The following is a 57,513-nucleotide window of genomic DNA, read 5'->3' as shown; positions in this document are numbered from 1 at the left end:
AGCTTTCCGAGATCAGCCTTGAAGCACTACCGCGCTTTTCCACCGGCTTTAAAGAATTTGACCGCGTGCTGGGCGGCGGCGTGGTGCCGGGCAGCGCAATACTTATCGGCGGTAACCCTGGCGCGGGCAAGTCCACGCTGCTGCTGCAAACCCTGTGCAAGCTGTCGGAGCATATGAAAACCCTCTACGTCACCGGGGAAGAGTCGCTGCAACAGGTGGCGATGCGCGCGCACCGTCTGGGGCTGCCGACGGCGAATCTGAATATGCTGTCTGAAACCAGCATTGAAGACATCTGCACTATTGCCGATGAAGAGCAGCCAAAGCTGATGGTCATCGACTCCATCCAGGTGATGCACATGGCGGATATTCAGTCCTCGCCAGGCAGCGTGGCGCAGGTGCGCGAAGGGGCGGCCTATCTGACGCGCTACGCCAAAACGCGCGGCGTGGCGATTGTCATGGTCGGCCACGTCACCAAAGACGGCTCGCTCGCCGGGCCGAAAGTGCTGGAGCACTGTATCGACTGTTCGGTGCTGCTGGACGGCGATGCCGACTCCCGTTTCCGCACGTTGCGCAGCCATAAAAACCGTTTCGGCGCGGTCAACGAACTGGGCGTTTTTGCCATGACCGAGCAGGGCCTGCGTGAAGTCAACAATCCGTCCGCCATCTTCTTAAGCCGGGGCGATGAAGTCACCTCTGGCAGCTCGGTGATGGTGGTATGGGAAGGTACGCGCCCGTTGCTGGTAGAAATTCAGGCGCTGGTGGATCACTCGATGATGGCTAACCCGCGCCGCGTGGCGGTCGGGCTTGAGCAAAACCGACTGGCGATTTTGCTGGCGGTGCTGCACCGTCATGGCGGTCTGCAAATGTCGGATCAGGACGTGTTCGTTAACGTGGTCGGTGGCGTAAAAGTCACCGAAACCAGTGCAGACCTGGCGCTGCTGCTGGCGATGGTTTCCAGCCTGCGCGACCGCCCGCTACCCGCCGATTTAGTGGTCTTTGGCGAAGTGGGGCTGGCGGGTGAAATTCGCCCGGTGCCCAGCGGTCAGGAGCGTATTTCGGAAGCCGCCAAACACGGCTTCAAACGCGCCATCGTGCCTGCGGCAAACGTGCCGAAAAAGCCGCCGGAGGGGATGCAAGTCTTTGGTGTCAAGAAGCTTTCTGATGCGCTATCTGTTTTTGACGACTTATAATGAACTATTAAGCGGAAATACACCGCACTGATGCAGGAGGCACCTATGTCGTCATTTGATTATCTGAAGACCGCGATCCGCCAGAAAGGCTGCACCTTGCAGCAGGTAGCCGATGCCAGCGGCATGACCAAGGGCTACCTCAGCCAGTTGCTCAATGCCAAAATCAAAAGCCCCAGCGCGCAAAAACTTGAAGCGCTGCACCGCTTTTTAGGGCTGGAATTTCCGCGCCGCCGTAAAACCGTCGGCGTGGTGTTCGGCAAGTTTTACCCGTTGCATACCGGGCATATCTATCTGATCCAGCGCGCCTGTAGCCAGGTGGACGAGCTGCACATCATCATGGGCTATGACGACACCCGTGACCGCGCCCTGTTTGAAGACAGCGCGATGTCACAGCAGCCGACCGTGCCGGATCGCCTGCGCTGGCTGTTGCAGACCTTCAAATACCAGAAAAATATTCATATTCATGCCTTCAACGAAGAGGGCATGGAGCCGTATCCGCACGGCTGGGACGTGTGGAGCCGGGGCATGAAAGCCTTTATGGAAGAGAAGGGCATCGAACCGAACCGCATTTACACCTCGGAAGCGCTGGATGCGCCGCAGTATCTGGAGCATCTGGGAACGGAGACGGTGCTGATCGATCCTGAACGTACTTTTATGAACATCAGTGGCGCGCAGATCCGCGAAAACCCGTTCCGCTACTGGGATTACATCCCGACCGAAGTGAAACCCTTCTTTGTGCGTACCGTCGCCATTCTTGGCGGCGAGTCGAGCGGCAAATCGACGCTTATCAACAAGCTCGCCAACATCTTTAACACCACCAGCGCCTGGGAATATGGCCGCGATTATGTTTTCTCGCATCTGGGTGGCGACGAGATGGCGTTGCAGTATTCGGACTATGACAAGATCGCGCTGGGCCATGCGCAGTACATTGATTTTGCGGTGAAATACGCAAATAAAGTCGCCTTTGTGGATACGGATTTTGTCAGCACCCAGGCGTTCTGTAAAAAGTACGAAGGGCGCGAGCATCCGTTTGTGCAGGCGTTGATCGACGAGTACCGTTTTGACCTGGTGATCCTGCTGGAAAACAATACGCCGTGGGTGTCCGATGGCCTGCGCAGCCTCGGCAGCTCGGTGGACAGAAAAGAGTTTCAGGCGTTGCTGGTGTCACTGCTGAAGCAAAACAATATCGACTTTGTACATGTGGAAGAGGCGGACTACGACGCGCGTTTCCTGCGCTGTGTGGATCTGGTGAAGAAGCTGATGGGCGAGCAGGGCTAAAAATATGCCCCTTTCCCGACGGGAGAGGGGCACCGGCATTACTTCGAAATACGTTTGTACTTGATACGCTTCGGCTCCAGCGCATCCGCGCCGAGCGTGCGTTTCTTGTACTCTTCGTATTCGGTAAAGTTACCTTCGAAGAATTCCACTTTGCCTTCATCCTGGTAATCCAGAATGTGGGTGGCGATGCGGTCAAGGAACCAGCGGTCGTGCGAGATCACCATCGCGCAGCCCGGGAACTCCAGCAGGGCGTTTTCCAGTGCGCGCAGGGTTTCGATGTCCAGGTCGTTGGTCGGTTCATCGAGCAGCAACATGTTGCCGCCAACCTGCAACAACTTCGCCAGGTGCAGACGACCACGCTCACCGCCGGACAGTTCGCCCACGCGTTTACCCTGATCAACCCCTTTAAAGTTAAAGCGGCCAACGTAGGCGCGGCTTGGCATCTCGGTGTTGCCGATACGCATAATATCCAGCCCGCCGGACACTTCTTCCCACACGGTTTTGCTGTTATCCATCGCGTCACGGAACTGGTCAACGGACGCCAGTTTCACGGTTTCACCCAACTCGATGGTGCCGCTGTCTGGCTGTTCTTCACCGGACAACATGCGGAACAGCGTGGATTTACCCGCGCCGTTCGGGCCAATGATGCCGACAATCGCGCCTTTCGGCACGGAGAAGGTCAGGCCGTCGATCAGCTGGCGATCGCCGTAGGATTTGCAGAGGTTAGTGACTTCAACGACTTTATCGCCCAGACGCGGTCCAGGTGGAATAAAGAGTTCGTTGGTTTCGTTACGTTTCTGGTATTCGGTGCTGTTCAGCTCTTCAAAGCGAGCCAGACGCGCCTTGCCTTTCGACTGACGGCCTTTCGCACCCTGACGCACCCACTCCAGCTCTTTCTCAATGGATTTACGGCGGGCCGCTTCCTGAGAGGCTTCCTGCGCCAGACGCTGATCTTTCTGCTCAAGCCAGGAGGAGTAGTTACCTTCCCACGGAATACCTTCACCGCGGTCAAGCTCGAGGATCCAGCCGGCGACGTTATCGAGGAAGTAACGGTCGTGGGTGATCGCCACGACGGTGCCTTCGAAGTCGTGCAGGAAGCGTTCCAGCCAGGCGACAGATTCCGCATCCAGGTGGTTCGTCGGTTCGTCGAGCAGCAGCATGTCCGGCTTTTCCAGCAGCAGACGGCACAGCGCGACGCGGCGGCGTTCACCACCGGACAGTTTTTCGATTTTGGCATCCCAGTCCGGCAGACGCAGCGCATCGGCGGCGCGTTCCAGCTGCACGTTCAGGTTATGACCGTCGTGCGCCTGAATGATCTCTTCAAACTTGCCTTGCTGAGCGGCGAGCTTGTCGAAGTCGGCGTCCGGCTCAGCGTACTTCGCGTACACCTCGTCCAGGCCTTTCAGGGCATTAACCACGTCGGCAACCGCTTCTTCAACGGACTCACGCACGGTATGTTCAGGATTGAGTTTCGGCTCCTGCGGCAGATAACCAATTTTCAGGCCAGGCTGCGGACGGGCTTCACCTTCGATGTCTGTATCGATGCCGGCCATGATGCGCAGCAGGGTGGACTTACCGGCACCGTTGAGACCCAGCACGCCAATTTTTGCGCCGGGGAAGAAACTCAGCGAGATATTTTTCAGGATATGACGTTTCGGCGGAACCACTTTGCCGACACGATGCATGGTATAAACGAATTGAGCCACGTTGGACTTCGCCTCTTTTATCGGGATGTGAATGGTCTTTAACTGCGCAGTGTAGCCGTTTTCACTGCGCAATCCCAGCAGGCCCGGGCGAGAGTGTTAAATCGCCCCGAAATGGTAAAAAAGTGTTCAGGGCGTGGCGCGATAAGGCATGCCTGGTTAGCATAAAGTATTCGAGCGCATGATGCGGCGAAGCGTTTTATTGATATGAGGAAAAAAGCCTGTGCAGAAAGCTAAACACGTCGCCTGGCAGATGCTGGTGGTAGGCAGTTATTTATTGACCATCAGTCATTCGGCACGCGCCGATTCGCTGGACGAACAACGTAACCGTTATGCGCAAGTGAAGCAGGCGTGGGATAACAAACAAATGGACGTGGTGGCACAGCTGATGCCAACCCTCACCGATTATCCCCTTTATCCTTATCTGGAATACCGCCAGATCACCGACGATCTGATGAACCAGCCAGCGATCAAGGTGAGCAATTTTATTCAGGCGAATCCGACGCTGCCCCCCGCCCGCAGCCTGCAAAACCGCTTTGTGAACGAGCTGGCGCGGCGTGAAGACTGGCGCGGCCTGCTGGCGTTCAGCCCGCAAAAACCGGGCACCACCGAAGCGCAATGTAACTACTACTTCGCCAAATGGAATACCGGCCAGGCCATCGACGCCTGGCAGGGTGCAAAAGATCTGTGGCTGAGCGGGAAAAGCCAGCCGAACGCCTGTGACAAACTGTTCGGCGCCTGGCGCGCCTCAGGTACCCAGGATCCGCTCGCGTATCTGGAACGTATTCGCCTGGCGATGAAAGCCGGGAATACCCAACTGGTGACGGTGCTGGCGAATCAAATGCCCGCGGAATACCAGACCATTTCGACGGCGATTGTGACGCTGGCCAACGATCCCAACAGCGTACTGACCTTCGCCCGCACCACCGGGGCCACCGATTTTACCCGCCAGATGGCGGAAGAAGCCTTCGCCAGCGTGGCGCGTCAGGATGTGGAAAATGCGCGTCTGATGCTGCCGTCGCTGGTGCAGGCCCAGCAGCTTAATGAAGATCAAACTCAGGCGCTGCGCGATATTATCGCCTGGCGTCTGATGGGCAACGACGTCACCGAAGAACAGGCACGCTGGCGCGACGACGCCATTATGCGCACCCAGTCCATTTCGCTGCTGGAGCGCCGCGTACGCATCGCCTTAGGGCAGGGGGATCGCCGCGGGCTGAACACCTGGCTGGCGCGTCTGCCGATGGAGGCGAAAGAGAAAGACGAGTGGCGCTACTGGCAGGCGGATCTGCTGCTGGAGCGGGGCCGCGAGGACGAAGCGAATACTATTCTGCGATCCCTGATGCAGCAGCGCGGGTTCTATCCGATGGTGGCGGCGCAGCGTCTGGGGGAAGACTATCCGCTGAAAGTGGATAAAGCCCCGGGCAACGTCGATCCAGCGCTGGTACAAGGCCCGGAAATGGCGCGTGTGCGTGAGCTGATGTACTGGGGGCTGGATAACACCGCCCGCAGCGAGTGGGCGAACCTGGTCACCAGCCGCACCACGCAACAGCAGGCGCAGCTGGCGCGCTATGCATTTGACCGTCAGTGGTGGGATCTGAGCGTGCAGGCGACCATCGCCGGTAAGCTGTGGGATCAGCTGGAGGAGCGTTTCCCGCTGGCCTACAACGATCTCTTTGAACGTTACACCAGCGACAAGGATATTCCCCAGAGCTACGCCATGGCGATCTCGCGTCAGGAGAGCGCCTGGAACCCGAAAGTGCGCTCGCCGGTCGGTGCCAGCGGTCTGATGCAGATCATGCCGGGTACCGCGACGCATATGGTGAAGATGTTTAATATTCCGGGCTACAGCTCGCCGGGCCAGCTGCTGGATCCGGAAACCAATATCAACATCGGTACCCGCTATTTGCAGTACGTCTATGAGCAGTTTGGCAATAACCGTATCTTCGCATCGGCGGCCTACAATGCCGGCCCTGGCCGCGTGCGTACCTGGCTTGGCAACAGCGGTGGACGCATTGATGCCATTGCTTTTGTGGAGAGTATTCCGTTCTCGGAAACGCGCGGTTATGTGAAAAACGTGCTGGCCTATGATGCCTATTATCAGTACTTCATGGGCGGCAAACCGACGTTGCTTACCGCCACCGAATGGGGGCGTCGTTACTGATCTGCCGGGAGTGTGTTATGCTGCTGTACTCGTTGATGAGTATGGCGGTATGACATGACGCAACAATCTCCTTATTCAGCAGCCGTCGCGGAACAGCGTCACCAGGAATGGTTGCGCTTCGTCGAGCTGCTTACACAGTCCTGTGAACAGGATTTACATCTTCCATTGCTCAATTTGATGCTGACGCCGGACGAGCGCGAAGCCTTAGGGACGCGGGTACGGATCATTGAAGAATTGCTGCGCGGCGAGATGAGCCAGCGCGAACTGAAAAATGAGCTGGGGACAGGCATTGCGACCATTACCCGCGGCTCGAACAGCCTGAAGGCAGCGCCCGCCGAGCTGCGGTTGTGGCTCGAACAGGCGCTGCTGAAAAATCAGCGATAAACGGCGTTGTGAAACGGGCTTAACGCCAGGATCACCGCCTGATGGTAGACGCTGCTGCGCGTTAGCTTTCCGGCGGTGAACACGCCAATCGCGCCGTCTTTACGCCCAATCTCATCAATACCGGTATAGTTCGACATCACCGGGCCAAGCGCTTCACCGGCGCGCACCCGCTCCAGAATCACCGCCGGCAGCGGCAGGGTAGCGGAACGCGCTTCGCCACGCTGATCGCGGCTGTCAATTACCACCCAACTGAACGTGCTGTCATCATCAATGCCTGCTTCTATCGCCACCCAAAAATCCGCCTGCGGCCTTTCCCGGCGAGCATTTTCGACACGATTGCGTGCGCCAGCGCGCGTTTCTGCGCTGCCAAACGGCTGTTCCGGTACGCCGCTCTCGACGGCGATGGCGTCTATATGGCAGGATCCTTCGCCGAAAATCTGGTGAAATGCGTGCAGAATAGCCTTAATTTTCGCTGGATTGCTGGTAGCACAGACAACATGGTGCATAATCAATACCACTCGGATGATAAAATTTTCATCGCAGTATAATGGATAAAACGCATGTTACAGGTATACCTTGTTCGCCACGGTGAAACGCAGTGGAACGCCGAGCGTCGTATTCAAGGGCAGTCAGACAGTCCGTTGACGGCAAAAGGTGAGCATCAGGCCTGGCAGGTGGGAGAACGGGCGAAAACGCTCGGCATCACCCATATTATCGCCAGCGATTTAGGGCGCACGCGCCGCACGGCGGAAATCATCGCCGAAGCCTGCGGCTGTGAGATCACCTTTGATGCACGTCTGCGTGAACTGGATATGGGCGTGCTGGAAAGCCGCCATATTGATGGCCTGACGGACGAAGAAGAGGGCTGGCGTCGTCAGATGGTAAACGGCAACGAGGCGGGCCGTATTCCCGATGGCGAATCGATGCAGGAACTCAGCGAGCGGATGCATGCGGCGCTGGCGGCCTGTCTGGATCTGCCAAAAGGCAGCCATCCACTGCTGGTCAGTCACGGCATGGCGCTGGGCTGTCTGGTCAGCACCATTCTGGGATTGCCCGCCTGGGCGGAACGCCGTCTGCGCCTGCGCAACTGTTCAATTTCGCGTATCGACTACCAGCAAAGTGCGTGGCTGGCATCAGGCTGGGTGGTGGAAACCGCCGGAGACGTCTCGCATCTGGATGCTCCGGCGCTGGACGAACTGCAGCGTTAACGACGCACCGGGATCAGGTATTCACAGCGTAACTGAATGGGACGTTCCTGATTCCGGGCTTCATCCTGCGGGAAGAAACGCTCAATATCGCGTCCCTTACGGCGCTTGAGATCCAGCATCGGCATACAGGTGCCGTACACTGTCAGGATAAACTCCTGTAATTCATTCCCCGGCCCTTCGTAAGTGAACATCACATATTCACCGCCTTCAAGCGTGACCGGATGGGCATTTTGCAGGTGCCCGTTCGCCATTTCGGGCGTGACGGCAGTGGTGTAAAACACCTCTTGCTCATCATCTTTTTCGCTGCCTGGTCGCGTCTCATGCAGGCCGTACAACTCGGCAGGCAACTGCGGCGAATTACCTAAAAACTCGCTCCAGAACTGCACGCGCATCTGATGTCGGAAGCTGGAAATCTCTTCCAGCGAGCAGGTATAGCTTTGTGTGGTGCCCACCAGATCCAGGGACGGCAGCGTCACAAATTGATGCGCGGGTAAATGGAACTCGCCCAGGCGCAACGGTGGACGAATGCCAGAGGCGTTCCAGTCCGGGGAGCGGCGGTACAGCGCGGGAGTCAGGTTGAACTGTTTTTTGAATGCGCGGGTAAAGGTTTGCTGCGAATCGAAACGGTATTGCAGAGCAATATCGAGGATCGGACGTGCTGTTAAACGCAGCGCAACCGCCGCTTTTGATAAACGACGTGCGCGGATGTAAGCACCTATCGCATGGCCCGTCACATCCTTGAACATCCTTTGCAGATGCCACTTGGAATAGCCTGCTTTCGCCGCCACATTATCCAGGGAGAGGGACTGATCGAGATGCCCCTCAAGCCAGACAAGCAGTTCGCGAATAATCCCAGCCTGGTCCATATTGTGTCCTCATCCTTAATTAGCGGGTGCCTGATACTAAGGTAGCGGATAATAGCATTTTTCGTTGTTTTAGCATTCAGTGTTTTTTTTGCGCATAAATGCTTTTCATGGTTGAATTTATTATTATTTTTCGTAATCCAGTGATTTATAGCTCTTTTCTGCGCGCCTGCTCAATAATCACTCAACGTAATTTTTATCAATGGTAACAATATGAAATACAAGCGTTTACTGCTGTGCCTTTTCCTGTGTGCCGCCGGGCAGTCGGTTCAAGCTGAACAAATCGGTTCTGTGGATACCGTATTTAAAATGTTTGGCCCGGATCACAAGATTGTCGTGGAAGCCTTTGACGATCCCGATGTGAAAAATGTGACCTGCTATCTGAGCCGTGCCAAAACCGGCGGTATTAAGGGCGGGTTAGGGCTGGCGGAAGATACCTCCGACGCAGCGATTTCCTGCCAGCAGGTCGGGCCGATTGAACTGAGCGAAAAAGTGAAAACCGGTAAGGCGCAGGGCGATGTGGTGTTCCAGAAACGCACGTCGCTGGTGTTCAAGAAGTTACAGGTCGTGCGTTTCTATGACGCGAAGCGCAACACGCTCGCCTATCTGACCTACTCGGATAAAGTCGTTGAAGGCTCCCCGAAAAACGCCATTAGCGCCGTACCCATTATGCCGTGGAATAAATAACAAGGAACCGGTATGCAACAACCGCTGATCTGGCTGGTGGAAGATGAGATAAGCATCGCGGAAACGCTAATCTACATGCTTACGCAGGAGGGGTTTACGGTTAAGGCGTTTGAGCGCGGGCTGCCTGCGCTTGAGGAAGCCCGTCACCAGTTGCCCGATCTGGCGATCCTGGATGTCGGCTTGCCGGACATCAGCGGTTTTGAGCTATGCCGGAAACTGCTGGCGCGGCACAGCGCGTTACCGGTGCTGTTTTTAACGGCCCGCAGTGATGAAGTCGACAAACTGCTGGGGCTGGAGATCGGCGCGGATGACTATGTCGCTAAACCCTTCTCACCGCGGGAAGTATGCGCCCGCGTGCGCACGATCCTGCGGCGTCTGCAAAAATTCTCTGCCCCTTCGCCACGGGTGAGCGTCGGGGAGTTTGAACTCAACGAACCCGCCGCGCAGGTGCACTGGTGCGGTCAGCCGCTGGCGCTCACGCGCTATGAATACCTGCTGCTGAAAACGCTGCTGCTTGCCCCTGGCCGGGTCTTTTCCCGGCAGCAGCTCATGGACAGCGTGTGGGGTGACTCGGTGGAAAGCTACGATCGCACCGTGGACACGCACATCAAAACCCTGCGCGCCAAGCTGCGGGCCATCGATCCCGCACGTTCACCGATCAATACTCATCGCGGCCTCGGCTACAGTCTGGTGACCGGCTGATGCGTATCGGCATGCGCCTGCTGCTGGGCTACTTTTTGATCGTCGCGGTAGCGGCGTGGTTTGTGCTGTCGATTTTCGTACAGGAGATCAAGCCCGGCGTGCGCCGCGCTACCGAAGGCACGCTGATCGACACCGCCACGCTGCTGGCGGCGCTGGCGCGTGACGATCTGCTCTCCGGCGATCCCGCACATGGCCGACTGGCACAGGCGTTCAGCCAACTGCAAAACCAGCCGTTTCGCGCCAATATCGGCGGCATCCATAAAGTGCGCAATGAATATCACGTCTACATGACGGATGCGCAGGGCAAAGTGGTGTTTGATTCAGCCGGACGGGCGCTGGGGGAGGATTACTCGCGCTGGAACGACGTCTGGCGCACCTTACGCGGGCAGTACGGCGCGCGCAGTACGCAGCAGGATCCCCAGGATCCGCAAAGCACGGTAATGTACGTGGCCGCGCCGGTCAGGGATCAGGGGCGGATCATTGGCGTGCTGAGCGTCGGTAAACCTAATGCGGCCATGGCACCGGTGATCCAGCGTAGCGAGCGGCGAATGCTCTGGGCGGCGGGGGCGTTGCTGGGGATCGCGCTGCTGATTGGCGGCGGTATGATTGGCTGGATCAATCGCTCTATTGGCAAACTGGTGCGCTATGCCGATTCGGTCACCGATGAGCAACCGGTGCCGTTGCCCGCCTTAGGCAGCAGCGAATTACGCAAGCTGGCGCAGGCGCTGGAGAGTATGCGGCTAAAACTCGAAGGCAAAAACGCCATCGAACAATATGTCTATGCCCTGACCCATGAACTGAAAAGCCCGCTGGCGGCGATCCGCGGCGCAGCGGAAATTCTGCGTGAAGGGCCGCCGCCTGACGTGGTCAGCCGCTTTACGGACACGATCCTGACGCAGAATGCGCGCATGCAGGCGCTGGTGGAAACTCTGTTACGTCAGGCGCGGCTGGAAAACCGCCAGGCTATCCGGTTGACGCCTGTCGCGGTTGATGAACTCTTCGCCCGGCTGCAGGAGTCGCGTAGCGTGCAGCTGACCGCCAGAAACATCACCCTGCACATCACCGATTCCGCGCTGCACGTAGCGGCGGATGCGGAACTGCTGGAGCAGGCGCTTGGTAATCTGCTGGATAACGCCATGGATTTCACGCCGCCGGGCGGCGCTGTTACCCTTGCGGCAACGCAGCAGGATGACCGCATCATTTTGCAGGTGACCGATACTGGCAGCGGTATTCCCGATTACGCGCTGCCGCGTATTTTTGAGCGATTCTATTCCCTTCCCCGGGATAACGGCCATAAGAGCAGCGGCCTTGGGCTGGCCTTTGTCAGTGAAGTCGCGCGCCTGCATCAGGGCAGCGTCGCGCTAAACAACCGCCCACAGGGCGGCGTTGAGGCCACGCTGACACTTCACCGTCCCTTCACATAACTTCAAATTCTCCCCATATAGCCTTGTTACTTTGCTGGCATTGCAAAGGAGAAGGCTATGATGAAATCCCCCCTGTTCTGGAAAATGTTTACCCTGGTCGGCGCAGTATTGCTGCTGATGGTGCCGTTAATGATGGTCAGGCAACTGATCGAGGAGCGATCGGATTATCGCGGCCAGGTTGAGGACGCGATCCGCCAGAGCACCAGCGGGCCGCAGAAGCTGGTCGGGCCGTTGATCGCCATTCCGGTATCAGAGCTGTATACGGTAGTGGAAGATAAAAAAGAGGTGCAGCGGACCCGTGAATTTATTCATTTCTGGTTGCCGGAGTCGCTGGTGGTCGACGGAACGCAGAATGTGGAATCACGCAAAATCGGCATTTACGAAGGGCAGGTGTGGCAGGGCGATCTGGGCATTAAAGCGCATTTTGACGCCTCGCGGCTGGCATCACTCAGAAAAGATACCATCACGCTCGGCAAACCCTTTATGGTGCTGGGCGTCGGGGATGCGCGGGGGATCGGCGTGGTGAAAGCGCCGCAGATCAACGGCGTGGCGCTGAACGTCGAGCCGGGCAGCGGTCTTTCCGACAGCGGCGATGGCCTGCATATTCCGCTGCCGGCGATCCGCTGGCCGCAGGGCAATCTGGATCTGACGATGGGTCTGAACCTCAGCGGTACCGGTAATTTTTCCGTCGTGCCCCTCGGTCGAAACAGCCAGATGAGCTTAAGAAGCAATTGGCCGCATCCGGGCTTCCTCGGCGATTTTCTGCCGGTCAAACGCGAGATTTCCGCCTCCGGCTTTCAGGCGCAATGGCAGAGCAGCTGGTTCGCCAACAATCTCGGGGAGCGATTTATGCGCGCTGGCAGCGCAGGATGGCAAGCATTGTCGTCCTTCAGCGTCGCGGTCGCCACTCCAGCCGATCAATATCAGCTTACCGACCGGGCGACCAAGTATGCCATTTTGCTGATCAGCCTGACGTTCATGGCGTTCTTTGTGCTGGAGAGTATCACCGCGCTACGGCTGCACCCGATGCAGTATCTGCTGGTCGGGCTGTCGCTGGTGATGTTTTATCTGCTGCTGCTGGCGCTCTCAGAACATATCGGCTTTACGGCTGCGTGGATCGCCGCCAGTCTGGTCGGCGCGATGATGAATGGCGTTTACCTGCAGGCGGTGCTGAAAGGCTGGCGCAGCAGTCTGCTGTTTACCCTGGCGTTACTGTTGCTGGATGGCGTGATGTGGATGCTGCTGCGCTCGGAGGACAGTTCGTTGTTGCTGGGATCGGGCGTACTGTTGCTGGCGCTGGGCGGCGTGATGTTCCTGACTCGTCATCTGGACTGGTATTCGTTATCACAACCTAAAGGCGAGGCGCGTAGAACTGCAACGGGATCGGATGAGGCGCTGCGTATCTGGAAGTAAATCGGGACGCAATAAGCAAAGAAAAACGGCGCATTATGCGCCGTTTTTGTTCTTATTCCGCTAAATCGCCGCAGAACCGGTAACCTTCACCGTGGATGGTGGCGATAATTTCCGGCGTGTCCGGCGTCGACTCGAAGTGCTTACGAATGCGACGAATGGTCACGTCAACGGTACGGTCATGCGGTTTCAGTTCGCGACCGGTCATTTTCTTCAGCAGATCGGCGCGGGACTGGATCTTGCCCGGATTTTCGCAGAAGTGCAGCATGGCGCGGAATTCGCTACGCGGCAGTTTGTACTGCTCACCGTTAGGGCTGATCAGGGAGCGACTATTAATATCCAGCTCCCAGCCGTTGAACTTGTAGCTGTCAACGGTACGACGTTCTTCGCTGATCGCGCTCAGATTCATCGTACGGGACAACAGGTTACGTGCACGGATCGTCAGTTCACGCGGGTTGAACGGTTTGGTGATGTAATCGTCAGCGCCGATTTCGAGGCCGAGGATTTTATCCACTTCGTTATCACGACCGGTCAGGAACATCAGGGCAACGTTCGCCTGCTCGCGCAGTTCACGTGCCAGCAACAGCCCATTTTTACCAGGCAGGTTGATGTCCATGATCACCAGATTAATGTCATTTTCCGAGAGGATCTGATGCATCTCAGCGCCATCAGTCGCTTCAAAGACATCGTAGCCTTCTGCTTCGAAAATGCTCTTCAACGTGTTGCGTGTTACCAACTCGTCTTCAACAATAAGAATTTGCGGGGTCTGCATGTTTGCTACCTAAATTGCCAACTAAATCGAAACAGGAAGTACAAAAGTCCCTGACCTGCCTGATACATGTCGCAAATTAACATGCACGGCGTAACATGACTAAAGTACGTAATTGCGTTCTTGATGCACTTACCATCAACGTCAACAACATCATTAGCTTGGTCGTGGTTACTTTCCCTTTGGACCCGACAGTGTCAAAAACGGCTGTCATCCTAACCATTTTAACAGCAACATAACAGGCTAAGACGTGCCAGACACCCAATAAAACTACGCTTCGTTGACATATATCAAGTTCAATTGTAGCACGTTAACACTTTGATGAAATATTCGTAGCTTTATATGAGTGCCTTTCACAATTTATCAATAAACCAATCAGTTGCAACTGTTAATTAATAAGCAATGTGAATCCAAAATTGCAGAAGCATTCATGGCATAATTAGCCAGCATAAACAGGAGCCTGGACCGCTTCTGTTAACATAAAATCAGGTAGTCAAGCTCTGCAACAGTGTAGTTCTTTTTAAGCTTGCACGACGACGATTTCAGTGATTTCTGTTGCAAAAATGTAAATTTGCTTTGCGTAATATCTTGACGAAAGTGGTCTGGCTTTAAGCCAGGCGCAATAAATGAGAGTCCCAGATGCAGGTATCTATCGTATTAGTTTCACCCGCCCGCGCAGAAAATGTCGGCGCAGCGGCACGCGCCATGAAAACCATGGGCTTCACCGATTTGCGTATTGTGGACAGCCACGCACATCTGGAAGAAGGGGCGCGCAGAGTGGCGCACGGCTCCGGTGAGGTGCTTGATAACGCAACGGTTTATCCGACGCTGGCCACCGCCCTGCATGATGTGCAGTTTACCGTGGCGACCACCGCCCGCAGCCGATCAAAATTCCATTATTACGCGACGCCCGCCGAGCTGGTGCCGCTGATGCAGGAAAAAAGCCAGTGGCTGGATCACGCCGCGCTGGTGTTTGGCCGTGAAGATTCCGGCTTAACCAACGATGAACTGGCGCTGGCGGATGTATTAACCGGTGCGCCCATGGTGGCCGATTACCCGTCGCTCAACCTCGGCCAGGCCGTGATGGTCTATTGCTATCAGTTAACGACGTTAATGCAGAACGCCGCCGCGCCCGCCGTTATCAGTGACGAGAACCAGTTACGCGCGCTGCGTATCCGCGCGCGGGCATTACTGGAAAAACTGGGCGTTGATGACGACACAAAAATGGTGGACTGGCTGGAACAGCGCATTGGTCTTTTTGAGCAGCGTGACACGGCAATGTTGCACCGTTTGCTGCATGACATCGAAAAAAAGCTCGCCGGGTAATCATCTAAGATACGTCTTAATCCCAGTCAGATCGACTGCATTGTGGCCGCTGTGTGGCGGATATTCAGTAAAGTCTGCGCCTTGGCAGCGTGAGCGGTCCGTCATGCAAAACGGGGCAAAAGCAAAAATAAATTGACTTGGCAGGGCAGATACTTTAACCAATATAGGCATACAACACAGACAGATAATAATTACAGAGCACACAACATCCATGAAACGCATCAGCACCGTCACCATTATTACGACAACCACCATTACCACAGGTAACGGGGCGGGCTGACGCGCACAGGAAACACAGGAAAAAGCCCGCACCTCGACAGTGCGGGCTTTTTTTTCGGCTAAAGATCAAGGGGTAATTCCATGCGAGTCTTGAAGTTCGGCGGTACATCAGTGGCAAATGCAGAACGTTTTCTGCGTGTTGCCGACATCCTGGAAAGCAATGCCAGGCAGGGGCAGGTTGCCACCGTGCTGTCTGCCCCGGCTAAAATCACTAACCATCTGGTGGCGATGATTGAGAAAACCATCAGCGGTCAGGATGCAGTACCTAATATCAGCGACGCCGAGCGCATTTTTGCCGAACTTTTACAGGGTCTGGCAGACCTTCAACCCGGTTTCCCACTCGCTCGTCTGAAAGGGCAGGTGGATCAGGAATTCGCCCAGATCAAACATGTTTTGCACGGCATCAGCCTGCTTGGTCAGTGCCCGGACAGCATCAATGCCTCGATCATCTGCCGGGGTGAAAAGCTCTCTATCGCCATTATGGCCGGGCTGCTGGAAGCGCGCGGTCATAACGTGACGGTCATCGATCCGGTGGAAAAACTGCTCGCGGTCGGCCATTACCTCGAATCCACTGTCGACATCAACGAATCCACACGCCGCATCGCCGCCAGCCGCATTCCCGCGGATCATATGGTGCTGATGGCGGGCTTTACCGCCGGTAATGATAAAGGCGAACTGGTGGTGCTGGGGCGCAATGGCTCTGACTATTCCGCGGCGGTGCTGGCCGCCTGTTTACGAGCTGATTGCTGTGAGATCTGGACCGATGTTGACGGGGTGTATACCTGCGATCCGCGCCAGGTGCCGGATGCCCGCCTGCTGAAATCCATGTCCTACCAGGAAGCGATGGAATTGTCGTACTTCGGCGCGAAAGTCTTACACCCGCGCACCATTACCCCCATCGCTCAGTTCCAGATCCCCTGTCTTATCAAAAATACCGGTAATCCGCAGGCACCCGGCACGCTGATCGGGGCTAGTTCGAATGAAGACGGTCTGCCGGTTAAAGGCATCTCCAATCTTAATAATATGGCGATGTTCAGCGTCTCCGGCCCTGGGATGAAAGGCATGGTCGGCATGGCGGCCCGCGTGTTTGCCACCATGTCCCGCGCCGGTATTTCGGTGGTGTTGATCACCCAGTCTTCCTCGGAATACAGCATCAGTTTCTGCGTACCGCAGGCGGATTGCGCCCGCGCTCAGCGCGCGATGGGCGAAGAGTTCTATCTGGAGCTGAAAGAGGGCCTGCTTGAACCGCTGGCGGTCATGGAGCGGCTGGCGATCATCTCCGTGGTCGGTGACGGTATGCGCACGCTGCGCGGCATTTCCGCGAAATTCTTCGCCGCGCTGGCCCGGGCGAATATCAACATTGTGGCGATTGCCCAGGGCTCGTCGGAGCGTTCAATCTCCGTCGTGGTCAGCAATGACGATGCCACCACCGGTGTGCGCGTCACGCACCAGATGCTGTTTAACACCGATCAGGTGATCGAAGTGTTTGTGGTGGGCGTCGGCGGCGTCGGCGGGGCGCTGCTGGAACAGCTGAAGCGTCAGCAGAGCTGGCTGAAGAGCAAGCATATCGATCTGCGCGTCTGCGGTGTGGCGAATTCAAAAGCGCTGCTCACCAACGTTCACGGCCTGGATCTGGAAAACTGGCAGTCAGCCCTTGCAGAAGCGAAAGAGCCATTTAACCTTGGCCGTCTGATCCGCCTGGTGAAAGAGTACCACCTGCTGAACCCGGTGATCGTCGACTGTACCTCTAACCAGGCGGTGGCGGATCAGTATGCCGATTTCCTGCGTGAAGGTTTCCACGTGGTCACACCGAACAAAAAAGCCAACACCTCGTCAATGGCCTACTACCACGAGCTGCGTAACGCCGCCAGCAAATCGCGTCGCAAATTCCTCTACGACACCAACGTTGGCGCGGGGCTGCCGGTGATTGAGAACCTGCAAAACCTGCTCAATGCCGGTGATGAATTGCAGCGTTTCTCCGGCATTCTTTCCGGATCATTATCCTTTATCTTCGGTAAGCTTGATGAAGGCGTGTCACTGTCGGAAGCCACTCGCGTGGCCCGCGAAATGGGCTATACCGAGCCGGATCCGCGTGACGATCTGTCGGGCATGGACGTGGCGCGTAAGCTGCTCATCCTGGCGCGCGAAACCGGACGCGAGCTGGAGCTGTCTGACATCGTTATCGAACCGGTATTGCCGGAAAGCTTTGATGACAGCGGCGACGTGGAGAGCTTTATGGCTCGTCTGCCAACCCTCGACGATGCCTTTGCCGCTCGCGTCGCGAAAGCGCGGGATGCTGGGAACGTTTTGCGCTACGTCGGCAACATTGAAGAAGACGGCGTATGTCGGGTGAAAATCGCTGAAGTGGACGGTAACGATCCGCTCTATAAAGTAAAAAACGGCGAAAACGCGCTGGCGTTCTACAGCCACTATTATCAACCGCTGCCGCTGGTGCTGCGCGGTTACGGTGCGGGTAACGATGTGACGGCGGCGGGCGTGTTCGCCGATCTGCTGCGCACCCTGTCATGGAAGTTAGGAGTTTAACATGGTGAAAGTTTATGCCCCGGCCTCCATCGGCAACGTGAGCGTGGGGTTTGATGTTCTGGGGGCGGCGGTATCGCCGGTCAACGGTGAGCTGCTGGGCGATTGCGTCAGCGTCGAGGCGGCGAGTGAATTCTCGCTGACCAACAAAGGGCGCTTCGTCAGCAAGCTTCCTGCCGAACCCCGGGAAAACATCGTTTATCAGTGCTGGGAACGTTTTTGCCAGGAGATCGGCAAAACCATCCCGGTGGCGATGACGCTGGAGAAAAATATGCCGATTGGCTCCGGCCTCGGCTCCAGCGCCTGCTCAGTGGTGGCGGGCCTGATGGCGATGAATGAATTCTGCGGTAAGCCACTCAATGACACACGCCTGCTGGCGCTGATGGGTGAGCTGGAAGGGCGTATTTCCGGCAGCATTCATTACGACAACGTCGCGCCCTGTTTTCTCGGCGGCTTGCAGCTGATGCTGGAAGAAAACGGCATTATCAGTCAGGAAGTGCCAGGCTTTGAAGAGTGGCGGTGGGTGATGGCCTATCCGGGCATTAAAGTCTCTACCGCTGAAGCGCGCGCCATCCTGCCCGCACAGTATCGCCGTCAGGATTGCATCGCGCATGGTCGCTATCTGGCGGGATTCATTCACGCCTGCCATACGCAGCAGCCTGCGCTGGCGGCGAAACTCATGAAAGATGTCATCGCTGAACCTTATCGCACCAAACTGTTGCCTGGCTTTAACGATGCCCGTCAGGCGGCGGCAGACATGGGCGCGCTGGCCTGCGGGATCTCCGGATCCGGGCCAACAATGTTCGCGGTGTGTGATAACGCCGACACCGCGCAGCGCGTGGCAGACTGGCTCGGCCAGCACTATCTGCAAAACAACGAAGGTTTTGTCCATATTTGTCGGCTGGATACGGCTGGCGCACGAGTACTGGGATAACGAATGAAACTCTACAATCTTAAAGATCACAACGAGCAGGTTAGTTTTGCCCAGGCAATCACGCAGGGGTTAGGTAAACACCAGGGGCTGTTCTTCCCGCACGATCTGCCGGAATTCAGCCTGACCGACATTGACGCCATGCTGGAGATGGATTTCGTCACCCGCAGCAGCAAAATCCTCGCCGCCTTTATTGGCGATGAGATCCCGGAAGACATCCTCGAAGCCCGCGTGCGCGCCGCCTTTGCCTTCCCGGCACCGGTGAGCCAGGTGGAAGAGGACATTGGCTGTCTGGAGCTGTTCCACGGCCCGACGCTGGCCTTTAAAGATTTCGGCGGGCGCTTTATGGCGCAGATGCTGACGCACATCAGCGGCGACAAACCGGTGACCATCCTGACCGCAACCTCCGGCGACACCGGCGCGGCAGTGGCGCATGCGTTCTACGGTCTGGAAAACGTGCGTGTGGTGATCCTCTACCCGCAGGGCAAAATCAGCCCGTTACAGGAAAAACTGTTCTGCACGCTGGGCGGCAACATCGAAACCGTCGCCATTGACGGGGATTTCGATGCCTGTCAGGCGCTGGTGAAACAGGCCTTTGACGATGAAGAACTGAAAGTGGCGCTGGGGCTTAACTCCGCCAACTCCATCAACATCAGCCGCCTGCTGGCACAGATTTGCTATTACTTCGAAGCCGTCGCGCAGCTGCCGCAGGAGGCCCGTAACCAGCTGGTGATCTCGGTGCCAAGCGGTAACTTTGGCGATCTGACGGCCGGGCTGCTGGCGAAATCTCTCGGCCTGCCGGTGAAGCGTTTTATCGCCGCCACCAATGCCAACGACACCGTACCGCGCTTTTTACAGGGCGGTGAATGGTCACCGAAAGCGACGCAGGCCACGCTGTCAAACGCCATGGACGTGAGCCAGCCGAACAACTGGCCGCGCGTTGAAGAGCTGTTCCGTCGCAAAATCTGGCGTCTTAATGAGCTGGGCTATGCGGCGGTGGACGACGACACCACGAAGTCCACCATGCGCGAGCTAAAAGAGAAGGGCTATCTTTCTGAGCCGCATGCGGCGATAGCCTACCGTGCGCTGCGCGATCAGCTGCATCCGGGGGAGTACGGTCTGTTCCTCGGCACCGCGCACCCGGCGAAATTCAAAGAGAGCGTGGAAGCGATCCTCGGCGAACCGCTGGAATTGCCGCAGGAGCTGGCGGCACGCGCCGATTTACCGCTGCTGTCCCATTCCCTGCCAGCGGATTTCGCAGCGCTGCGCAAGCTGATGATGGCACGAGCGTAATGTGATAATGATGCCCGGTGGCGCTGCCGCTTACCGGGCCTGGGTATGGATGGGTTGGTCATGCCCGGTGGCGCTGCCGCTTACCGGGCCTACGTGTGGCAGGGCTGGTCATGCCCGGTGGCGCTGCCGCTTGCCGGGCCTACGGAAGGAACGATGTTTTTTGTAGGCCCGGCAAGCTTGCGCCGCCGGGCAACAAGGGCATTAACGAAGGGCGATTACTGCTCCCGGCGTTTAAACACTAACTCACCTTTCCCTGACGCTTCCTCGTCAAACGCATAACCGTCCACCGCAAAATCCTTCAGCTGCGCCGGCGTTTTCAGGCGATTTTCAATAATGTAACGGCTCATCAGCCCACGCGCTTTTTTGGCGTAGAAGCTGATGACCTTGAACTTGCCGTTCTTCTCATCGAGAAAGATCGGCTTGATGATTTCACCTGCCAGCAGCTTTGGTTTTACGGCGCGGAAATATTCATCTGAAGCGAGATTCACAATCACCTGATCGCCCTGGGCGGCCAGCGCCTCGTTCAGTTTGTGAGTGATGGTTTCGCCCCAGAACTGATACAGATCGCTGCCCTGCGGGTTATCAAGGCGGATGCCCATTTCCAGGCGATAAGGCTGCATCAGATCCAGCGGACGCAGCACGCCGTATAGACCGGAGAGCATGCGCAGATGCTGCTGGGCGAAATCGAAATCTTCTTCGCTGAAGGTTTCCGCCTGTAAGCCGGTATAAACGTCGCCCTTAAAGGCGAGAATGGCCTGGCGGGCGTTGTCGGGTGTGAAATCCGGCTGCCAGTCATGAAAGCGGGTGGCGTTAAGATCGGCGAGCTTATCGCTGATGCCCATCAGCGCTTTAATTTGCGGCGCGGAAAGCTTACGCGCAACGTCAATCAGACGCTGAGAGTGATCCAGTAACTCCGGCTGTGTATAACGGGTTGTCGCCAGCGGGCTTTGGTAATCCAGCGTTTTTGCCGGTGAAATCAGAATCAGCATATCCAGTCCTTGCGGGAAATTTTGGGTGACTGTAGCAAAAAAATCACCGTGGTTGATCGATTGTTGCGATTGCCGCGCTTACTCGCGCGGCACGTCGTCCCAGGCACCGGGTGCCAGCTGGCGTTCGATGTCGGGGTAGCGTTTAGGATCGAACACCGGCCTGATGCCCAGTTTGCGCTGGCGCAGATAATCGCTGGCGATAATCGTGACCACCGGCGAGAGCAGCAGCAATGCCGTCAGGTTGATCAGCGCCATTAACGCCATCACCACATCGGCGATTTGCCAGACCACCGGCAGACTCACCAGCGAACCGGCCATCACCATTGTCAGGGTCGCGACGCGCAGCAGCCAGACGTTCCTCTTGTTGTGCAGACGCAGGAAGACGAGGTTGTTTTCGGCGTAGAGGTAGTTCACCACAATCGAGGTGAAGGCAAAAAGCAGAATGATAATGGCGACAAAACCCGCCCCCCAGTTGCCGGTCAGGGCAATCATGGCATGCTGCATCAAATGGATCCCGTCGCTGGCAGGGCGCATGGCGAAATCCCCCGCCAGCAGGATTATCACGGCGCTGGCCGTACTGACCACAAGAGTGTCGATCACCACGCCGATCATCTGCACGATGCCCTGCGCGGCCGGGTGCGGCGGCCAGGAAACGGCTGCCGCAGCCACGTTAGGCGTTGAGCCGAGTCCGGCCTCGTTGGAGAGCATCCCGCGCTGTAAACCGCTGGTGATCGCCTGACTTAAGGTATAGCCCAGCGTACCGGCGGCGGCTTCCTGCCAGCCAAAGGCGCTTTTCACAATCAGCATGATGATGTGCGGCAGCTGGTCTGCGTGCCAGAGGGTGATAAGCAGGCTGGCGCCTACCCATAGCACGGCCATGATCGGCACCACCCATTGCATCAGGCGGGCCACGCCGTGTATGCCGCGCACGATAAACAGCAAACTGATCAGCGCCAGCACTACGCCCGCCACACCGCCTGGCATTGCAAAAGCAAACTGAACGGCACCGGCAACGGCATTCGCCTGCATGGTGTTGAAGATCAGCCCATAGGCAATCATCAGGAAGACTGAAAACAGTACGCCCATCCAGCGCATGCCTAATCCGCGGGCGATATACCAGGCCGGGCCGCCGCGAAACTGCTGGTTCTGGTCCCGCTCTTTGTACAACTGGGAGAGGGCGCATTCGGCAAAGGCGGTCGCCATGCCAATCAACGCGGAAACCCACATCCAGAATACCGCGCCCGGCCCACCCGCAGTGATCGCCAGCGCTACGCCAGCAAGGTTGCCGTTACCAAAACGGGCGGCAAGGCTGACGCATAACGCCTGAACGGAGGTGAGTCCGCCGGGTTGTGGCGTAACGCTGGTGATCAGGCTGCGCGCAAAAAGACGGATGTAGCGAAACTGGATGAAACCACTGCGGAAGGTGAACCAGATCCCTGCCCCCAACAGCAGGTAGATCATCACCGAGCCCCACAGTATTTCATTGATGAATAGAAAGAAATCAGGCATTCACATTCCTCTTGTTCATGCCGTTGCGCCGTGCCCGCTCGCTGCGCGCGCTGCCATCGAACCGCGAGTTTATCATACTCTGCGCTTGCCAATTGACTGCGGTTGCGCTGACAGAGTGGCGTGATATTATCTGGGAAGACCGGTTACATCCCCCTAACAAGCTGTTTAAAGAGAAACACTATTATGACGGATAAATTGACCTCCCTTCGTCAGTTCACCACCGTGGTGGCCGACACTGGAGACATCGCGGCAATGAAGCTGTATCAGCCGCAGGATGCCACAACCAACCCTTCTCTGATCCTTAACGCAGCCCAGATCCCTGAATACCGCAAACTGATTGACGACGCTGTCACTTGGGCAAAAAGCCAGAGCAGCGATCGCGCGCAGCAGATCGTCGATGCGTCGGACAAACTGGCCGTGAATATCGGTCTGGAAATCCTGAAACTGATCCCAGGCCGTATTTCCACTGAAGTGGATGCACGTCTGTCTTACGACACCGACGCGTCTATCACCAAAGCGAAACGCCTGATCAAACTGTATAACGATGCGGGTATCAGCAACGACCGTATCCTGATCAAACTGGCTTCCACCTGGCAGGGTATTCGCGCCGCTGAGCAGCTGGAAAAAGAAGGCATCAACTGTAACCTGACGCTGCTGTTCTCCTTCGCGCAGGCGCGTGCCTGTGCGGAAGCGGGCGTATTCCTGATTTCCCCGTTCGTTGGTCGTATCCTCGACTGGTACAAAGCCAATACCGATAAGAAAGAGTATGCACCGGCGGAAGATCCGGGCGTGGTTTCCGTAACGGAAATCTACGAGTACTACAAACAGCACGGCTATGAAACTGTGGTCATGGGCGCAAGCTTCCGTAACCTCGGCGAAATCGTTGAGCTGGCGGGTTGCGATCGTCTGACCATCGCTCCGGCCCTGCTGAAAGAGCTGGCGGAAAGCGAAGGCACCATTGAGCGTAAACTCTCCTTTAGCGGTGAAGTTAAAGCGCGTCCGGCCCGTATCACCGAATCTGAATTCCTGTGGCAGCACAACCAGGATCCGATGGCGGTAGACAAACTGGCGGATGGTATCCGTAAGTTTGCGGTCGACCAGGAAAAACTGGAAAAAATGATCGGCGATCTGCTGTAATCCCCGAAGCGTGGCCGCCGCTGCGGTCACGCTTATCTGCTTCCCCTCTGTCTGTCCTTTCCCCTGACGTGTATTATTCCGCGATAGTGAATGACTAAAAACGGAATGACGATGGATACTTTACGCATTGGCTTAGTGTCAATTTCAGACCGCGCATCGAGCGGTGTATACGAAGACAAAGGGTTACCCGCGCTGGAAAGCTGGCTGACTCGCGCCCTCAAAACTCCCTTTACCCTGGAAACCCGACTGATCCCCGACGAACAGGCCATCATCGAGCAGACGCTGTGCGAGCTGGTGGATGAGATGAGCTGTCACCTGGTGCTGACCACCGGCGGCACCGGCCCGGCGCGCCGAGATGTCACGCCAGATGCCACGCTGGCGGTAGCGGATCGCGAAATGCCTGGCTTTGGCGAGCAGATGCGGCAGATCAGCCTGCACTATGTGCCGACGGCGATCCTCTCGCGTCAGGTGGGCGTGATCCGCAAGCAGGCACTGATCATTAATCTTCCCGGCCAGCCGAAATCCATTCAGGAAACGCTGGAAGGGGTCAAAGCGGCCGACGGCAGCCCGCGGGTGCACGGTATTTTCGCCAGTGTACCGTATTGTGTACAGCTGCTGGATGGCCCCTATGTGGAGACGCACCCGGAAGTGGTAGCAGCATTTCGTCCTAAAAGCGCAATGCGCGAGATAAACAGCTAAAAATAAGGCTTTTGTGACATAACCTGAGCTGCCTGTGGCGTGCTGATTTATTTACGATATAGTAATTTTAAGTTTACATGCTGTATCGAAAATAACATCAATTCACCTCTGCACAATGGTCGGTTATGTCACATTACACACGCCCTCTGAATCGCCAGGATGTTAAAACGCTCTCCCTCGCCGCCCTCGGCGGTGCGCTGGAGTTTTATGACTTCATCATCTTCGTTTTCTTTGCCGCCGTCGTCGGCGAGCGCTTCTTCCCCGCGGATATTCCGGAATGGCTCCGCCAGGTGCAGACCTTTGGCATTTTCGCCGCCGGTTATCTGGCACGTCCGTTGGGCGGCATTATCATGGCGCACTTTGGCGATCTGGTCGGCCGCAAAAAGATGTTTACCCTGAGCATCCTGCTGATGGCGATCCCGACGCTGGCGATGGGTCTGCTGCCGACTTACGACGCCATTGGGATTGCGGCCCCGCTGTTACTGCTGCTGATGCGGTTATTGCAGGGGGCGGCGATTGGCGGTGAAGTGCCGGGTGCCTGGGTCTTCGTTGCCGAGCATGTGCCGGGCAACCGCATTGGTATCGCCTGCGGCACGCTGACTGCCGGGCTGACCGTCGGGATCCTGCTGGGCTCGGTGGTGGCGACGCTGGTCAATACCAGCCTGACGCAACAGGCGGTGCTTGATTATGGCTGGCGTATTCCGTTCCTGTTAGGCGGCGCGTTTGGTCTGGTGGCTATGTACCTGCGCCGCTGGTTACAGGAGACGCCGATTTTCCTCGAAATGCAGCAGCGTAAAGCGCTGGCGCAAGAATTGCCGGTAAAAGCCGTGGTGGTTCGCCACCGGAAAGCGGTGGTGGTGTCAATGCTGCTGACCTGGCTACTGTCGGCGGGCATCGTCGTGGTGATCCTGATGTCTCCCGTCTGGCTGCAAAAGCAATATGGCCTTGCACCTGCGCTGACCTTACAGGCCAATAGTATCGCCACTATTATGCTGTGTATTGGTTGCCTGCTGGCGGGCCTGTCGGCGGATCGTTTTGGGGCGAGCAAGACTTTTATCATCGGCAGCATTTTGCTGGCCTGTTCAAGCTGGCTGTTTTATCACCAGGCGGGGGCGCATCCGGAGTATCTCTTCGCGCTTTACGGGTTGGTGGGGCTGTGCGTCGGCGTTGTGGGGGCGGTGCCTTACGTGATGGTACGGGCGTTTCCGGCGGAAGTGCGTTTTACCGGCATCTCCTTCTCCTACAATGTCTCTTACGCCATTTTTGGTGGTCTGACGCCGATTGCCGTCACGATGCTGATGGGCGTTTCGCCGATGGCACCGGCGTGGTACGTGCTGGCGCTGTCGCTGATCGGGCTGGCGCTGGGGATCTGGTTACGTCAGGAACGCTGGCACGACGACAGGGTAGCGGAGCGGCCGCTCCAGCAGATGTAAAAAAAATGCAGAGCCTGGCTCTGCATTTTTGTTTTTACGCTCAGCGCAGGATGGAGACGTCTGAGAAGGTGAAGCGTTTTTTCTGACCGTCTTCCTGATAGCCAATGCGGATAAATACCCGCAAATCTTCTATCCACGCATAATCGCTGCTCATGGCTTTGCCGTCGCCGCGATCGTCAGTACAGCTCAGTTCCAGATAACGTCCGCTGAAGCGTGGACTGAGCGCGGAGGCTGACTGCCAGCGATCCTGCGCCTGACAAACCTGGCTTTTCGTCTTCTCTTTCCCGGCGCTTTTGCCATCGGCGAGCTGCGTCTGCCAGCGGTATTCACCTCCCGGTTGCGGCGGCAGGCTGAAGCTGCTTTCCAGCGTCTGTCCCACCAGCGGCGCGGCATTCATTGAATCCCATTCCCGGATATTGACGATATTAAACAGCCGCTGATACTGCGCATAAAAAGTGATGTTGCCCAGCGTCAGCGTATCGAGCGTAAGGGTGGAACCATCCGGCAGCACATCAATGCGGGTGACGGACGTTTCACTGGCATCATCGGCCCAGTGCTGGGTGTAGGTCAGACGGGTGAACGCGGGATGTTGATCGGGGCGGGTCATTGCCTGGCTTGCGCGTGCGGCAGCCGCTTTGCCCAGCGGATAGCGCTGGATCGGCCCCGGTTCATTCTGCGGGAAATCCGGCGGCGTAAGCTGGTTTTCAGCAGGTGTTTTCTCCCGCGCTACCAGTGGGCCCGTGCCGGTAAATTCATGCAGATCTTTTACGCTGCACAGGGTTTTTGCGACTTTTGCCAGCGGTGGCGCGAGCGGGGTGAATTTCGCGGCGATGGGGGTTTCGCTGTCGGTCACAAACTGCTTATCCAGCGCGAAATGGTTGAGCGCCATGCCTTCGCCGGTTTCACAGTTGAACATCATGTCATCGATTTTCATCGACCAGGGCGCGGCGTACTTTTCATCGCGATAAACGCGCGCGTAATCCGTGGCGAGCCGCACTTTCAGCATCCGCTCTTCGCGCAGGCTATTGTTCACATCCACATACAGGCGGTCAGCCTGCTCGTCGGCGGAAGAAAGCCCGACCCAGCGCGGTTCCGGGATGTTTTTCTGACAAATATCCAGTTCTGGTTTCGTGGCAAACAGACTGTCGGCATCGGGTTCAAAGGGAACGCCCGGCGTATAGCGGGAAATGGAACTCATGCCGTAGACGCGCATGGGCGGGCGAGATTTTGCCTGCACATCCATAAACAGCAGCGTCTTTTGCTGCGTCTTGCAGTCGATATTCATCCACATTTCGTTCGCATCACCGCTTGCCAGCGAGACGCGAAAAATCGCGTTAAGGGAATCGCCCACACGGACGGTACTGCCGGGAAGCCATTCAACGTTGGTGACGGCGGGGGCGGGCGGCATGGGGATCGCCCCCGCCGGTGCTGTCGCTATCAGCCCCAGAATAAGGAACCCAGGCGAAAGGGGAGATAACCGCATCATCGGCAGTCCTTGTTAAATAAAAGAAACAGCTGATGAAAATACCGCATTTTTGCGCAGCAGGACAATTTCGCGCGGCGAGGGGCAAAAAAAATGCAGAGCCAGGCTCTGCATTTAAACAGGAAAGGGAGATTAGTGCTTTTCACCAATTGGCAGCACGGTGCGGCCAAATTGTTCGTTAAGGACTTCACCCATTGCCAGATAAATAGCGCTTGCGCCACACACCAGACCAATCCAGCCAGCGATGTGCACGATGCTTTCGTTGTCCGCCAGGTGACCGGCGCACAGCAGGGCAAACAGCACGGTCAGGCTCAGGAACACGAACTGCAACATACGCGGGCCTTTCAGCGTACCGAAGAACATAAACAGTGTGAATACGCCCCAGATACCAAGATATACGCCCAAGAAATGACCGTCAGCCGCAGCTGCCAGACCCATTTTCGGCAGCAGCAGAATGGCGACTAGCGTCAGCCAGAAAGAGCCGTAAGAGGTAAAGGCGGTTAAACCAAAGGTGTTGCCTTTTTTAAACTCCAGCAGACCTGCAAAAATCTGCGCGATACCGCCGTAGAAAATACCCATCGCCAGGATCACGCCATCCAGCGGGAACATACCAATATTGTGTAGGTTAAGCAGAATAGTGGTCATGCCGAAGCCCATTAAGCCCAGCGGTGCCGGATTAGCCAACTTAGTGTCGCCCATAAGTCCTCAAAGAAAAAAATCATCATTAAAATGGTGAAAGTAAAAGCCCACGCCAGGGATAGAGGAGGCGGGGCGCGGCATCATAATGAGCGGCAGTCACGGTGTCTATGATCTGAACAGGGTGAAATTAAAAAATTTTTTAGCCGCCCCCCTTGATGCCTCCCGTTACGACCCCATCTTGTAGTCAACCGAAGTGAGTGGATCTGAAAAAAACACTCAGGGGGCAGTTGAAAGCCATTCATTTGCCCTTATTACAGATCCACAACCACATGATGACGATTTTTTAGTGGAGACGTTTAGATGGGTAAAATTATTGGTATCGACCTGGGTACAACCAACTCTTGTGTAGCGATTATGGATGGCACGACTGCACGTGTGCTGGAGAACGCCGAGGGCGATCGCACCACGCCTTCTATCATTGCTTATACGCAGGACGGTGAAACTCTCGTTGGTCAGCCGGCTAAACGTCAGGCCGTGACAAACCCGCAAAATACCCTTTTTGCGATTAAGCGCCTGATCGGTCGCCGCTTCCAGGACGAAGAAGTTCAGCGTGACGTGTCAATCATGCCGTACAAAATCATTGCTGCTGATAACGGCGATGCATGGCTTGATGTGAAAGGCACCAAAACGGCACCGCCGCAGATCTCTGCTGAAGTGCTGAAAAAAATGAAGAAAACGGCGGAAGATTATCTGGGCGAACCAGTAACTGAAGCGGTTATCACCGTTCCGGCTTACTTTAACGATGCGCAGCGTCAGGCGACCAAAGACGCCGGCCGCATCGCGGGCCTGGAAGTCAAACGTATCATCAACGAACCGACCGCTGCGGCGCTGGCTTACGGCCTCGACAAAGAAGTGGGCAACCGTACTATCGCGGTTTATGACCTGGGCGGCGGTACTTTCGATATTTCTATTATCGAAATCGACGAAGTTGACGGCGAAAAAACCTTCGAAGTTCTGGCAACCAACGGTGATACCCACCTCGGTGGTGAAGACTTCGACAGCCGTATGATCAACTACCTCGTTGAAGAATTTAAGAAAGACCAGGGCATCGACCTGCGTAACGACCCGCTGGCAATGCAGCGTCTGAAAGAAGCGGCAGAAAAAGCGAAAATTGAGCTGTCTTCCGCACAGCAGACCGACGTGAACCTGCCGTACATCACCGCAGACGCGACCGGTCCGAAACACATGAACATCAAAGTGACTCGCGCGAAACTGGAAAGCCTGGTCGAAGACCTGGTGAACCGTTCCATCGAGCCGCTGAAAGTGGCACTGCAGGACGCTGGCCTGTCTGTTTCTGACGTTCAGGACGTGATCCTGGTCGGCGGTCAGACCCGTATGCCAATGGTTCAGAAGAAAGTGGCTGAGTTCTTCGGCAAAGAGCCGCGTAAAGACGTTAACCCGGACGAAGCTGTGGCCATCGGTGCTGCGGTTCAGGGCGGCGTGCTGACCGGTGAAGTGAAAGACGTTCTGCTGCTGGACGTTACTCCGCTGTCGCTGGGTATCGAAACCATGGGCGGCGTGATGACTCCGCTGATCAACAAGAACACCACTATCCCGACCAAGCACAGCCAGGTGTTCTCAACGGCGGAAGATAACCAGTCTGCGGTAACTATCCACGTGATTCAGGGTGAGCGTAAACGCGCCGCTGATAACAAATCACTGGGTCAGTTCAACCTCGATGGTATCAACCCGGCTCCGCGCGGTATGCCGCAGATCGAAGTCACCTTCGACATCGATGCCGACGGTATCCTGCACGTGTCCGCGAAAGACAAAAACAGCGGCAAAGAGCAGAAAATCACCATCAAGGCGTCTTCTGGTCTGAACGAAGAAGAAATCCAGAAAATGGTACGCGATGCTGAAGCGAACGCTGAATCTGACCGTAAGTTTGAAGAGCTGGTACAGACCCGCAACCAGGGTGACCATCTGCTGCACAGCACCCGTAAGCAGGTTGAAGAAGCAGGCGATCAGCTGCCGGCCGACGACAAAACCGCTATCGAGTCTGCCCTGAGCGCGCTGGAAACCTCTCTGCGCGGCGAAGATAAAGCCGACATCGAAGCGAAAATGCAGGCGCTGGCCCAGGCTTCTCAGAAGCTGATGGAAATCGCTCAGCAGCAGCACGCACAGCAGCAGGCTGGCGGTACTGATGCTTCTGCGAACCAGTCTAAAGATGACGACGTTGTCGACGCTGAGTTCGAAGAAGTTAAAGACAAAAAATAATCGCCCTTTGAACGGGTAAATACTGGCACGGGCGAAGAGGTTTCCTCTCCGCCCGTGCACGCATGTGAGGGGCAGAAAAAAAAGATGGCAAAGCAAGATTATTACGAGATTTTAGGCGTTTCCAAATCAGCGGAAGAGCGTGAAATCAAGAAGGCGTACAAACGCCTGGCCATGAAATTTCACCCGGACCGTAACCAGGGCGATAAAGAGGCCGAAGCCAAATTCAAAGAGATCAAAGAAGCCTACGAAGTCCTCACTGATGCCCAGAAACGTGCCGCTTACGACCAGTACGGCCATGCCGCGTTTGAACAAGGTGGCATGGGTGGCGGTGGCGGTTTTGGCGGCGGCGGAGCCGACTTCAGCGACATTTTTGGCGATGTGTTTGGCGATATTTTCGGCGGTGGCCGCGGGCGTCAACGTGCGTCGCGGGGTGCTGATTTACGTTACAACATGGAGCTGACGCTCGAAGAAGCGGTTCGTGGCGTGACCAAAGAGATCCGCATTCCGACGCTGGAAGAGTGTGATGTCTGCCACGGCAGCGGCGCGAAAGCAGGTACGCAACCGCAGACCTGTCCAACCTGTCACGGTGCTGGTCAGGTACAGATGCGCCAGGGCTTCTTTGCCGTACAGCAGGCGTGTCCGCACTGTCAGGGTCGCGGCTCGATCATTAAAGATCCGTGCAACAAATGTCACGGTCATGGTCGCGTCGAGAAGAGCAAAACCCTGTCGGTTAAAATCCCGGCGGGCGTCGATACCGGCGATCGTATTCGTCTGTCCGGCGAAGGTGAAGCCGGTGAGCACGGCGCACCGGCAGGCGATCTGTACGTTCAGGTGCAGGTGAAACAGCACCCGATCTTCGAACGTGAAGGCAATAACCTGTACTGCGAAGTGCCGATCAACTTTGCGATGGCAGCCCTCGGCGGCGAAATCGAAGTGCCGACGCTGGATGGCCGCGTGAAGTTGAAAGTGCCGCATGAAACGCAGACCGGCAAACTGTTCCGTATGCGTGGTAAAGGTGTGAAATCCGTCCGTGGCGGCGCGCAGGGTGACCTGTTATGCCGCGTAGTGGTGGAAACTCCGGTTGGCCTGAACGAGAAGCAGAAACAGCTGCTGAAAGATCTGCAGGACAGCTTCGGCGGGCCGACGGGCGAACATAACAGCCCGCGCTCAAAAAGCTTTTTCGACGGTGTGAAAAAGTTCTTTGACGATCTGACGCGCTAAGCGAAGCGATAACACATCAAAATCAGATCATGATTTAATTGTAAAAGCCGATACGCAAAACGTATCGGCTTTTTTATATCTAATAAAATCATATCAATAGCAATAGTTAAAAGCTTTAATTATCAATACTTTAATAATTTAATTAATCACTTTTTATATGCAAAATATGGAATGAGATAATTCTTAATTAATATTGCGCAAATAAAAAAATGATATTTATAGGTATTTGAGAGAAATCAATTGCTTTTTATTTTAACTTTCTTTATGAAATATCATTTCAGGTTGTAATGTGTCCCGAACAAAATGGTGAGAATCATGAAGAGAGGAACTTTTGAAAAATGCCGACTAAATGCGCGATTAACCAGTTCGATTATAATTTGATCAAAGTTTTCGACGCAACAATATCAACGGGTAACGCTACCCGTGCATCTCATCAATTATCAGTCACTCCGGCCGCGGTGAGTCTGGCATTACAACGTTTACAGGCTATCTATAAGGAAGAATTATTTACGTGATCGCGTAATGGACTGGTGCCAACGGCTAAGGCCAAGGAATTACATCGCTCTTTTGCTCAAGTGATTGAAATTATTCACTGTACGCTGGAACAGCAAACCAGTGGACATTCGCGTGAGATAAAAATATCCGGCAATGAAATGACAGAGGAGTTTTACGTTTCGCTGTTATATGAACTGCACCTCTTTGATGACCATGTGTTGAGCCATCATCAACGTAAAGCTTTGCTACCTGCTGAAAGCAAAAAATTGCTGACTGAGGGCAATACCGATCTCATTTTGGGTAATCAATTATTAAATGATGGCGATACAGAATCGGTGGTCATCGATCGTTTTAACCATTATGTGGTCGTTTGCAACAAAGAAAATCCACTGGCGTCACTAAAAAAACTGTCGCTCTATAATTTCTATTCTGCTGCCCATGCTTCATGTCAATCAGTGATGCCTGGTGGTCTATTAATTGAGGATAATGAGATATTCCCTTTTAGCTCCCCGCGCTGCGGTAATCGTAACATTGCTTATCGCTCCGATTCTTTAAACGGTATTGTCAACGTGGTAGAAAAAAGTGCGATGATTGCCATTATTCCTGAAAAGTTGGCACGCTTTTATATCGTGCATAAGAAACATAACCTTGCGATGCTCGCTTTGCCGGATGAGCTAACGTTAAAACCGCAATGTACCTATGCTTCCTGGCTACGAAAAAGTAAAAAGTATGACAGCCTAAAAGAATTGACAGGAATGTTACAGACCATATCAAGCTTCCGTAAATAATTAGCCAATTATTATTTTATTAAATAAAAATTGATATTTTTTATAAAAGCATCACTAAAAAAGAGGATGGTATTTTTATAGAGCCAATGATTAGCGTGCGTATCATTTTTTGGTTACTTTGTGTTCGTCGCACTCGGTGCTTGTTTTGAATACAGAGGTTTATATTATGAATGCAATCGCCCATATGGAATCGTCGAAGGTGATCTTACTGGAGCTGGAAGTTTTGGTGATGGTACTGGTCATTGGCGGGTGGGGTGGGTTCGTCAGCTATCTTATGAAGCGTAAGAATAATGACGTCCACCGCAATATCATGGAGTGTCTTACGCAAATCGTCATTTCGTGTTTTACCGGATTCATACTCAGCGCCATTGCCATTGATCGGCAAATGACGCTGAATATGACCATTATGGTGGCCGGTCTGGGAGGCGTTTTCGCCACGCCCATTCTGCGGATCCTCGGTGTGAAGGTGAAGAACTTCTTGTCGACTAACGCGAAACTGCCCTAACCAAAAGCCGGGATGTCCCGGCTTTGCTCATTTAATGATCACCCGCTCGCGCAGCCAGCCATAAACGAACGTTTCATTGAGTTTGCGGCCTTCAGTAATCTCAAGATAATACTGCCCCTGGCTGCAATTTAGCGCCGTTACTAAGATCCGTTCCCCCTCTTTACCACGCAGATCAAAGAAGCGTTGTAATGCCTGAAGCGTGTTATTGCCGATGACCCCATCAACATTCAGATCGGGATAGATTTTCTCGTTCTGATTAAACGCATTGAGCCAGCGCTGTAACCAGCGGGAAGGGTGGGCCGGACCGGTATTCACCCCGGCATCGCACAACTCAAAAGCCAGCGATAAAGACAGATGGGCGATCCTGTCATACCCCGGTTTTTTCCAGTAGTTCGTTTCGAGAATTTCATACGCCTCTGCGCGGGTCAAATCACGCATATCGCCTGTGTAGCCCCAGGCGCGGGCGGTTGCTTCGGTGATCCCCCAGTTCGTTGCGCCACCACGGTCAGCTGGATTATTTACATAACCGCCTTCAAGAGAAAGGATGCCGTCAATAACAGGATTGTTACCCATAGTCATGTACCTGAGTGTTAGTTAAAGAAATGTGCTATATCAAGCACGCTCACTACAGCGGAAATACAGATCAGCGCAACGGTAAAAGAGAGCCTTTTCCAGAACGGGCGACGAGTGACGGGTATATTCTCCTCAACGATAACGACCACCGGAATAGAATCATTCACTTTTATCCCCAGGCGTGGAATGGTAATAAAAAAATCATTAACGCCCATTGTTTTCAGATCGCGGCGAATCAGATACAAAATCTGCGTTAAATTAGCATCACTGACGTACTGCCCGCGTGAACCCCATAACGCGGAGGTGAGTTGTTGTTTTTCAATTACGCCACAGTGAGCGTTTTCGATAATGTAAGACAGGCAGCGAGCGCGCATAGAAGTCATTTTGATGGTAAAAGCATTTTGCGTGTTCTTTAATTCACTTTTTGCTTCGTTATATAAACAATTATTGTTGATGAGGTAATTTTTCATAAGATACCTATTTGTATATTATGGCTGGAAAATCTTGTTTGCTGTCCAGAATCTTATTGTTGTGAGTGCAGCAACTCCAGCTAATTAAGCCAGTGAAATAAAATGTATACACATAAAAGATATGTAGCTCACAAAAAGACAGGCTAATCAATTTTCAATTAATAGTGAGTTAAATAGCGCTTGAAATGGGTAGGGTGACAATAGCGATCATTAATTTATGATTGTCGATATTAAAATATCTTTTGCCAGAAATGATAAATGAAGATGTGTTGTTATTTGAAGGGGAGGGAGATTCTGAACATTCTTGTAGCACAGCAAATCGCTGTATTAACCAGTCAATGTAAGGATTATCTCTATGACAACCAGTAAATTAATCAAGGGCGACGAACTCACCGAAATCAGTAATGCCGCCGATGGTTTTAGCCCTGCTACAGAGGTAGAGAAGTACAGCTACACTTCTTCGCGGGTAACAAAGCCTGTTTACAATAAATATAAAGGCACCGATAAGCCTAAAGTATTCGGTTATTACACCGACTGGTCACAATATGATGGTCGCCTGTCAGGTCAAAATGAACCGGCTAATCGTGGCCGTGGTTACGATCTGGCAAATGTTTCGCCGACCGCGTATGACAAAATCATTCTCGGTTTTATCGGCATTGTGGGTGATAAAGGCGAAAAGCAGTACACCATTGAACAGGCTGCGTCGAACCTCAATAAATCAACCAACGAACCCACCTTCCTCGATCCATGGGGCGATTTCCAGTCTTCCACCAACTGTAATGTAGAAAGTGCCTGGGCTGAAATGGACTGGGCGACCGTGACGCAGCAAGAAGCGAAAGGCGTTGTCGGCGGTTTGCGCAACCTGCAAAAAGCAGCGAAAGCACAGGGACACAATCTGGTGCTGGCGATGAGTATCGGCGGCTGGACGATGAGTAACGGCTTCCATGAAATGGCGAAAAGCGAATCCTCGCGTAAAACCTTTGCCGCAGGCGTGGTGAAGCTGTTCAAACAGTTCCCGATGTTCAGCGAAGTGGATATTGACTGGGAATACCCGAACAATATTGGTAACAACAACCCGCATGGCCCGGAAGATGGCGCGAACTATGCGTTGTTGATCGCTGAACTGAAGAAGCAGCTCAATGCGGCAGGCCGCAGCGATGTGAAAATCTCTATCGCCAGCTCCGCTGTGGTCACGACCCTGGGTTATTCCAACGTGAAAGCGCTGCTGGATGCCGGTCTGTACGCGATCAACGTCATGACTTATGACTTCTTCGGTACACCATGGGCAGAAACCCTGACGCACCATACCAACCTCAGCCCGCTGACCGCGGGTGGCTGGAGTACGGAAGCGGTAGTGGATTATTTAATCGCAGAAGGCTTCCCGTCTGACCGCATCAACATTGGCTATGCCGCGTACACCCGTAACGCACGCAACGCCGAGATCGAAAGCTTCTCGCCGCTGAAAGGGACTTACAACGCAGGCACTGGCACTACCACCGGTACCTTTGAATCCGGTAGCACCGAATGGTATGACACCATTTATAACTACCTGGATCTGGAAAACCAGAAAGGGCGTAACGGCTTTAACGTCTATACCGATAAAGTGGCGAACGCGGATTACCTCTACAACCCGCAGAGCAAACTGTTCCTCTCCCTTGATACGCCACGCTCGGTAAAAGCCAAAGGCGAATACGCCGCGAAGCATAAACTGGGCGGCCTGTTTACCTGGACTATCGATCAGGACAACGGTGTGCTGGTGAATGCCGCGCGCGAAGGTCTGGGCTATACCCTCGAAACCAAAACGGTCGACATGAAGCCGTTCTATTTTGAAGGCATCAACATTACGGGCGGGGAAGAGAGCGAAGGCGAACAAGAGCAACCGTCTGTTAACCACGCACCGGAAGCCTTGATCACGCTTAACGTCGTCGGCGGTTCTGTGCTGCAACTTTCTGCGGAAGGTTCAAGCGATGAAGACAACGATAAGCTGAGCTACAGCTGGGGTATCCCGACGGGCATCACCGTGGCGGATAAAACCACCGCTGTGATCGAGTTTACCGTCCCGACCGTGAGCGCGAAAAAAGAGTTTGCTTTCACCCTCTTTGTTCGCGACAGCAAAAATGAACCCTCTTCGCAGCAACGCTTTGTGTTGTCGGTCGTGCCGGGTATCAGCGAGCAGGCACCGGTAGAGGAAGAAGAGGAAGAAGATAACACGCCAGCTCCGGTCACGCCGGAAGAGCCAGCGGCCGGTGGAACCCCGTATCCGCAGTGGAGCGCGACGGCTATCTACGGCGCGAACTGGGGCACCTTCGAAACCGTAAGCTGGAAAGGCCACAACTACCGTGTGAACTGGTACTCCACCGGTCAGGCACCGGATAAAAACAGTGGACCTTACGCCGTCTGGACCGATCTGGGCGCGTATTGATCTGATTTGAACCAGTTGCCCCGGGCTGAACCCGGGGCTTTTTTATCCTTTCTTCAGGCGCAGGAATTCCACTATGTCTGCTCAACTGACCATTAAAACCAACAAACTTGATAACCGCAGCTGGTATCAAAAAGTTATCGTGACCATCAGCAACAGCGGGCCGCAGCCGATCGATATTAATCATGCGACGCTGAGTTTTTCTGCCAGCGGCCATCCCGATCCGTGGGGCGTATTTGACGGTACGCTCACCGGCGATCTGCCGCTGACGCTCAATAACACCCCGCAGGGCGTCAATGAATATAATGAACTGGTGATCAACAACACCACGCCGCTGCTACTGCAACCCAATGCGTCCGGCACGCTAAGTTTCAGCCTTGCCGCCAGCAGTGTTCCGCTGCTGTTTGATCGTCCGTTATTAAGCCTGGCCGCGGGATCCACTGTCGAGCCGCAACAGCCACCGGCAGAAGAACCGCCGCCGTTTATCCCGGACGACAGTGAAGAGAAAGAAGAGCAAGAAGAGGAAGAAGAGGAAGAAGAGGGCGCTGAAGAAGAAAAAGAAGACGAAACCGTTCAGCCCCCACCCTCGCCAGCGGAGCCTGAAGCACCCGTCACCGGCAGCGGCATGACCATCAGTCATAGCGCGGTCAACAGCAATAGCTGGTACCAGCGTCTGACGTTCACCCTGACTAACGGCTATTCGCAGCCGGTGGACATTAACAAACTGACGATTAGCTTTACCGCCTCTGCGCACCCGGATAGCTATTCGCCCTTTTCCGGCAGCCTCGCCGGTAATCGTCCTCCAGCCATCACCAGTGACGGCGCCTGGCCGGTTGAGAAAAACAGTATCGTTATTAATCACAATAAAGAATTATGGCTGGCGGCGGGCGCGTCCGGCACGCTGGAATGCGCCTTAAGCGCCACGCAGACGCCGGTGCAGTTAAGCGATTTACACGCCACACTCGCCAACGATCCCGGCAGTCAGGGCAGGCTTGAGGTGATCTTCCCGCCGCTTACCGCCACCGCAGGGCTGGCCCCACGCTTTACGCTGACCCGTCCTGATGGCAGCCAGAAAAGTTATACCGGCGAATGGGGGGAAACGCTGATCCTGACGGGCCTTTCGCGCGGGGACTATCTGCTGGATGTCGATACCCTGGAAAATGCCACGCTCAATCTCACGCCGAAGTGGGAAAAAACGATCATCACGCTGCACACCAGCAACGCAAAACAGACCTGTGAAATCGACTATTTAGCGGCGATCTATTATGCCGATGTGGATCTGCAACTTGCTCCGTCTCCGGCGCTGGAAGGCGGCAGCATTGAGGTGGAATTATGGCTGCAGGGCACGTTTGTACGCCGCATCGCCTTAACGTTTGGCGCGACGGTCAACGTCAGCAAACTGGTGGCAGGGGAGCAATACGACCTCAACCTGATCCCCACCACCATTAATAATGTGCAGCTCGGATCGCCGGCTTTCGGCGACAGTTTTATTGTCGGGCAGCACCCGCGTGCGGTGCAGACCGTGCAGTATCAGGCGCAGGCCGTTAACACGACGAATTTCGTGACGGTACAGGCCACCGTGCTTGGTTTGCCTGCCGGGACGCCGGGTCAGCGCTACCAGTTCACCACGCTGAACGGCACGACGCAGTACACCGTGATGCTTGCCAGCGACGCGGGGCGACAGCCGCTGCCGATGAAGTTTGCCAGCGGTCAGTACCGCGTACAGGCGATCAAAGTAAGCCGTGACGGCGCGGTTTATCACAGCGTTTTTCCGGGCACGCTCACCCTCACGCAGACCAATAACATCATTACGTTACCCTTCGAGAAAGGCGTGAATTTACAGGTGCGCGGCTGGCCGGGCTATCTGGCGCACGGTGGCGTTACCGTGAATGCGCCATCAAGCGTGAGCAATTACGCCAGCGTTCCGGTTGATGCCCTGTTCAAATACGATGGTTTTGACGGCGGCGGTGATGCGATCCCGGCGGCGGAAGTGGATCAAAACGGCGACGGCTTTCTCGATCTCAAAGGGCTGCCGATCCACAAAACCGTGGACGTGGCGCGCAAAATTGAAAAAGAGTCCGGGCGGCCCGTCATGCCCGTCATGGTGGTGTATACCGCCAACGCCAGCGGCGGCAGTGCGCTGCCGGATTTGCAGGAGCCACAAAAGCTGCGCAACCATTTCGGCAACTTTATTACCCAGTGTGTTGCCGCGCAGTCTTATAAAGACGCGGATCACCCGGTGCCGGCCACCTTTGTGATGAACCCGGATTTCCTGGGCGCCATGCAACAGGAGCCTTACGGTTACACCGCCGTACGCGCCAAAAACAGTATGCAGGTGAACCAGCAACTGGCGGCGGCAGTGCATGCGCTGGCGGGGGCACTGCATTACAGCGTACCGGCGTTACCGCTGTTCAGCGACGATCTGTATGGCTATTTGCAGGCGGTAAACTTTGTGAAGCACCACTTTGCGCCGGACGTCCCGTTTGGCTGGCAAACCAACGTCTGGGCGACCGGCACCGCAGACTGGCTGCTACGCGATAACGCCGACCCTTCGGCTCAGGCGCAGCAGATCGTGGCGTTTATAGATGAACTTGGCGTTTATCACGGCGAGTACGCGCCGGACTTTATCGTCTTTGATAAGTTCGAGCGCGACTGTTTCAGCCCGGATGCGCTGGCGCACTATGGCTGGAACGCTACCTGCTGGTTTAACTACCTCAACATGGTGAAGGGCACGGCTTCCGGTCTGAATAAACCGGCGATGATCTGGCAAATTCCTGGCGGTCATATGCCTGTGCGCGACGAGGGCACCACGCTTATCGGCGCTGACCATTTTGCGTCTGGCGGGACGTTCCTGATGGGCGATGCGCGGATCGGCACGAATATCAGCACCATCACGCCGCAGCTGACCACGCTGGCGCTCAATCGCACGGTCTATGGTGCCGCGACGGTAGGGGAATTCCTGTTAAAAGATAATGGCTATGACTGGGGGCAGAGGCAGGCGAAAAACCTGCCGGACTACAATGTCTTTGCCGTACTGTGGGGCGGCGGCTCCACGGTCAGCATCACCACCATTTACTCTAACGGCGATGATGGCGGCTGGCTGGCGGATAAGATCCGCGACTATGCCGCTGCACCACGCTATTTTGCCTGAGGTGAAGATCGCCAACGCGCCTGCGGGCGCGTTTTATTTACCCTAATGCGGCCCGCGATGGCCATAATCTGCTTTTATCACGCTTTCATACTCTTTAAGATGGCTGAGGTACATTTTCTGCCTTCTGAGAGAGTAAAAATGACGTATTTACACCGGTTTATTAACAGCGACGCTTCCGGGGGCGTGACATTAATCATCGCTGCCGCTCTGGCTATGCTGCTGGCGAACCTGGGTGCGACCCAGGACATTTACCACAATTTCCTTAATACCCCGGTCGAACTGACTATCGGATCGCTGGAGATCCATAAAGATGTGTTGCTGTGGATCAACGACGCACTGATGGCGATCTTTTTCCTGGCAATTGGTATTGAGGTGAAAAGTGAACTGGTGCAAGGCTCGCTGGCGACACGTCAGCAGGCGGTATTCCCGGTGATTGCCGCGCTGGGCGGTATGGTTTTCCCGGCGCTGGTCTATTTACTGTTTAACTTTCACGATCCCATTGCCCGCCACGGCTGGGCCATTCCCACCGCCACGGACATTGCCTTTGCATTAGGCGTGCTGGCGCTGCTGGGAAGCCGTATTCCCGTTACGTTGAAGATATTTTTAATGGCGCTGGCGATCATTGATGACCTTGGGGCCATCGTGATCATTGCGCTGTTTTATACCAACGAACTTTCTATGCTCTCGCTGGGCGTTGCCGCAGCGGCTATCGCGGTGCTGGCGGTGATGAACGCGCTGAACGTGCGGCGTACCGGACTGTATATTCTTGTCGGGCTGGTGCTGTGGGCGGCGGTGCTGAAATCGGGCGTTCATGCCACCATTGCCGGGGTGGTGATCGGCTTCTTTATCCCTCTAAAAGAAAAAGACGGCGTTTCCCCGGCGAAAGATCTGGAGCATGTGCTGCGCCCGTGGGTGGGCTGGTTGATCCTGCCGCTGTTTGCCTTTGCCAATGCAGGCGTATCTTTACAGGGTGTCACCCTGTCCGGGTTAACCTCCACGCTGCCGCTGGGGATTATAGCGGGTTTGCTGATTGGTAAGCCGCTGGGCATCAGCGTGTTTACCTGGCTGGCGCTGCGCCTGAAAATGGCCAGGCTGCCCCAGGGCACCAGCTTTACGCACATTATGGCGGTTGGGGTGCTGTGCGGGATCGGTTTCACCATGTCGATCTTTATCACCACGCTGGCCTTTGCCGATCTGGAGCCAGAGCTGGTGGACTGGGCGAAACTGGGTATTTTAATTGGCTCGGTGCTGTCTGCTGTGGTCGGTTATCTGCTGCTGCGCCTGCGCTTCAAAGCCAGCTAACGCGTTTCCTGCGATAAAAAGTGCGCCCTGTTTACAGGGCGCACGTGCATCACCCGCGTAATAACGCGCTGTATTTACCCCCCTCGCGTATAAACACCGGCAGGCTGTCGAGCGGTGTGGCGCACCGCAAGGTCTGGCCGCCGGCATGACGTTCACCGGTGAACAGGTTTCTCCAGTTTTCGCCTTGCGGAAGCCAGACGTCGCGCTTGCGCATACCGTCATGCATCACCGGGGCGACGATCACATCCGGGCCGAAGCAATACTGATCGCTCACCTCCCAGCTTTGCGGCTGATCCGGGAAATCAAAAAACAGCGGTCGCATCACCGGTGTATTGCATTCATGCGCTTCCTGCATCAACGCTTTAATGTACGGCCTGAGCTGTTCACGCAGGGTTAAACATGAGGTCAGCACCTCGCACACTTCCTCGCCAAAACTCCAGACTTCATTGGCCGCCCCCGTGGGACACTGGGCAATACCGTCCCGGTAAGGCTGGTCGGGCAGGATCTGCGGATCGCGATTGCCATGCAGACGCATCACCGGGCTAAACACGCTCCACTGGAACCAGCGGATCAGCAGTTCATGAAAGCGTGGATCGTGAATATTGCCGCCGTGAAAACCACCGATGTCTGTCGTCCACCACGGGATGCCCGCCAGACCCATATTTAACCCGGCGGCGAACTGATTGCGCATGGAGCGGAACGAAGAATGAATATCCCCGGACCACACCAGCGCGCCATAGCGCTGACTCCCGGCCCAGGCACAGCGCAGCAGGTTGATCACCTGATCCTCGCCCGCCGCTTTCATGCCGTCGAAAAAAGTTTGCGCGTACAGGCGCGGATAAATATTGCCTACTTCCAGCACCGGTCCGGCGTGATAGCGGTAATTATCGTAGTCGTAAACGCTGTATTCCGGCTCGGCCTCATCCAGCCAGAACAGCTTCACGCCCTTGTCGTAGTAATTTTTCTTCGCTTTGCCCCACACGTACTGGCGCGCATCCGGATGGGTGGCGTCGAAATAGGTGGTATTGCCTAGGAAATCCATGTTGATGGGCAGCCCGCGCTCGGTCTGCACCAGCCAGCCGTTCTCCCGCATCTCCCGGTAGCTGTCGGTGCGGCACTCGACGGTAGGCCAGAACGATACCATCAGTTCGATGCCCAGTGATTTTAGTTCGGCGATCATGGCGTCCGGATCGGGCCAGTCGCGGCTGTCGAAGCACCAGTCACCCTGATTCGGCCAGTGGAAAAAATCGATGACAATCACGGAAATTGGCAGCGCGCGGCGTTTGTATTCGCGGGCGACCTCCAGCAACTCCTGCTGCGTGCGATAGCGCAACTTGCACTGCCAGAAGCCCATTGCGTAATCGGGCATCATTGGCGGTGTGCCAGTGACGCTGCCATAGGCACGGCTGATCTCTGCGGGGGTGTCGCCGGCGGTGATCCAGTAATCAATCTGCTCACTGACGGCGGCTTCCCACTCCGTCATATTTTGCGCGAAGGTCACGCGGCCCACGGCGGGATTGTTCCACAGAAAACCGTATCCGCGGCTGGAGAGCATAAAGGGAACCGACGCCTGGGAATTACGCTGCGCCAGCTCCAGCATACAGCCCTTCAGATCCAGATTAGGCTGCTGATACTGGCCCATGCCGTAGATTTTCTCATCGTCATTAGCCTCAAAGCGCACTTTCAGGCTGTATTTGCCGCCGGGGATCGGGCGGATTTCCCGGCCCTCCAGGTTAAGCGCGCTGACATACTGCCCGTGGGCGGATTCATCGTCGCCAATCTCGCCGCGCTGCCGCCAGAGCTCCTGAAGCAGGCATTTTTCATCGTCGCGCCAGAAGGCAATCTGCCCCTGTTTATTGACGACGGCGGTAATTTTCCCGTTGCGCAGCCGGGCCTGGGAGTCGTCTTCACGCCAGACCAGTTCAACCGCGTCGTTGGCCGGGCGAGCGACCAGCGCCCAGTCTTCATTGCGCATCACTGGCAGATGGCGTCCACTTCTGACGCGCAGGCTGTTCGCCCCCCAGGGCTCGATCCACAAATAGCGATCATTGTGCTGCCACACCAGGCGGTGGGCGTCTTGTTTCACAAACGGCATGATGTTCTCTCCATGATTTCATTAACGATGCGATGTTTGCAGGCTCTTCTGTATCTGAACTTCCATGGCTTCATATTTACGGAAAAACAGCAGCGGCAGGGCGGCCAGGGCGAACAGCAGAGCCGGAAGCCAGATAAATGCCCAGGCGATGCCATTGAGGCTTTCGGCGCTCTGTGTCTGATTGGGAAGATAGCCGAAGCTGTTCATCACCCATGCCGCAAAGGCCGTACCGATGCCGCTGCCCATCTTGATGCAGAAGGTACTGCCGAAGGCGATCAGGATCCCGGTGGCTTTGATGCCGGTTTTCCAGGCACCGTAATCCACGGCAAATCCCAGCATGGCGAAGGGCATCGAGCAGGCAATGCCGCTGCCGATGTTGCCGATCACCCAGGCGGCGATTAACAACGGAATGTTGTCCCCCGCCAGCCATAACAAGACGCCGCCAAGACTTGCGACGACCAGGCCGCCGATCCAGATGCCGGTTTTGCTCAGATAGCGGCTGAAAAAGGGGATAGCGATGATGAAAAAGATCTGGATGGTGGCGAGGCTGTTGATCAGCGGGACCAGATCTTTGCGGTCAAGGTTGTAGGTCAGATAGTAAACGATGGTCGTTGCCCGCTGCTGGAGAGCAATCCAGAAGATCAGATTGGCCATCACCATTAGCAGCCAGGGCCAGTTGCCTTTCATGGCGCTAAAGCTTTTCCTGACTGGTAACTTTTCTTCCTGCGAAATAGCATGACTTTGCCGCTCGCGAATATTTTTAAAAGCAAAAAGCGTCAGCCCACAGGAAATAATGGCGAAGACTGTCGCCGTTAATATAAAACCCCGTTTATCATCGCCCTGACCTAAAAAAGCGACTAATGGTAATGCGGTGGCATTCATTAGTAGTACGCCTATTTGCCCGCCGGTCATGCGATAAGAATTTAAAACCAGACGCTCTTTTGGCGATAATGTCATTAACGGTAAAATAGCGCTGAGTGGTGTATTGAGTCCGGTAAAAAGAATGCTGGCCAGCATGTACGATAGTGCTGCATATATGGCTTTTCCTGTCATGCTAATATCGGGCGACCAGAATGACAGCGCACCAAATATCGCAAACGGAAGCGGCAACCATAAAAACCATGGCCGACATTTGCCATAGCGGGAATGGGTTTTATCAATGATGATACCCCACACTGGCGCATCGATGCCGTCTACGATGCGCGCCAGCAGCAGGATGGTACCGGCAATCGCCAGACTGATACCCGCCACATCGGTGTAAAAATAAAGGATATAGGTTGAACCAAAACAATAAAGAAGATTACCTGCAACATCGAGCGAGCCATAACTTATTCGCTGGATCATGGGTAAGGTATCGGTATCATCGTGTCCGTGATTTTCAGTAGCAGAACGCATAATAACTCCTGTCATTAAACATTTTACCCAGAAATACCGCTTATATTTTCTAAGTTATAGAGAGGGGAATGTGTATCGCGACGTTAAGCTACGGCCAGGATGTGCGATGGACAATTATTATTTTTTGTTTTGCTTTTACGGGAATTTGTTTTTGGCGTTTTTTAATGGTTATGTGTTAACTGATTCACAGTTTACGGCAAGATGAAATATATTAATTTTCAGTGTGGAAGGTGCCGGCTTTTATATATTTAATTAACTTATGAGACAATAAAAAGAGGTAAATAACAGACGTAAAAAAACCCGCCTGAGCGGGTTTCTTCAACAAAGTACAACAAGCAGGCGATTAAGCCAGTTTGTTGATCTGCGCGGTCAGGTTAGCCTTATGACGCGCTGCTTTGTTTTTGTGGATCAGACCTTTAGCGGCCTGACGATCCACGATCGGTTGCATTTCGTTAAATGCTTTCTGCGCAGCTGCTTTGTCGCCAGCTTCAATCGCTGCGTATACTTTCTTAATGAAAGTACGCATCATAGAGCGACGGCTTGCGTTGTGCTTGCGTGCCTTTTCAGACTGAACGGCGCGCTTCTTAGCTGATTTGATATTAGCCAAGGTCCAACTCCCAAATATGATCTATGTGGACAATTCAAAGGCCGAGGAATATGCCCTCTTAGCCTTCTTTTGTCAATGGATTTGTGCAAATAAGCGCCGCCGCATAGCGACACTCGTTACGTGTGATGGCGCAGGATTCTACCAGCATGCCGTTCGCGAATACAGCTTTTCTGCCATAAAAATCACAGACACCCGCCAGTTTTTTCACAGGCCTTACATAAGCACAATGAAATCAACACAGCTTTCTGTTTACGAAGGCCAATCGCCGGTTAACGTTGAACGCTGTACAAGGTATACTCTGCCGATTTCCCCGTTTTTGAGCCAGACATGAAGCTGATACGCGGCATACATAATCTCAGCCAGGCCCCACACGGGTGTGTGCTGACTATTGGTAATTTCGACGGCGTGCATCGTGGTCATCAGGCCCTGATCGAGGGGCTGCGTGAAGAAGGCCGCGCACGTGGTTTACCGGTTGTGGTGATGATTTTTGAGCCGCAGCCGCTGGAGCTGTTCGCGGGCGATAAAGCGCCCGCCCGCCTGACACGCCTGCGTGACAAGCTGCGTTATCTGGCCGAATGCGGCGTGGATTACGTGCTGTGCGTGCGCTTCGACAGGCGCTTTGCTGCGCTGACGGCGCAAAACTTCGTCAGCGATTTGCTGGTCGATCGTCTCGGCGTGCAGTTCCTCGCTGTAGGGGATGATTTCCGCTATGGCGCTGGTCGTCAGGGCGATTTCTTGTTATTACAGAAGGCCGGGCTGGAGTATGGTTTTGACGTCACCAGCACGCAGACCTTCTGTCAGGGCGGCGTCCGCGTCAGCAGCACGGCGGTGCGCCAGGCGCTCGGCTGTGACGACCTCGCGCTGGCTGAAAGCCTGTTAGGGCATCCTTTTACGATCTCCGGCCGCGTGGTGCACGGCGATGCGCTGGGCCGCACCATTGGCTTCCCGACGGCGAATATCCCGCTGCGTCGCCAGGTTTCGCCGGTAAAGGGAGTCTATGCTGTTGAAGTGACAGGGCTGGGCGATAAACCCCTGCCGGGCGTGGCCAATATCGGTACACGTCCCACGGTGGCGGGTGTACGCCAGCAGCTGGAAGTCCACCTGTTAGACGTTGTAATGGACCTCTACGGACGCCATATAGATGTCATACTGCGGAAAAAAATTCGCAGTGAGCAGCGATTTGCCTCGCTGGATGAGCTCAAAGCGCAAATTGCGAAAGATGAATTAGCAGCCCGCGAATTTTTAGGGCTACAAAACCCGGCGTAACGCCAACATACGTTTTAAATACGGAACCGAGAATCTGATGAGTGACTATAAATCTACCCTGAATTTGCCGGAAACAGGGTTCCCGATGCGTGGCGATCTCGCCAAACGCGAGCCGGGAATGCTGGCGCGCTGGACCGATGATGATCTGTACGGCATCATCCGTGCGGCGAAAAAAGGCAAAAAAACCTTCATTCTGCATGATGGCCCTCCCTATGCGAATGGCAGCATTCATATTGGTCACTCGGTTAATAAGATTCTGAAAGACATTATCGTGAAGTCCAAAGGACTCACGGGCTTTGACTCGCCGTACGTGCCGGGCTGGGACTGCCACGGTCTGCCGATCGAGCTAAAAGTCGAGCAGGAATTCGGTAAGCCGGGCGAGAAGTTCACCGCCGCAGAATTCCGCGCCAAATGCCGCGAGTACGCTGCAAGTCAAGTGAATGGTCAGCGCGAAGACTTTATCCGTCTGGGCGTGCTGGGCGACTGGTCGCATCCGTACCTGACCATGGACTTCAAAACCGAAGCCAACATCATCCGTGCGCTGGGTAAAATCATCGGCAACGGTCACCTGCTGAAAGGCGCGAAGCCGGTACACTGGTGCGTTGACTGCCGCTCTGCGCTGGCTGAAGCGGAAGTGGAGTATTACGACAAAACCTCTCCGTCTATTGACGTAGCCTTCCAGGCTGTCGATCAGGACGTGGTAAAGGCTAAATTTGGCCTGCCGGGCGTCACTGGCCCGATCTCGCTGGTCATCTGGACCACCACGCCGTGGACGCTGCCTGCTAACCGTGCCATCTCCCTGTCGCCGGAATTCGATTATGCGCTGGTGCAGATTGACGGCCAGGCGCTGATCCTCGCCAAAGATCTGGTCGACAGCGTAATGAAACGCATCGGCGTCACCGACTACAGCGTACTGGGCACCGTTAACGGTGCAGAGCTGGAACTGATGCGTTTTGCGCATCCGTTTATGGGCTTTGACGTGCCGGCCATTCTTGGCGATCACGTTACCCTCGACGCGGGTACCGGTGCAGTACATACCGCCGGTGGTCACGGTCCTGACGACTACACCATCAGCCAGAAATACGGTCTGGAAATCGCTAACCCGGTTGGCCCGGACGGCACCTATCTGGCGGGCACCTTCCCGACGCTGGACGGCCTGAACGTTTTCAAAGCCAACGACACCATCGTTGAGCTGCTGCGTGAAAAAGGCGCGCTGCTGCACGTCGAAAAAATGCAGCACAGCTATCCGTGCTGCTGGCGTCACAAAACGCCGATCATCTTCCGTGCCACCCCGCAGTGGTTCATCAGCATGGATCAAAAAGGTCTGCGCACGCAGTCGCTGTCTGAGATCAAAGGCGTGCAGTGGATCCCGGACTGGGGCCAGGCGCGTATCGAATCCATGGTCGCAAACCGTCCTGACTGGTGTATCTCCCGCCAGCGTACCTGGGGCGTGCCGATGTCGCTGTTCGTGCATAAAGACACCGAAGAGTTGCACCCGCGCACCCTCGAACTGATGGAAGAAGTAGCGAAACGCGTGGAAGTTGACGGTATTCAGGCCTGGTGGGATCTCGATGCGAAAGAGATCATGGGCGATGACGCTGACAATTACGTAAAAGTGCCGGATACGCTGGACGTGTGGTTCGATTCCGGCTCCACCCATTCCTCCGTGGTGGATGTGCGTCCGGAGTTCGCCGGTCATGCGGCGGATATGTATCTGGAAGGTTCTGACCAGCATCGCGGCTGGTTCATGTCCTCCCTGATGATCTCCACCGCCATGAAAGGCAAAGCGCCGTATCGCCAGGTGCTGACCCACGGTTTCACCGTCGATGGTCAGGGCCGTAAGATGTCGAAATCTATCGGCAACACGGTTAGCCCGCAGGATGTGATGAACAAACTCGGCGCGGATATTCTGCGTCTGTGGGTGGCATCTACTGACTACACCGGCGAAATGGCGGTGTCTGATGAGATCCTCAAACGTGCTGCCGACAGCTATCGTCGTATTCGTAACACCGCGCGTTTCTTGCTGGCGAACCTGAACGGGTTTAATCCGGCAACCGACATGGTGAAACCGGAAGAGATGGTAGTGCTGGATCGCTGGGCGGTAGGTTGCGCTCAGGCGGCACAGGACGACATCCTGAAGGCCTATGAGTCATACGACTTCCACGAAGTGGTACAGCGCCTGATGCGCTTCTGCTCCGTCGAAATGGGCTCGTTCTACCTCGACATCATCAAAGATCGCCAGTACACCGCGAAAGCCGACAGCGTGGCCCGTCGCAGCTGCCAGACCGCGCTGTATCATATTGCCGAAGCGCTGGTGCGCTGGATGGCACCGATCATGTCCTTCACCGCCGATGAAATCTGGGGTTATCTGCCAGGCGATCGCGAGAAATACGTCTTTACCGGCGAATGGTATCAGGGCCTGTTTGGTCTGACAGAAACCGACGCCATGAACGACGCTTTCTGGAGCGATCTGCTGAAAGTGCGCGGCGAAGTGAACAAAGTGATCGAGCAGGCGCGTGCTGATAAGAAAGTGGGCGGTTCACTGGAAGCGGCAGTCACGCTGTACGCAGAACCTGAACTGGCGGCTAAACTGACGGCGCTGGGTGATGAATTGCGATTTGTCCTGTTGACCTCCGGGGCCGCGGTTGCCGATTATGCTACCGCGTCCGACGACGCCCAACAGAGCGAACTGCTCAAGGGACTGAAAGTGTCGCTCAGCAAAGCCGAAGGCGAAAAATGCCCGCGCTGCTGGCATTACACGACCGACGTCGGCAAGGTGGCGGAACACGCAGATATCTGCGGACGCTGTGTCAGCAACATCGCCGGTGACGGCGAAAAACGTAAGTTCGCCTGATGAGTAAACCGATCTTTTCAACAGGGCTGCGCTGGTTGTGGCTGGTAGTGGTCGTGCTGATTATCGATCTGGGCAGTAAATTCCTGATCCTCCAGAACTTTGCTCTGGGGGATACGGTATCGCTGTTCCCGTCGCTTAATCTGCATTATGCGCGTAACTATGGCGCGGCGTTCAGTTTCCTCGCCGACAGCGGCGGCTGGCAGCGTTGGTTCTTTGCCGGTATCGCCCTTGGCATTTGCGTGATCCTCATGGTCATGATGTATCGCGCAAAGGCGTCACAGAAGCTGAACAACATCGCCTATGCGCTGATCATTGGCGGCGCGCTGGGTAATCTGTTCGACCGTTTGTGGCACGGTTTTGTGGTCGACATGATCGATTTCTACGTCGGCAACTGGCATTTCGCGACCTTTAATCTGGCCGATACGGCCATTTGTATCGGCGCGGCCTTGATCGTGCTGGAAGGGTTTTTGCCTTCCCGCGAGAAAAAGCCTGCGTAACACATCGCCGGGTGGCGCTACACTTACCCGGCCTACGGTTTTGATTGTCTTTTGTAAGCCCGGTAAGCGAAGCGCCACCGGGCAACACAATAAAATAGAGCAACCCGCATGTCTGAATCGATACAGAGCAACAGCGCAGTACTGGTGCACTTCACCTTAAAGCTTGAAGATGGCTCCACTGCGGAATCCACCCGTAATAACGGCAAACCCGCGCTGTTTCGTCTGGGCGACGGGTCGCTCTCCGAAGGGCTGGAACAGCATCTGCTGGGGCTGAAAGCGGGCGATAAAAAAGCCTTCTCGCTGGAGCCGGATGCGGCTTTCGGCGTCGTCAGCCCGGATCTGATCCAGTATTTCTCCCGCCGTGAGTTTATGGACGCGGGCGAGCCGGAAATCGGCGCAATCATGTTATTTACCGCAATGGATGGCAGCGAAATGCCAGGCGTGATCCGTGAAATTAACGGCGATTCGATTACCGTGGATTTCAATCACCCGCTGGCGAACCAGACCGTCCATTTTGATATTGAAGTGCTGGAAGTCGATCCGGTACTGGAGGCATAACATGCAGATCCTGTTGGCTAACCCGCGCGGCTTCTGCGCTGGCGTAGACCGCGCTATCAGCATTGTTGAAAACGCGCTGGCGATTTACGGCGCGCCGATTTATGTGCGTCATGAAGTGGTGCACAACCGTTACGTGGTAGACAGCCTGCGTGAGCGCGGGGCGATTTTTATCGAGCAGATCAGCGAAGTGCCGGACGGCGCGATCCTGATTTTCTCCGCGCATGGCGTTTCGCAGGCCGTGCGCAACGAAGCGAAAAGCCGCGATTTAACCGTCTTCGATGCCACCTGTCCACTGGTCACCAAAGTGCATATGGAAGTGGCTCGCGCCAGCCGTCGCGGTGAAGAGTCCATTCTGATTGGCCATGCGGGTCACCCGGAAGTGGAAGGCACCATGGGGCAGTACAGCAACCCGAAAGGGGGCATGTACCTGGTGGAATCCCCTGATGACGTGTTCACGCTGAACGTTAAAGACGAAAGCAAACTGTCGTTTATGACCCAGACCACGCTCTCGGTGGACGATACCTCTGAAGTGATCGACGCCCTGCGCGTGCGCTTCCCGAAAATTGTCGGGCCGCGTAAAGACGACATTTGCTACGCCACCACCAACCGTCAGGAAGCCGTGCGTGCGCTGGCAGAGCAGGCGGATGTGGTGCTGGTGGTGGGGTCGAAAAACTCCTCCAACTCTAACCGTCTGGCGGAGCTGGCGCAGCGCATGGGTAAAGCGGCCTATCTGATTGACGATGCTGACGATATTCAGGAAGCCTGGGTCGCCAGTGCCGCCTGCGTGGGCGTCACCGCAGGCGCGTCCGCCCCGGATATTCTGGTGCAGAACGTCATCAAGCGTTTGCAGGCGCTGGGTGGCGGCGAAGCCATCCCGCTCGAAGGCCGCGAAGAGAATATCGTGTTCGAAGTACCGAAAGAGCTGCGTGTCGACGTGAAAGAAGTTCACTAACACAGACGTCATGCAGGATAAGCCAATGCCAGCCGGTGCAAACCCGCTGGCATTTTTGTGTCTGGTGCGCCGTTAAACGGGCAAGGATCAGGGTTGATGAACATAAAAAAAGGGTTGGCAGTCGTTCTGCTGCTGGTCATGGGCAAGGCCAGTGCGGCGGTGGAATTCCTGGTCTGGCAACGGCATTACAGCGGTACCGTCGCCGGTAAAACGGTGGAGGTCGATCTGCAAAACAGTAATGGCGATCTGCAGGGAAGTTATTGTTACGCCCCCTGCAATGCCAAAATAGCCAGACTGACGCTCGCCGGCCCGCTCCAGGCTGACCGCATCACGTTGCAGGAAAAAGCCGCGGATACCGTCACGGGCAACTGGGACGTAACCCAGGCGGAGGATACGTTAAAAGGGCAATGGTCTTCCCCGGATGGCAAGCGGCACTATCCCGTGCTGCTCACGAGGATTAAAGCCAAAAACGAACCCGACATCGATCTGGTGCTGGTGGCCGATGCGCTGCCGGAGAAGACCGGCGACTGCGGCGAACCGCCCACCGTCACCGGCATTAAGCTTTTTCAGCACGGAAAACTGCTCCAGCAGTTAACAACAGAATCGCACGGCACCTGTCAGATCTACCTACCGGAATGGCGGGATGTCAATTTCGATGGCAATGCCGATCTGATGATCGCGCAATATCTGCCGGCAGGCCCCAACATCCCCCAGCAGACCTGGCTGTATGATGCCGACAAAAAAATCTGGGTAGATGCGCCTGCCGCCTTTCAGGAGATCACCTCCCCCGAGATTGATACGCAGCATCAGCAGATCATCAGCTTCTGGCGCAGCAGTTGCTGTAGCCATGGCATTGATGTCTACCGCTGGCAGGGAAACGACGTGGTGCTGGTTGACCGCGCGGAGAGCTACCAGCAGCCCGTGCTGGATAAGAGCGCTTACCTGGCCTGCTATGTGATACCGGATTATCAGGACGGGCGTATCGTCTATCCCGTCACGCGGAAAAACGGGCAACTGAGCCGCTTTGCCGTGGATAAAGAGGTATGCGAAACGCTCGCCACTACCGAACGATTACAGACGGTGATCCAGACTGGCAATAACGCAGAGGTGCTGCCGATCGCGTGGGTAAAACAAGCCGATCGTTACTGCCCGCAAGTGCCTTTCCTGGACGGCAATAAAATCACTAACCTCGTGGTAAATGATGAGAAAGCCGAAAATATCTGCCTCAGCGAAGAGGTGCACCGGGCGATGAACGCCCCCGCGCAACCCTGAGCGTGCCGCAGATGTGATTTTACCGACATAAGTTAATCGATTAACCTGCTAAGGTTACTGGGTTGTTCTCCTCGGGCCGGAGATAACCATGAAACCTTCTTTACCTTTGCCACCCCAGGTGGCATGGGCTACTGGCGCACTAGCCAATGGCCCACGCACGCGTAAAACTACCTGTCTTCACCAACTGGCGGGCGTATTCGCCGATACGCTCGCTTTTCGTCAGTGCGATCCTGAGCTGTGCGTGTATGACGTGGAGATGTTTGATTCTCCCGCCGCCGACGGCGCGCTGTTCGTCGGCGTCACGCATCTCTACCCCGGCAAGGTGGGCAATGAATACTTTATGACGCGCGGGCATTTTCACCAGCGCCGCGAGCAGGGCGAAGTCTATTTTGGGCTGCGCGGCAGCGGCGTGCTGTTGCTGCAAAATGAACAGGGCGAAGCGCGACTGGAGCCTGTTACACCCGGTTCGGTGCACATCATTCCCGGCTTCACCGCACATCGACTGATCAACACCGGCCCGGAAACCCTCTCGGCGCTGGCGGTATGGCCGAGCAGCGCCGGGCACGATTACGCCGCGCTCAGCAGCGGTTTTGCACTGCGCATCACCGATGAAAACGAGGTGCCTCATGGCTGAACCGCGTTTTGATTTTGGGCTGGATATGACGATCCATCGCCAGCCGCTGGGCTTCAGCTATGGTGAGGACGTGATTGGCCCGCTGGCGGAGATCCGCACGCTGGATCAGATCCGTGCATCACTGCGCGATCCGCACTGTAGCGGCCCAAACGAGGTCTACGCCATTGCGATGGATGTCGCACGCATCGAGGATCGTGACGAGCTGAAAAAACGCATGCTGCTGTTCGGTGTGGTGACTTACGCCGCCGGGCAACTGGGTGACGAGCCGGTGCGCAGCCAGGGGCACGTACACCGTATCAGCCAGCACAGCGGCTGGTCGCCGCCGGAGCTGTATGAAATCTGGCAGGGCAGGGCGATTATCTATATGCAGGAATATGTGGCAGACGATCCGGGACGCTGCTTTGCGGTGATCGCCGGTGCTGGCGAGAAAGTGCTGGTGCCGCCAGGCTGGGGACATGCCACCATTTCTGCCAGCCCGGATGAGCCTTTAACCTTCGCCGCGTGGTGCGATCGGGAATACGGTTTCGAGTACGACGCGGTGCGGGCGCACAAGGGACTGGCATGGTATCCGCTGATACAGGAAAAACAGATCGTCTGGCAGCATAACCCGCACTACGCGCCGGGGCGCTTACAGGCGATCACCCCCCGGCGCTACAGCGAATTCGGCATTACCTGTGCGCCAATCTATCAGCAGTTTATTGACGATCCGGCGCGCTTCCAGTTTATCTCCCGCCCGGATAAAGCCGCAGATCGGTGGCGGGATTTCCATCCGTGATAACATCCCCGGCCGGGTGACCGCAGCGCCACCCGGCACACGTTATCCCGCAAATACCCCGCTCACGACACCGGCTGCCGCCAGCGCCAGCAACAGCAGCATCGCTTTGACCGGCGACACGCCGCGTTTCGCCATCAGATACCAGGTACCGAGTACCACGACCAGCGGCAACAGTTGCGGGAATATGCCGTCCAGCATCTGCTGCACGTGAATATTCACCCCGTCCTGGGTGATGAACGCAAGCCCGGTGCCGAGCTTAACGTAGCTCGCCGCCACGCCGCCCATCACGAATACTCCCAGCAGCGACAGCGCTTCCCGCAGGCGGGTAGATTTACTGCTCACCAGCATCTCCACCGAGCCGGAACCCATTTTGTAGCCTTTTAAAAACAGGAACCACGAGCCGGGAATGATGATCGCAAGCCACGCCACGGCATAAAACAGCGGCCCAAGAGCGCTGCCGCCCGCCGCCAGCGCCATACCGATACTCAACAGTATCGGGATCAACATGCCGGGGATCATCGAATCGCCGATGCCCGCCACCGGCCCCATCAGGCCGACTTTCAGCGTGTTGATCATGTCGCCGTCAATGGGTTCGCCGTTGGCTTTTTTCTCCTCCAGCCCCAGCACCATACCGTTGACGATGGCCCCTAACTGCGGCTCGGTATTATAAAACGACGTGTGGCGGCGCAGCATTTCCTGGCGCTCGGCGGCATCCGGGTAGAGCTTTTTCGCCACCGGTAACAGACTCAGGCAGAAGCCGAAGGACTCCAGGCGCTCAAAGCTCATCGACGACAGATTGTGCATCATCCACGCTCGCCAGCAGCGGCGCAGATCGGATCGGGTAAGGGTGCGGTTTTCCATCAGAATTCATCCTCATCATCAACCGGCGCTACGGCTACGGGCTGCGCGGGTTCCGGTTTGTAGTTGTAGTGGATCAGCGCCAGCAGCGCACCGACGATCACCAGCGCGACCATATTGAGTTTTAAAAAGACGATGCAGACGAAACCGACCAGAAAGTAGATCAACATGCTGTAGTTTTTGATGATCTGCTTAAGCAGAATGGCGATCCCCACCGCCGGCAGAATACCGCCCAGCACGTTCATGCTGGAAAGTACGACTTTCGGCAGGCTATCCATAAACTCGCTGATGTACTGCGCGCCAAAATAGACGGCAACAAAGGTTGGCACGAAGCGGAGAACAAAGTTTGTCGCCTGCGGCCAGAGGGCGCTGTTAAGCCACAGACCGCGCTCGTCACCGCGCTCCAGCGCCACATCCGCCCGGTGATTCCAGAAGGAGTTCAGCACCATCATGGCGTTAAACAAAATCGTCCCGGCGATGCCGATGGTCGCCGCCAGCGCCACCGCCACTTCCGGTCCCTGACCGGAAAGAATGCCCAGTGCAATTGCCGGAAAGGCCACAAAATTCAGATCGGCGGGCATCGAGCCGCCCGGCGTCACCATGGCGATATACACCGCCTGTACCGCCACGCCGATGATAATGCCGGTTTTCATATCGCCCAGGATCAGCCCCACCAGCATCCCGGACACCAGTGGACGGGTGATCAAATACCAGCCGCCGGTTAAGCCCAGCAACCACGGGCTGCTCAACGCCCCCAGGTAGCACAGCAGGCCGATCAATATCGCGTCGATAAACATACAGTCCCCCTATTTCAGTTTCTGGCGTGCGTCCTGCCAGCGATAGCTGTTGGCATCCGGCACCAGACGAAACTCAATCAGGTGCCCCTGCGCGGTCAGCCAGTCAAAAGCGGCGATCTCATCGGCGTTGACCGACTGATTCGGGCCGATGGTGGTGGTATCCGCGCGGGCGCTCATCGGCCCGACGTTGATTTTGCCGTTGGCGTTTTGCAGGTTGATCCCGGCCAGCGCAAGGCGTTGCAGCGTGACCGGGGATTTACCGATCACGAAGTAACGTTTCTCGCTGGCGATGACCTTCGGCAGTTTTTCTATCGCCGTCGCGGTATCGAACAACCACACTTTGATGTCCTGAACTGCGCCTTTCATCACCGAGGAAAGCAGCGGATCGGCCGCGACGGCATCATCAATGGCGATAATGCCATCGCAGGGCAGCTCTTTGGCCCAGCGTGTGACGAGCTGCCCGTGAATGACGCGATCGTCAATACGCACAAAAGAAAGACTCATAGCAGGCTCCTTTAAAAATCATCGGATGGTTCATAAGTGACAGGGACGGCTTTGATAAGCGTCGGCAGCGTCAGTGCCAGCAGCCGATCCGCCGCGCGGTGAACATCGGTAAACTCACTTATCTCCTCGCTTTGCAGCAGCATGGGAAAATTCACCCCGGCCAGCACCGCCACCGGCGGCGTAGTCTGCGGGGAGAAGGCGTACTGGCAGGCCACGTTCCATGGCGTACCGCTTTGCAGATCGCACAGCACCAGCACGCCGTCGGCGTACTTCCCGGCGCGGGCCATCTCGTGTGCAAAATCATGCTTAAAACCCTCGATCCCCGCCTGCTCGCTGAGCGTGACGCAGTAAACCTGTGGCAGCTCGCCGTACACCATCCGGGCGCTCTCCAGAAAAGCACCCGCCAGCGGGCCATGCGTGGCAACTATTATCGTGATCATGTTTACCCCCTTACCCAGGCTTTGAGCGTGGCGAGCGGCTGCCCGTCGCTGTCGCCGACCGGCGAAATGCGGTACTCGCCGACGGCGGCGGGAATAATGAACGTTTCGGCGTAATGCACCACGAAAGGCGCAAAAGCGCCGCTTGGGCTGTCGACAACCGCTTGTGCGCCTTCCACCAGATTGAGAACGTTAACGCCGCCATCGGTGTGATGGAGGACCGGCGCGGTAAACCAGTGGCGGCGGGTTTCGATAAACTCCCGCTCATGCAGTCCGGTGCGCTCCTCGCGCCAGCCATCGCCTTCGGCAAGCGGTTCGATACGATTCACCAGATGGTCATGCACCCACGCGGTATCGCGCTGCCAGTCGATCACCTGCGCGCCATGATGCAGATGCACCGGGCGCGGCAGGCCGTCCATCCCCACACGATCCCAGTCCCACAGCTTGAAGGTGAAAATATAAGGCGTGGCGCTGACTTCCAGCACCATGGTTCCCGCGCCGGAGCAGTGCACCGTTCCGGCCGGGATCAGAAAGTGATCGTGCTTGCGTGCCGGGATCTGATTGATAAACCGGGCGTCGTCGAAGCGTTTCTCCCCCCGGCTGGCGGCGTGCAAATCGTCCAGCATCGCCTGCGGATCCGTGCCCGTTTTCGTGCCGAGATAGACCACCGCCTCCGGCGTGGCGTCCAGAATGTAGTAACTCTCGTCCTGGGTGTAATGCATGCCAAACTGCTGCTGGATGTATTCGGTCAGCGGATGCACCTGCAAACTCAG

The 57,513-nt window shown here is 55.6% G+C and carries 52 protein-coding genes, 1 pseudogene and 1 other annotated feature (2 of these 54 running past the window's edge); of the genes and pseudogenes, 35 read left to right on the top strand and 18 right to left on the bottom strand.

The genetic code is table 11. The features are described from left to right. Both radA and nadR read left to right on the top strand, forming a co-directional pair. Positions 1 to 1,190, top strand: the 3' portion of a protein-coding gene (gene radA / locus KW828_RS12705; protein WP_218336688.1) for a DNA repair protein RadA. The gene continues 193 nt to the left of window position 1, outside the view; 1,190 of the gene's 1,383 nt are visible here — the last part of the coding sequence; its start codon lies off the left edge, out of view; it ends in the stop codon at positions 1,188 to 1,190. A 45-nt stretch (positions 1,191 to 1,235) separates the two neighbouring features. Beyond that, positions 1,236 to 2,468, top strand: coding sequence for a multifunctional transcriptional regulator/nicotinamide-nucleotide adenylyltransferase/ribosylnicotinamide kinase NadR (gene nadR, locus KW828_RS12700; RefSeq protein WP_129361753.1), 1,233 nt, complete (start codon positions 1,236 to 1,238; stop codon positions 2,466 to 2,468). A gap of 38 nt (positions 2,469 to 2,506) precedes the next feature. Here nadR and ettA read toward each other — a convergent pair whose 3' ends face one another. After that, positions 2,507 to 4,174, bottom strand: coding sequence for an energy-dependent translational throttle protein EttA (ettA, locus tag KW828_RS12695; protein WP_218336687.1), 1,668 nt, complete (start codon positions 4,172 to 4,174; stop codon positions 2,507 to 2,509). A gap of 220 nt (positions 4,175 to 4,394) precedes the next feature. Between ettA and sltY the strand changes: the two genes are divergently transcribed. Then, a complete protein-coding gene (sltY, locus tag KW828_RS12690) occupies positions 4,395 to 6,332 on the top strand; it encodes a murein transglycosylase (RefSeq protein WP_218336686.1) in 1,938 nt (645 codons plus the stop codon). Positions 6,333 to 6,386: 54 nt separating this feature from the next. Then, the gene (gene trpR / locus KW828_RS12685) at positions 6,387 to 6,716 is read left to right on the top strand and encodes a trp operon repressor (RefSeq protein ID WP_088220714.1); all 330 of its coding nucleotides are present in this window, start codon (positions 6,387 to 6,389) and stop codon (positions 6,714 to 6,716) included. Here the strand turns inward: trpR and yjjX are convergent. Beyond that, positions 6,707 to 7,222, bottom strand: a complete 516-nt coding sequence (yjjX, locus tag KW828_RS12680; protein ID WP_218336685.1) for an inosine/xanthosine triphosphatase — start codon at positions 7,220 to 7,222, stop codon at positions 6,707 to 6,709. The genes trpR and yjjX overlap by 10 nt on opposite strands. A 54-nt stretch (positions 7,223 to 7,276) precedes the next feature. Here yjjX and gpmB point away from each other — a divergent pair, with 54 nt between their 5' ends. Next, positions 7,277 to 7,924, top strand: a complete 648-nt coding sequence (gene gpmB, locus KW828_RS12675) for a 2,3-diphosphoglycerate-dependent phosphoglycerate mutase GpmB (protein ID WP_218336684.1) — start codon at positions 7,277 to 7,279, stop codon at positions 7,922 to 7,924. Here gpmB and robA read toward each other — a convergent pair. Then, positions 7,921 to 8,790, bottom strand: coding sequence for an MDR efflux pump AcrAB transcriptional activator RobA (gene robA / locus KW828_RS12670; protein WP_218336683.1), 870 nt, complete (start codon positions 8,788 to 8,790; stop codon positions 7,921 to 7,923). The genes gpmB and robA overlap by 4 nt on opposite strands. 210 nt (positions 8,791 to 9,000) lie before the next feature. Here robA and creA point away from each other — a divergent pair, with 210 nt between their 5' ends. From creA to creD, 4 genes are read left to right on the top strand one after another with little or no spacing between them, the layout of a single operon-like run. Then, on the top strand, positions 9,001 to 9,474 hold the full coding sequence (creA, locus tag KW828_RS12665) for a protein CreA (protein ID WP_218336682.1): 474 nt from the start codon (positions 9,001 to 9,003) through the stop codon (positions 9,472 to 9,474). Positions 9,475 to 9,486: 12 nt separating this feature from the next. Continuing rightward, positions 9,487 to 10,176 carry a two-component system response regulator CreB gene (creB, locus tag KW828_RS12660; RefSeq protein ID WP_218336681.1) on the top strand — a complete coding sequence of 230 codons (690 nt, stop codon included), beginning with the start codon at positions 9,487 to 9,489 and terminating at the stop codon, positions 10,174 to 10,176. Beyond that, positions 10,176 to 11,600: a two-component system sensor histidine kinase CreC gene (gene creC, locus KW828_RS12655; RefSeq protein WP_218336680.1), complete on the top strand. Its 1,425-nt coding sequence runs from the start codon at positions 10,176 to 10,178 to the stop codon at positions 11,598 to 11,600. Before creB ends, creC begins: the two co-directional genes overlap by 1 nt. A 57-nt stretch (positions 11,601 to 11,657) precedes the next feature. Further along, positions 11,658 to 13,013 (top strand): cell envelope integrity protein CreD, encoded by a 1,356-nt coding sequence (gene creD, locus KW828_RS12650; protein ID WP_218336679.1) that lies wholly within the window; start codon positions 11,658 to 11,660, stop codon positions 13,011 to 13,013. A 52-nt stretch (positions 13,014 to 13,065) separates the two neighbouring features. On the opposite strand, the gene arcA is transcribed toward creD, so the two are convergent. After that, positions 13,066 to 13,782: a two-component system response regulator ArcA gene (arcA, locus tag KW828_RS12645; RefSeq protein ID WP_072570462.1), complete on the bottom strand. Its 717-nt coding sequence runs from the start codon at positions 13,780 to 13,782 to the stop codon at positions 13,066 to 13,068. A gap of 95 nt (positions 13,783 to 13,877) precedes the next feature. Between arcA and yjjY the strand changes: the two genes are divergently transcribed. The 6 genes from yjjY (at position 13,878) to thrC (ending at position 20,149) form a co-directional block, all read left to right on the top strand. Then, entirely contained in the window at positions 13,878 to 14,018 is a 141-nt protein-coding gene (gene yjjY / locus KW828_RS12640) for a protein YjjY (RefSeq protein WP_088220722.1), read from the top strand. Between the two features lie 400 nt (positions 14,019 to 14,418). Next, complete coding sequence (locus KW828_RS12635; protein ID WP_218336678.1) at positions 14,419 to 15,105, top strand: tRNA/rRNA methyltransferase; 687 nt, start codon at positions 14,419 to 14,421, stop codon at positions 15,103 to 15,105. A gap of 211 nt (positions 15,106 to 15,316) precedes the next feature. After that, entirely contained in the window at positions 15,317 to 15,385 is a 69-nt protein-coding gene (thrL, locus tag KW828_RS12630; RefSeq protein WP_072570818.1) for a thr operon leader peptide, read from the top strand. Further along, positions 15,324 to 15,441, top strand: a sequence feature (Thr leader region). It overlaps the preceding gene by 62 nt. A 24-nt stretch (positions 15,442 to 15,465) precedes the next feature. Then, positions 15,466 to 17,928: a bifunctional aspartate kinase/homoserine dehydrogenase I gene (gene thrA / locus KW828_RS12625; RefSeq protein ID WP_218336677.1), complete on the top strand. Its 2,463-nt coding sequence runs from the start codon at positions 15,466 to 15,468 to the stop codon at positions 17,926 to 17,928. Position 17,929: 1 nt separating this feature from the next. Continuing rightward, the gene (gene thrB / locus KW828_RS12620; protein WP_218336676.1) at positions 17,930 to 18,859 is read left to right on the top strand and encodes a homoserine kinase; all 930 of its coding nucleotides are present in this window, start codon (positions 17,930 to 17,932) and stop codon (positions 18,857 to 18,859) included. Between the two features lie 3 nt (positions 18,860 to 18,862). Continuing rightward, a complete protein-coding gene (thrC, locus tag KW828_RS12615) occupies positions 18,863 to 20,149 on the top strand; it encodes a threonine synthase (protein ID WP_218336675.1) in 1,287 nt (428 codons plus the stop codon). A 215-nt stretch (positions 20,150 to 20,364) separates the two neighbouring features. Here thrC and yaaA read toward each other — a convergent pair whose 3' ends face one another. Together yaaA and KW828_RS12605 are read right to left on the bottom strand one after the other, a co-directional pair. After that, positions 20,365 to 21,138, bottom strand: a complete 774-nt coding sequence (gene yaaA, locus KW828_RS12610; RefSeq protein WP_218336674.1) for a peroxide stress protein YaaA — start codon at positions 21,136 to 21,138, stop codon at positions 20,365 to 20,367. A gap of 78 nt (positions 21,139 to 21,216) precedes the next feature. Continuing rightward, positions 21,217 to 22,647, bottom strand: a complete 1,431-nt coding sequence (locus tag KW828_RS12605; protein ID WP_218336673.1) for a sodium:alanine symporter family protein — start codon at positions 22,645 to 22,647, stop codon at positions 21,217 to 21,219. Between the two features lie 183 nt (positions 22,648 to 22,830). On the opposite strand from KW828_RS12605, the gene tal reads away from it, so the two are divergent. The 3 genes from tal (at position 22,831) to KW828_RS12590 (ending at position 25,916) form a co-directional block, all read left to right on the top strand. After that, complete coding sequence (gene tal / locus KW828_RS12600) at positions 22,831 to 23,784, top strand: transaldolase (RefSeq protein ID WP_218336672.1); 954 nt, start codon at positions 22,831 to 22,833, stop codon at positions 23,782 to 23,784. A 111-nt stretch (positions 23,785 to 23,895) separates the two neighbouring features. Continuing rightward, positions 23,896 to 24,483 (top strand): molybdopterin adenylyltransferase, encoded by a 588-nt coding sequence (gene mog / locus KW828_RS12595; protein WP_218336671.1) that lies wholly within the window; start codon positions 23,896 to 23,898, stop codon positions 24,481 to 24,483. Between the two features lie 125 nt (positions 24,484 to 24,608). After that, positions 24,609 to 25,916 (top strand): MFS transporter, encoded by a 1,308-nt coding sequence (locus tag KW828_RS12590; RefSeq protein WP_218336670.1) that lies wholly within the window; start codon positions 24,609 to 24,611, stop codon positions 25,914 to 25,916. A gap of 40 nt (positions 25,917 to 25,956) precedes the next feature. On the opposite strand, the gene KW828_RS12585 is transcribed toward KW828_RS12590, so the two are convergent. Both KW828_RS12585 and satP read right to left on the bottom strand, forming a co-directional pair. Next, entirely contained in the window at positions 25,957 to 27,402 is a 1,446-nt protein-coding gene (locus KW828_RS12585) for a hypothetical protein (protein ID WP_218336669.1), read from the bottom strand. Positions 27,403 to 27,531: 129 nt separating this feature from the next. Continuing rightward, on the bottom strand, positions 27,532 to 28,098 hold the full coding sequence (gene satP / locus KW828_RS12580; protein WP_129361765.1) for an acetate uptake transporter: 567 nt from the start codon (positions 28,096 to 28,098) through the stop codon (positions 27,532 to 27,534). A gap of 300 nt (positions 28,099 to 28,398) precedes the next feature. On the opposite strand from satP, the gene dnaK reads away from it, so the two are divergent. From dnaK to KW828_RS12555, 5 genes are all read left to right on the top strand, one after another. After that, positions 28,399 to 30,315: a molecular chaperone DnaK gene (gene dnaK, locus KW828_RS12575; protein WP_218336668.1), complete on the top strand. Its 1,917-nt coding sequence runs from the start codon at positions 28,399 to 28,401 to the stop codon at positions 30,313 to 30,315. 84 nt (positions 30,316 to 30,399) lie between these two features. Next, on the top strand, positions 30,400 to 31,536 hold the full coding sequence (gene dnaJ, locus KW828_RS12570; protein ID WP_218336667.1) for a molecular chaperone DnaJ: 1,137 nt from the start codon (positions 30,400 to 30,402) through the stop codon (positions 31,534 to 31,536). A 338-nt stretch (positions 31,537 to 31,874) separates the two neighbouring features. Continuing rightward, complete coding sequence (locus KW828_RS22135) at positions 31,875 to 32,051, top strand: LysR family transcriptional regulator (RefSeq protein WP_218336666.1); 177 nt, start codon at positions 31,875 to 31,877, stop codon at positions 32,049 to 32,051. A 15-nt stretch (positions 32,052 to 32,066) separates the two neighbouring features. Continuing rightward, positions 32,067 to 32,819 (top strand): hypothetical protein, encoded by a 753-nt coding sequence (locus KW828_RS12560; RefSeq protein ID WP_218336665.1) that lies wholly within the window; start codon positions 32,067 to 32,069, stop codon positions 32,817 to 32,819. Between the two features lie 166 nt (positions 32,820 to 32,985). Next, the gene (locus KW828_RS12555; RefSeq protein WP_218336664.1) at positions 32,986 to 33,324 is read left to right on the top strand and encodes a phage holin family protein; all 339 of its coding nucleotides are present in this window, start codon (positions 32,986 to 32,988) and stop codon (positions 33,322 to 33,324) included. Positions 33,325 to 33,351: 27 nt separating this feature from the next. Here KW828_RS12555 and KW828_RS12550 read toward each other — a convergent pair whose 3' ends face one another. Next, positions 33,352 to 33,897: a glycoside hydrolase family 108 protein gene (locus tag KW828_RS12550; protein WP_218336663.1), complete on the bottom strand. Its 546-nt coding sequence runs from the start codon at positions 33,895 to 33,897 to the stop codon at positions 33,352 to 33,354. Between the two features lie 17 nt (positions 33,898 to 33,914). Beyond that, positions 33,915 to 34,367 (bottom strand): hypothetical protein, encoded by a 453-nt coding sequence (locus tag KW828_RS12545; protein WP_218336662.1) that lies wholly within the window; start codon positions 34,365 to 34,367, stop codon positions 33,915 to 33,917. Positions 34,368 to 34,722: 355 nt separating this feature from the next. On the opposite strand from KW828_RS12545, the gene KW828_RS12540 reads away from it, so the two are divergent. From KW828_RS12540 to nhaA, 3 genes are all read left to right on the top strand, one after another. Beyond that, positions 34,723 to 36,789: a glycosyl hydrolase family 18 protein gene (locus KW828_RS12540; RefSeq protein ID WP_218336661.1), complete on the top strand. Its 2,067-nt coding sequence runs from the start codon at positions 34,723 to 34,725 to the stop codon at positions 36,787 to 36,789. 73 nt (positions 36,790 to 36,862) lie between these two features. Beyond that, positions 36,863 to 39,937, top strand: coding sequence for a chitinase (locus KW828_RS12535; RefSeq protein WP_218336660.1), 3,075 nt, complete (start codon positions 36,863 to 36,865; stop codon positions 39,935 to 39,937). A 138-nt stretch (positions 39,938 to 40,075) separates the two neighbouring features. Beyond that, positions 40,076 to 41,239 (top strand): Na+/H+ antiporter NhaA, encoded by a 1,164-nt coding sequence (nhaA, locus tag KW828_RS12530; RefSeq protein WP_218336659.1) that lies wholly within the window; start codon positions 40,076 to 40,078, stop codon positions 41,237 to 41,239. 49 nt (positions 41,240 to 41,288) lie between these two features. On the opposite strand, the gene KW828_RS12525 is transcribed toward nhaA, so the two are convergent. The 3 genes from KW828_RS12525 to rpsT form a co-directional block, all read right to left on the bottom strand. Next, complete coding sequence (locus KW828_RS12525) at positions 41,289 to 43,334, bottom strand: TIM-barrel domain-containing protein (protein ID WP_218336658.1); 2,046 nt, start codon at positions 43,332 to 43,334, stop codon at positions 41,289 to 41,291. Between the two features lie 21 nt (positions 43,335 to 43,355). Then, positions 43,356 to 44,729, bottom strand: a complete 1,374-nt coding sequence (locus KW828_RS12520) for an MFS transporter (protein ID WP_218336657.1) — start codon at positions 44,727 to 44,729, stop codon at positions 43,356 to 43,358. A 343-nt stretch (positions 44,730 to 45,072) separates the two neighbouring features. After that, complete coding sequence (gene rpsT, locus KW828_RS12515) at positions 45,073 to 45,336, bottom strand: 30S ribosomal protein S20 (RefSeq protein ID WP_002887965.1); 264 nt, start codon at positions 45,334 to 45,336, stop codon at positions 45,073 to 45,075. Positions 45,337 to 45,443: 107 nt separating this feature from the next. Here rpsT and KW828_RS21910 point away from each other — a divergent pair. From KW828_RS21910 to KW828_RS12475, 9 genes and pseudogenes are all read left to right on the top strand, one after another. Then, positions 45,444 to 45,656 (top strand): annotated as a pseudogene (locus tag KW828_RS21910) (DUF2575 domain-containing protein); the annotation flags it as partial. Positions 45,657 to 45,663: 7 nt separating this feature from the next. Next, entirely contained in the window at positions 45,664 to 46,602 is a 939-nt protein-coding gene (ribF, locus tag KW828_RS12510; protein ID WP_218336656.1) for a bifunctional riboflavin kinase/FAD synthetase, read from the top strand. A 37-nt stretch (positions 46,603 to 46,639) separates the two neighbouring features. Then, complete coding sequence (gene ileS / locus KW828_RS12505) at positions 46,640 to 49,456, top strand: isoleucine--tRNA ligase (protein WP_218336655.1); 2,817 nt, start codon at positions 46,640 to 46,642, stop codon at positions 49,454 to 49,456. Then, positions 49,456 to 49,953 (top strand): signal peptidase II, encoded by a 498-nt coding sequence (lspA, locus tag KW828_RS12500; protein WP_088220738.1) that lies wholly within the window; start codon positions 49,456 to 49,458, stop codon positions 49,951 to 49,953. Before ileS ends, lspA begins: the two co-directional genes overlap by 1 nt. Before the next feature lie 108 nt (positions 49,954 to 50,061). Next, the gene (fkpB, locus tag KW828_RS12495) at positions 50,062 to 50,511 is read left to right on the top strand and encodes an FKBP-type peptidyl-prolyl cis-trans isomerase (RefSeq protein WP_088220739.1); all 450 of its coding nucleotides are present in this window, start codon (positions 50,062 to 50,064) and stop codon (positions 50,509 to 50,511) included. Position 50,512: 1 nt separating this feature from the next. After that, positions 50,513 to 51,463: a 4-hydroxy-3-methylbut-2-enyl diphosphate reductase gene (ispH, locus tag KW828_RS12490; protein ID WP_072570482.1), complete on the top strand. Its 951-nt coding sequence runs from the start codon at positions 50,513 to 50,515 to the stop codon at positions 51,461 to 51,463. A gap of 96 nt (positions 51,464 to 51,559) precedes the next feature. After that, positions 51,560 to 52,735 carry a nitrite reductase gene (locus KW828_RS12485; protein WP_218336654.1) on the top strand — a complete coding sequence of 392 codons (1,176 nt, stop codon included), beginning with the start codon at positions 51,560 to 51,562 and terminating at the stop codon, positions 52,733 to 52,735. An 88-nt stretch (positions 52,736 to 52,823) separates the two neighbouring features. Continuing rightward, positions 52,824 to 53,369, top strand: coding sequence for a glucose-6-phosphate isomerase family protein (locus KW828_RS12480; protein ID WP_218336653.1), 546 nt, complete (start codon positions 52,824 to 52,826; stop codon positions 53,367 to 53,369). Further along, positions 53,362 to 54,144: a glucose-6-phosphate isomerase family protein gene (locus tag KW828_RS12475; protein ID WP_218336652.1), complete on the top strand. Its 783-nt coding sequence runs from the start codon at positions 53,362 to 53,364 to the stop codon at positions 54,142 to 54,144. The genes KW828_RS12480 and KW828_RS12475 overlap by 8 nt, the downstream gene beginning before the upstream one ends. A 42-nt stretch (positions 54,145 to 54,186) precedes the next feature. On the opposite strand, the gene KW828_RS12470 is transcribed toward KW828_RS12475, so the two are convergent. The 5 genes in view from KW828_RS12470 to KW828_RS12450 are tightly spaced (at most 11 nt apart) and all read right to left on the bottom strand, a layout consistent with a single transcriptional unit that may run on beyond the window. After that, positions 54,187 to 55,005 (bottom strand): PTS system mannose/fructose/sorbose family transporter subunit IID, encoded by an 819-nt coding sequence (locus tag KW828_RS12470; RefSeq protein WP_218336651.1) that lies wholly within the window; start codon positions 55,003 to 55,005, stop codon positions 54,187 to 54,189. After that, on the bottom strand, positions 55,005 to 55,799 hold the full coding sequence (locus KW828_RS12465; RefSeq protein ID WP_218336650.1) for a PTS sugar transporter subunit IIC: 795 nt from the start codon (positions 55,797 to 55,799) through the stop codon (positions 55,005 to 55,007). Before KW828_RS12465 ends, KW828_RS12470 begins: the two co-directional genes overlap by 1 nt. Positions 55,800 to 55,808: 9 nt before the next feature. Beyond that, entirely contained in the window at positions 55,809 to 56,303 is a 495-nt protein-coding gene (locus KW828_RS12460; RefSeq protein WP_218336649.1) for a PTS sugar transporter subunit IIB, read from the bottom strand. A gap of 11 nt (positions 56,304 to 56,314) precedes the next feature. Then, positions 56,315 to 56,743 carry a PTS sugar transporter subunit IIA gene (locus KW828_RS12455; RefSeq protein WP_218336648.1) on the bottom strand — a complete coding sequence of 143 codons (429 nt, stop codon included), beginning with the start codon at positions 56,741 to 56,743 and terminating at the stop codon, positions 56,315 to 56,317. A gap of 2 nt (positions 56,744 to 56,745) precedes the next feature. After that, positions 56,746 to 57,513, bottom strand: partial view of a class I mannose-6-phosphate isomerase gene (locus tag KW828_RS12450; RefSeq protein ID WP_218336647.1) — the end only. It continues 975 nt past the right edge of the window; only the last 768 of its 1,743 coding nucleotides appear in the window; its start codon lies off the right edge, out of view; its stop codon occupies positions 56,746 to 56,748.

This window comes from Enterobacter sp. ENT03 (genome assembly GCF_019218745.1).
Classification (GTDB): Bacteria; Pseudomonadota; Gammaproteobacteria; order Enterobacterales; family Enterobacteriaceae; genus Enterobacter_D.
This window is presented reverse-complemented; position numbering and strand designations above follow the sequence as displayed.

What these genes read in the sequence shown, in the direction of transcription:
- KW828_RS12605 (WP_218336673.1), bottom strand. Translation starts at nt 22,647, where the DNA reads ATGCCTGATTTCTTTCTATTCATCAATGAAATACTGTGGGGCTCGGTG.
- thrB (WP_218336676.1), top strand. Translation starts at nt 17,930, where the DNA reads ATGGTGAAAGTTTATGCCCCGGCCTCCATCGGCAACGTGAGCGTGGGG.
- dnaK (WP_218336668.1), top strand. Translation starts at nt 28,399, where the DNA reads ATGGGTAAAATTATTGGTATCGACCTGGGTACAACCAACTCTTGTGTA.
- KW828_RS12540 (WP_218336661.1), top strand. Translation starts at nt 34,723, where the DNA reads ATGACAACCAGTAAATTAATCAAGGGCGACGAACTCACCGAAATCAGT.
- KW828_RS12470 (WP_218336651.1), bottom strand. Translation starts at nt 55,005, where the DNA reads ATGGAAAACCGCACCCTTACCCGATCCGATCTGCGCCGCTGCTGGCGA.
- dnaJ (WP_218336667.1), top strand. Translation starts at nt 30,400, where the DNA reads ATGGCAAAGCAAGATTATTACGAGATTTTAGGCGTTTCCAAATCAGCG.
- satP (WP_129361765.1), bottom strand. Translation starts at nt 28,098, where the DNA reads ATGGGCGACACTAAGTTGGCTAATCCGGCACCGCTGGGCTTAATGGGC.
- KW828_RS12520 (WP_218336657.1), bottom strand. Translation starts at nt 44,729, where the DNA reads ATGCGTTCTGCTACTGAAAATCACGGACACGATGATACCGATACCTTA.
- KW828_RS12465 (WP_218336650.1), bottom strand. Translation starts at nt 55,799, where the DNA reads ATGTTTATCGACGCGATATTGATCGGCCTGCTGTGCTACCTGGGGGCG.
- thrA (WP_218336677.1), top strand. Translation starts at nt 15,466, where the DNA reads ATGCGAGTCTTGAAGTTCGGCGGTACATCAGTGGCAAATGCAGAACGT.
- KW828_RS12525 (WP_218336658.1), bottom strand. Translation starts at nt 43,334, where the DNA reads ATGCCGTTTGTGAAACAAGACGCCCACCGCCTGGTGTGGCAGCACAAT.
- fkpB (WP_088220739.1), top strand. Translation starts at nt 50,062, where the DNA reads ATGTCTGAATCGATACAGAGCAACAGCGCAGTACTGGTGCACTTCACC.
- KW828_RS12475 (WP_218336652.1), top strand. Translation starts at nt 53,362, where the DNA reads ATGGCTGAACCGCGTTTTGATTTTGGGCTGGATATGACGATCCATCGC.
- lspA (WP_088220738.1), top strand. Translation starts at nt 49,456, where the DNA reads ATGAGTAAACCGATCTTTTCAACAGGGCTGCGCTGGTTGTGGCTGGTA.
- creA (WP_218336682.1), top strand. Translation starts at nt 9,001, where the DNA reads ATGAAATACAAGCGTTTACTGCTGTGCCTTTTCCTGTGTGCCGCCGGG.
- KW828_RS22135 (WP_218336666.1), top strand. Translation starts at nt 31,875, where the DNA reads ATGCCGACTAAATGCGCGATTAACCAGTTCGATTATAATTTGATCAAA.
- thrC (WP_218336675.1), top strand. Translation starts at nt 18,863, where the DNA reads ATGAAACTCTACAATCTTAAAGATCACAACGAGCAGGTTAGTTTTGCC.
- KW828_RS12635 (WP_218336678.1), top strand. Translation starts at nt 14,419, where the DNA reads ATGCAGGTATCTATCGTATTAGTTTCACCCGCCCGCGCAGAAAATGTC.
- KW828_RS12460 (WP_218336649.1), bottom strand. Translation starts at nt 56,303, where the DNA reads ATGAGTCTTTCTTTTGTGCGTATTGACGATCGCGTCATTCACGGGCAG.
- KW828_RS12535 (WP_218336660.1), top strand. Translation starts at nt 36,863, where the DNA reads ATGTCTGCTCAACTGACCATTAAAACCAACAAACTTGATAACCGCAGC.
- mog (WP_218336671.1), top strand. Translation starts at nt 23,896, where the DNA reads ATGGATACTTTACGCATTGGCTTAGTGTCAATTTCAGACCGCGCATCG.
- KW828_RS12585 (WP_218336669.1), bottom strand. Translation starts at nt 27,402, where the DNA reads ATGATGCGGTTATCTCCCCTTTCGCCTGGGTTCCTTATTCTGGGGCTG.
- KW828_RS12555 (WP_218336664.1), top strand. Translation starts at nt 32,986, where the DNA reads ATGAATGCAATCGCCCATATGGAATCGTCGAAGGTGATCTTACTGGAG.
- creD (WP_218336679.1), top strand. Translation starts at nt 11,658, where the DNA reads ATGATGAAATCCCCCCTGTTCTGGAAAATGTTTACCCTGGTCGGCGCA.
- yjjY (WP_088220722.1), top strand. Translation starts at nt 13,878, where the DNA reads ATGACTAAAGTACGTAATTGCGTTCTTGATGCACTTACCATCAACGTC.
- ribF (WP_218336656.1), top strand. Translation starts at nt 45,664, where the DNA reads ATGAAGCTGATACGCGGCATACATAATCTCAGCCAGGCCCCACACGGG.
- gpmB (WP_218336684.1), top strand. Translation starts at nt 7,277, where the DNA reads ATGTTACAGGTATACCTTGTTCGCCACGGTGAAACGCAGTGGAACGCC.
- creB (WP_218336681.1), top strand. Translation starts at nt 9,487, where the DNA reads ATGCAACAACCGCTGATCTGGCTGGTGGAAGATGAGATAAGCATCGCG.
- KW828_RS12545 (WP_218336662.1), bottom strand. Translation starts at nt 34,367, where the DNA reads ATGAAAAATTACCTCATCAACAATAATTGTTTATATAACGAAGCAAAA.
- ileS (WP_218336655.1), top strand. Translation starts at nt 46,640, where the DNA reads ATGAGTGACTATAAATCTACCCTGAATTTGCCGGAAACAGGGTTCCCG.
- tal (WP_218336672.1), top strand. Translation starts at nt 22,831, where the DNA reads ATGACGGATAAATTGACCTCCCTTCGTCAGTTCACCACCGTGGTGGCC.
- nhaA (WP_218336659.1), top strand. Translation starts at nt 40,076, where the DNA reads ATGACGTATTTACACCGGTTTATTAACAGCGACGCTTCCGGGGGCGTG.
- robA (WP_218336683.1), bottom strand. Translation starts at nt 8,790, where the DNA reads ATGGACCAGGCTGGGATTATTCGCGAACTGCTTGTCTGGCTTGAGGGG.
- nadR (WP_129361753.1), top strand. Translation starts at nt 1,236, where the DNA reads ATGTCGTCATTTGATTATCTGAAGACCGCGATCCGCCAGAAAGGCTGC.
- KW828_RS12550 (WP_218336663.1), bottom strand. Translation starts at nt 33,897, where the DNA reads ATGGGTAACAATCCTGTTATTGACGGCATCCTTTCTCTTGAAGGCGGT.
- KW828_RS12480 (WP_218336653.1), top strand. Translation starts at nt 52,824, where the DNA reads ATGAAACCTTCTTTACCTTTGCCACCCCAGGTGGCATGGGCTACTGGC.
- KW828_RS12485 (WP_218336654.1), top strand. Translation starts at nt 51,560, where the DNA reads ATGAACATAAAAAAAGGGTTGGCAGTCGTTCTGCTGCTGGTCATGGGC.
- creC (WP_218336680.1), top strand. Translation starts at nt 10,176, where the DNA reads ATGCGTATCGGCATGCGCCTGCTGCTGGGCTACTTTTTGATCGTCGCG.
- KW828_RS12590 (WP_218336670.1), top strand. Translation starts at nt 24,609, where the DNA reads ATGTCACATTACACACGCCCTCTGAATCGCCAGGATGTTAAAACGCTC.
- yjjX (WP_218336685.1), bottom strand. Translation starts at nt 7,222, where the DNA reads ATGCACCATGTTGTCTGTGCTACCAGCAATCCAGCGAAAATTAAGGCT.
- ispH (WP_072570482.1), top strand. Translation starts at nt 50,513, where the DNA reads ATGCAGATCCTGTTGGCTAACCCGCGCGGCTTCTGCGCTGGCGTAGAC.
- yaaA (WP_218336674.1), bottom strand. Translation starts at nt 21,138, where the DNA reads ATGCTGATTCTGATTTCACCGGCAAAAACGCTGGATTACCAAAGCCCG.
- trpR (WP_088220714.1), top strand. Translation starts at nt 6,387, where the DNA reads ATGACGCAACAATCTCCTTATTCAGCAGCCGTCGCGGAACAGCGTCAC.
- arcA (WP_072570462.1), bottom strand. Translation starts at nt 13,782, where the DNA reads ATGCAGACCCCGCAAATTCTTATTGTTGAAGACGAGTTGGTAACACGC.
- KW828_RS12455 (WP_218336648.1), bottom strand. Translation starts at nt 56,743, where the DNA reads ATGATCACGATAATAGTTGCCACGCATGGCCCGCTGGCGGGTGCTTTT.